The sequence below is a fragment of the Butyricicoccus intestinisimiae genome (assembly GCF_018918345.1).
GTDB classification, from domain to species: Bacteria; Bacillota; Clostridia; order Oscillospirales; family Butyricicoccaceae; genus Butyricicoccus_A; species Butyricicoccus_A intestinisimiae.
In genome coordinates, this window is record NZ_JAHLQI010000003.1 from 1 (window position 1) to 55801 (window position 55801).

Consider the following 55801-nt stretch of genomic DNA (forward strand, 5'->3'; position numbering starts at 1 on the left):
CCACTAAGCACAAAAACCGAAGTCTCAGTGCTTCGTTCGACTTGCATGTGTTAGGCACGCCGCCAGCGTTCATCCTGAGCCAGGATCAAACTCTCTAAAAAATTGTATTATTACGAGCATAGCTCGTTATAATCAAAAATTTCAGCTATATGCTGGCTTGCTGTTATTTCTATACCGGTTTTACAGCGCCCGGTTCTCTTTCTGAGTATAAACTTCAAAAGAATTTCAGGTTTGTAATTCGTTCAAGTTACGTTGTTTAATTTACAAGGTGCAATGTTTTTCGCTACTCAGTTGAGCAGCTTATTCATTTTACATCATTTTCAGAGGTTTGTCAAGAACTTTTTTCATTTCTTTTTCAAACATATTTTGATGTGTTTCAACCGATTTCTCGGCTGCAACTCAATTAGTTTAGCACGTTTTCGCCATCCTGTCAAGCACTTTTTTCTTCCGATCATTGCTTTTCATTCATTTGACGTTCGCGCTCTCGTCGAGTGCCTGAATAGGATATCATTTTTCTCGACACTTGTCAACACTTTTTGGGAAGTTTTTCAAAAAAGTTCAGATGTTTATTCCGGATAGGTCAACTGTTCCGGCGTCCAGTCTTTCAGAACCGTTCTCATCTTCTCTGCAATACGCTTTGCGCCTTCCAAATCGTGAGAAAGATAATTGCCGCACTCTTCCTTTGCAGAACCCGGAATGATTCCTTCAAACTCGCAGACAAACTGCATGGTTTCTTTTACCAGCTGAATCGCTGTATCCTGACCCATGGTATCGCGAACAAGGAAATAGAATCCCGTGCGGCAGCCCATCGGGCCTACGTATACAACTTCATCGCTATACTTTGTGTTTCTTACATAGGTAGCAAACAAGTGTTCAAATGTATGCGCCGCCGGCGGATCCAAATATACACCGTGATTCGGTTTTACCATGCGAATATCATATGTCACAACGTCGCCGTCTACGCGCGAAGTGTACATACCCTCTGTCAACGTATCGTGATTGATACAAAAGCTTGCAATGCGCTTCATATTGTTCCGCTCCTTTTTATGTGCAATGTTTTCATGCTCCATTATACGAATTTGCATTGACGAATGCAAGTCCGCTTTTTATAATAGAGATACACGAATTTTTCAATCAGAAAGGAAATTATCACTATGAAATGGGGTATTCTCGGCGCATTGGACGCAGAAGTCGATCTAATTCGCAGCAAGATGACCATCACATCCGAAACGCCCTTGTTCGGAACCGTATTTTATGAGGGCACAGTCGGTCGGGAGCAAATTGTTCTTGTCTGCTGCGGCGTCGGCAAGGTGAACGCTGCTGTTTGCGCAGCGGCTGTCATGAACCAGTTTGAAGCAGACTGCATCATAAACATTGGTATTGCCGGCGCAATGGCGCACGGACTCAAAATTCTTGACATTGTCATCAGCGATGAGGTCGGTTTCCACGATCAGGACGAAGTGATGCTCAAGTATTATCCGAAGCGCGCGTTTTTCCCAGCAGATTCTTCGCTGATTTCTCTGTGTGAACGGGCTTGTCAGGCACTTCCGGAAATGGAACACCGCTGGCGCCGCGGCCGCATTGTCTCCGGCGATGTCTTTGTCAACGACGCCGCTGTCAAGCAGTCCATCAACGAACGGTACACACCGGCTTGTGTTGAAATGGAAGGTGCTGCCATCGGCCATGCAGCTTATATGTACCGCAAGCCGTATCTGGTCATCCGCACCATGTCGGACGCTGCCGATGATGCCGCCGATACATCGTATGACAATTTTATTGATGAAGCTGCACACACCTCCGCTTCCATTATCTTGAAGATGCTGGAGCTTTCGGAATAACAGGAGGGTTTCTGTTTTGACTATCGTACCCGCTCTCATCGGCAGTTTCATTGTTTTGGCTGTCATTGCGCTTGGTCTTTGGTATTTTGAACGCATGCTCGCCAAGCGTCCGTCCAAATATGCGGGCATTGGCATGCCTGCCGCTTTTCTCGTTCTCTCTCTCTTTTCCATCGTCAAGTCGATTCCCTCTGTTGTGGAAACGATGCAGGCACAGGGATACGGCGTGATCGCCATGACTGTCACAGTAATTCTTTCTTTTCTTGTGACTAACATTCCAACGCTGTGGGTATACTTTGTGTATCGCCGCACGCGCAAAAAACTCGGATTTGAGATTTGGCCGTTTAAAAAATAAGTGCAAATCCGTCCTGCGCTCCTGCAGGGCGGATTTTTTTCACGGAGGACAGCTGCCATGTTTTTCACGTATGCGTCACATCTGCCGCGCGGTGTCGGCTTTTCGTTGTTTTCTGCACCGCACCTGTGTATACTTGCCGCCATCCTGCTGTTTTGTCTGTTCGGCGCACGATGGTATAAAAAACTGCCGGATCGGAAGCGCCGACGATGCGCACGCACACTTGGTCTGCTCCTCTTTCTGGCAGATATGCTGCGGTATGCTGTGTACTGGCGCATGGGCGGATTATCCATCTATGAATTGCCGTTGCATTTGTGCGGGCTTGCCGTCTATCTTTGTGTTTTGCACAGCCTGTGGAAACCGGACTGGCTCAGCCAGACGCTCTATACACTATGTTTGCCGGGCGCCTGCTGTGCGTTGGTATTTCCGGACTGGACGATGTATCCGTTTTTCAGTTTTGTCTCGCTGCACAGTTTCTTGGCGCACGCGCTCCTTGTCTTATATATTGTGGCACAAACTGCCGCCGGTGAAATTGTGCCGCGGCTGTCTGCCATTTGGAAGCCGCTCTTGTTTCTGTGCTGCGTTATCCCGCCCATATACTGGTTTGATACACAGTTTCACGTCAATTACATGTTTTTGCAATTGCCATCCGCCGGTTCTCCGCTCATGATTCTGTCGCAATGGGCACGCGGCAGACATACTGTTTATCTCCTGCTGTTTGCCGGTATCGCTTTTCTCGTCATGCTCTGCATGGATCTCCCATTTATCAAGCGGTATCGCCGCTGAAAAAAACTCTCGCCGAAGCGAGAGTTTTTTTAAATGCAGATGGTTTAATAATAGTCCCCGACATTGTCCTCCGTAACCTTTTCAAATGGAACCCAAATGGTGTGATCTTCCAGCTGGTACGAAATACCGGTGTTGACCTTTTCTTTCGACGCCAAGTTGATTGCCGCCTGCAGCGATGCCGCCGCCTGTCCCGACGTACTCTGGAATACGGTCGCCGTCATATCGCCGTCCAAAATTGCCTGCAGGCCGATCTGAGTGCCGTCGATACCCACAATTTTCATCTTGGATGTATCCACACCCGCCTGTTTCAGTGCTTCAATCGCACCAAGCGCCATATCATCGTTGTTGGAAATAATGGTATCCACCTTGGAGAAATCCGCGCCGTTTGCAAGCAGCGCATTGACTTTTTCCATTGCTACGCTGCGCGAAAAATCACAGTCAATCGCCGGAATGGTTTCTTCGGCGGTAATGCCGTTTTTCTGCAGCGTCTCAATAACATCCTCCGAACGTGCCATTGTGTGCAGCAGTCCTTCCGTACCCTTCAGCATAAAGTAATGTGCCTCAGTTTGTCCATCTTTTTTCAGCGCATCTGCCAGCAATTCGCCCTGCATCACGCCGGAGGTGGACTCATCCGAACCGACATATACATGGGTGTCATTGAGCAAAGACGTATCCTTCGGGCAGCGATTAACAAATACAATCGGAATATCTCCCGCCGCATCTATGACATCTTGTGCGCGGCTGTCATCCGCCAGATTGACAATCAGCGCATCCACTCCATTTTCTGCCGCCGCACGCACCGCATCATTCTGTTTATCCTGATCTGCGCCGCAATCCACGGAATGCAGTTCTACATTATTGATTTCAGCGGCAGCTTTGACAGCATTATCCAATGTTCCCAAAAATTCATCTTTTGTTGCAATGACCAAGGTGATTTCGCCGTCATAATCGGATACTTTGACCGCACGGTCTGTTTTCGAATCGCTCTGTGTCGCCTGCGATGTGCCACAGCCCACCAGCATGCCGGCACACATTGTTCCCGCTAAGATAGCAGCAAACGCCTTTTTCATTTTCATTTTTCCGCCTCACTTTCTCCGCATTTCATGCCATAATACGACAAAATTTTCCATAATTTGCATTTTAAAATGCACGAATACCTTTTCGTATGCTTCCTTTTCTTGCTGGCATCAGTATAGCATCTTTCGCACTGTAAAGTCTTTCACTTTTCCGTCATAAGTTTGCACTTTATCGTCATTGTTAATAAAACAACGTGCTTTGTTCCGTTTTGTTTTGTTGTATTTGTCATCTTTCGATGTGCTATACTGAGTGCATCTCGCAAAAAGGAGCTGACGCATGTTTTATACCTATCTATTGCGCTGTGAAGATCACTCGCTCTATGCAGGCATCACAACCGATCCCGCCCGCCGCTTTGCCCAGCATTGCGGCAAGCTGTCCGGCGGCGCAAAATATACCGCCGTGCACCGTCCCGTACGCATGGAAGCCGCTTGGCGCAGCGCCGACCGCGCAGCGGCATCCCGACTGGAATACAAGCTCAAGCACCTGAGCAAAGCAAAGAAGGAATCTCTGCTACTTGCAGATTCCGCCGTTCCGCTGCCGGAAGAATACACGCGTGTTTTCATCGAATCGGACGGCACTGTTCCGCCCTTCGCTGATAAACAAGACAAATAGTATCGTTTTTTACAAGACAATTTATCTTGCAGTCTCTATACTAAGAGACAAGCTAAGACAAAGGCGTCGGTCAGGAACAAGCCCTGATCGACGCCTTTTTGATTTCAACAGATATACCGAGGAGGAACAGAGGATGGATCGAATTCAAAATCATCCGATTTTAGGAGAGAGTCCGGAGGGTCGGAAAGTCACGTTTTATTATGACGGAAATCCTCTGGAGGGTATCGAAGGAGAGCCGATTATGGCAGCGTTAAAAGTAAACGGCGTGATGGTTCACCGCTATACCGCAAAAAAACACGAACCGCGCGGCGTATTTTGTGCCATCGGCAGATGTACCGACTGTGTCATGATTGTAGACGGAAAGCCCAATGTTCGTACCTGCATTACCCCGCTTGCCGCAGGCATGCATGTACAGACGCAATACGGTGTTCAGGCGAAAAAAGAGGTGTGAACAATGGAAATCAAACGATATGATATGATTGTCGTGGGCGCTGGCCCTGCAGGTTTATCCGCCGCGATCGAAGCAGCCAAGCATGGCGTCAAGCCCATTGTATTCGATGAAAACGCAAAGCCGGGCGGTCAGCTGTTTAAGCAGATTCATAAGTTTTTTGGCTCAAAAGAGCACAAGGCAAAAATCCGCGGCTTTCAAATCGGCAAAGAGCTGCTCGCGGAAGCAGAGCAGTACGGCGTGGAAGTCGTTCTGAATGCCGCTGTTGTCGGCCTGTATCCGGATCGGGAAATCACGGTTCGCGTCGGCGAGCAGCTGCAGCACTACAAGGGCGACAGCATTTTGATTGCAACCGGCGCTTCAGAAAACATGGTCAACTTCAAGGGCTGGACACTGCCGGGCGTCATCGGCGCCGGTGCCGCACAGACCATGATGAATTTACATCATATTTTGCCGGGTAAGCGCGTGCTCATGCTGGGCTCCGGCAATGTAGGCTTGGTCGTCAGCTTCCAGCTCATGCAGGCAGGCTGTGACGTCGTTGCTCTGTGTGATGCCGCGCCGCGTATCGGCGGCTACGGCGTGCACGCCGCGAAGGTCGCCCGCTGCGGCGTTCCGTTCTATCTGTCCCACACGATTGTAGAGGCGGAAGGCAAAGACTGTGTGACCGGCGTGACAATCGGTCAGGTCGGACCGGATTGGAAGATTGTTCCCGGCACGGAAAAGCATTTCGATGTCGATATTATTTGTTTGGCCGTCGGTCTGTCTCCGATGTCTCAGCTGCTCAGTCAGGCAGGCTGCAGCATGTTGGACACCAAGGGCGGCTATGTACCGGCCTGCGATGCAGACGGACAGACCAGCCAGCCGGGCGTGTTTGCCGCAGGCGATGTCTCCGGCATCGAGGAAGCAAGCTCCGCAATGATTGAAGGTCGCATCAGCGGCATCGCTATGGCAGCCTATCTCGGCTTTGCCACACAGAAAGAAAAAGAGAGCCGAAAGGCAGAATTGGAAGCACAGCTGGACACCCTGCGACAGGGCATGTTCGCTCCGAAAAACCGCGGCAAGAACATCCAAAAGACCGAGGAAGGCATTGATATTTCTTCCAATCTGTTGGCACACGGTTTTGTCGCAGACGATGAAATCGAACGATTTCCCGGCGTCACCAAGCAGCGCCGCATCCATCCGGTCATTGAGTGCACGCAGAACATCCCGTGCAACCCGTGTCAGGACGCCTGCCGCAAAGGCTGTATCAAAATCGGCAGCAACATCACGTCTCTGCCAGTTGTCGATGAGGAACATCCATGTATCGGCTGCGGCATGTGCGTCGCATCGTGTTCCGGACAGGCAATTTTCTTAATCGAAGAGGAAGTAGAACCGGGCTATGGCGAGGTCACCATGCCGTATGAATTTTTCCCGCTGCCAAAAGTCGGCGATCACGGCATCGCATACGGCAGAAACGGCAAGGCGGTCTGTGCCTGCGAAGTCACAAACGTTCGCACCAGTCCCGCCTTTGACCACACCAATCTGCTCACCATCAAGGTTCCAAGCAATATGCTGATGAGCGCCCGTTTTTATCGCGCGGAGGAGGCATAACTCATGATTGATATTCAGGCAAAATTACAAGAGATTGGCCCATTTATCCCCGGCGCAGACGATAATTTTCTGGTGTGTCGGTGCGAAGAAGTGACCCGCGGCGAAATCCGCCGCGCCGTACACGAAGGCATTTTTACGATAGAAGAAATGCGGCGGTATCTGCGAAACGGCATGGGCTTATGTCAGGGACAAACCTGCGGAAAGCTCGTCAAAGCAATTATGGCAGCGGAGCTGCACGAAGCACCGGATTATGTAGAGCCCGCTTCCGCTCGTGCCCCGATGCGTCCGATGGAAATGCAGATTTTAGGAAAGGACGGTGGCAAACCGTGAGTCAAACAGCAGATATAATCATTATCGGCGGCGGCATCGTCGGATGCGCCGCAGCCTATTATCTGGCAAAGTCCGGAACCAAACGAGTCATCGTTTTGGAGGCTACCAAGAGCATCGGACACGGCGGCAGCTGCAGAAACGGCGGCGGTGTCCGCCAGTCCGGCCGCGATGTGCGCGAATTGCCCTACGCCATGTACGGCATTCAGCATTTCTGGCCGACACTGTCCGAAGAATTGGGCGTTGATGTTGAATACACGCAGAAGGGCAATCTGCGCCTCGGCAAAACCGAAACCCACCTCAAAAAGCTGCAAACCCTGACAGACAATGCGCAATCCGTCGGTCTGGGCGTAGAAATGGTCGATGCAGCAGAGGTGCAGGAGCTTTGTCCCTATCTGTCCAAGGATATTATCGGCGCGAGCTGGTGTCCGACAGACGGTCATGCAAACCCGCTGACCACAACGCTCGGATACTACAAGCGCGCGCTGGAGCTTGGCGTACAGTTCTTTACCGATGCGCCAGTTGCGATGCTGCGCAAGATACGCGGCAAGGTTCGGCAGGTCGTTTTGCAGGACGGCACCGTGCTGGAGGCCGAACAGATTTTGCTCGCAGCCGGATACGAAAGCCGCGCCATCGCCCGTTCTGTCGGTGTGGATTTACCAATGACCCGCCTGATTGACGAAATGTTCGTCACAGAGATGGAGCCGCACATGTTTGACATCATGCTCGGCACGGCGGATGCCGATTTTTACGGGCATCAGGCGCACCACGGCTCGTTTGTCTTTGGCTCCGAATGCGGCTATGAAGAAGTCACTGACATGGATGACCCATCCAAGCTGTACACCAATTCAATGACACTATCCGCGAGCTGCCGCGCCGTGATGGGCTATATCCCGCAGCTGGCAGAGGCAAAAGTCGTGCGCAGCTGGTGCGGCTGGCTGGACAACGCATTTGACGGCGTGCCGTTCATCGGCAACTGTCCGGATGCCGAAGGTCTTACTGTCGCCTGCGGCTTCACCGGTCACGGCTTCGGCACAGCACCGGTTGTCGGCTACATGCTGTCGCAGATTCTGCATGGAGAACCGACAGTGGTAGACATCAGCGCGCTGGCTCCAAATCGGTTTATGCCAAACAAATAATCGCTGTATCGTTTTTTACAAGACAAGCTGCGCGAAACCTTGTACAATGTAGACAATAAAAGAAAGCATAAAGCACTTGCATCCGCGTGAGAATTGTGCTAGATTAATAGAAGACAAAGGCGTCAAATGATTCTTCATTTGGCGCCTTTTCTTCTTTGCAAGTATGTGAAGGAGGATCACTATGGATACCAAGGATACCAAAATAGATTTTCTGTACCTGTCCGAACCGGACATGATCAAAGCCGGCGTCAAGGACATGGCGAAATGTGTTGATTGCATGGAAGATCTGCTGGTCACCTTAAACAAGGGCGATTTTATGATGGGCGGCGAGAATCATAACTCGCACGGCTGCATGATTATGTTTCCGGATCATCCGCAGTTTCCGGGCATGCCGAAGAACGGTCCGGACCGCCGCTTTATGGCAATGCCGGCATATCTCGGCGGCAGCCATCAGCTCGCCGGCATGAAGTGGTACGGTTCCAACATTGAGAACAAACAGAAGGGACTTCCGCGTTCCATTCTGATGATGATGCTCAACGACAAGGACACCGGCGCACCGCTCGCCCTGATGTCCGCAAACCTGCTCAGCTCTTACCGTACCGGCGGCATTCCGGGTGTCGGCGCCAAATACTTGGCGCGCAAGGATTCCCGCATTGTTTCCATCATCGGCCCGGGCGTCATGGGCAAGACCTCTCTTGCCGCATTCATGGCAGTCTGCCCGCATCTGGACACGCTGAAGGTCAAGGGACGCGGTCAGAAATCCCTCGACAACTTTATTTCTTGGGCAAAAGCCGAGTATCCGCAGCTGACCAACATCATCATTTGCAAAGACGAAGAACAAGCCGTTCGAGACAGCGATATTATCAGCTTTACCACGACCGTCCTCAATGACGCCTCGACGTTCCCACTCATCAAGGAGGAGTGGATTAAAAAGGGTGCATTGATTTCCATGCCGTCCGCCGCACAATTTGACAGCAACGAGTTTGTTGCCAAGCGCGCCAAGATGGTGGTTGACCACTACGGACTGTACGAGGCATGGGAAGAAGAATATCCATATCCAACGTATGACACCGTTTGTATTGTCGGTTCTCTGTTTACGGATCTGGTGCACGAAGGTCTTGCCAAGAAAGAAGATATTATCGACCTCTCCGACGTCATTACAGGAAAACGTTCAGGCCGCGAAAGCGATGATGACATCATCATTTATTCCGTCGGAGGCATGCCGGTCGAAGACATCGCTTGGGGCGATGAAGTGTACAGAAATGCACGAAAAAATGGAATCGGCGTAAAGCTGCCTCTGTGGGATAAGCCTGACATGGCTTAAGAGGTGTATATGTATGAATCTGCGGCAGCCGTATGTGCAGAAAAACGCGACAGGCTATCACAGTATCCCGTCCCATGACAAAAATATTTTTTCGTATTATATCTTTCAAGAAGAACCCACCACCCTGCCGATTCACGCAGTGCCGGATGGCTGTGTCGATCTCACATATGCGATTGGGGCAAACGGCGTCCGCTGCTTTCTCGGCGGGACGGTGCTCCGCATGAAGTACTGGCCATTTGAAGCGAGCTGCCGCTATTTCGGCGTCCGGTTCCGTCCCGGTCAGTGTATTCTGCCGGATGGTATCTGTATTGATGACATCGTCAACACGGATATCGAGCTGCCCACAGACTGCTATGGCACAGATATTGCCGAACAGCTGTGCGAAGCGAAAACCTTGAAAGAGCAGGCGGCACAGATTCATACGATGCTGTCAAAGGTCAGCCGCTCCGCGACGTGCCAAGACAGCAAAGCATCCATCGAACACTATATCCGCAAGCGCATTTATGAAACAAACGGTCAGGTTTCCATCCGCGAAATTTCGCAGGAAACCGGTTATTCCGAATGCTATGTGCGCCGTGCCTTCCGAACAATCCACGGTATCAGCCCCAAAGCGTTCGAACAAATCGTCCGCTTTCAAAACGCGCTGGACGAAATGGCGCATCACAAGGAGTTGGGCATCTTTGAACTGGCACAAAAGAGCGGCTATTTTGACCAATCTCACATGGTGAAAGAATTCCACAAATTTGCAGGTCTGACCCCCGAACAATATTTACAGGAAATGGCAGATTTATAACCGTCAGGAGGAACCGATATGGCTACAGGATTATCGAAAATTGAAATCATCACGAGCTTTGCCAAATATTCAGAATTACAGTCTGAGCTCAACCATCTGGGCGTGCGCGGCATGACCGTTATGCAGGTCATGGGCTGCGGCATTCAGAAAGGTACCAAGGAATTTGCAATCAAGGAAAATGCCGAGATTGCGCTGCTCCCCAAGCAGCAGATCAATCTGGTTGTAGAGACCAAAGACGTCGACAACATTGTAGAAAAAGTCAAGCAGGTGCTGTATACCGGCCACATCGGTGACGGAAAGATTTTCGTCTACTCCATCGACAACGTCATCAAGGTGCGCACCGGCGACGAAGGCATTGATGCACTGTAACAATCGGGTGATGTACAAATGGAAGAAAAAAAATTAGGACTCCGCAGTGTCGTTTCCACTTCTGTCGGCTTAGTCATTGCGACCAGCTGTCTGGTATCACTGGGACAGGGTGCCGGCGAAATCGGCATTGTCTTTATCGGCGCGATGATTGCCGCGTGTCTGCTCAATCTGACAACCATCGCTTCTCTCTCTGAGCTAAACGCCCTGATGCCGAATATCACCGGCGGTCTGGCGCAATATACGCTTGCCTGCATGGGACCTCTCCCCACCATTATCTCGATGGTGGGCGGATACCTGCTTTGCAACATTTTGTCATCCGGTGTTGAGGCTTCTATTTTTGCCTATGCGATGTCATCGGTCATTCCGCTTCCGATTCCAAGCATTGTGTACACGGCAGTTATGATGGTATTCATCATGGTTGCGAATTTATACGGCGTGGATATGTTCGCCAAGGTACAGGATTTGGTAGCCGTTTTGCTCGTCGGCTCCATGGTCGTCATGGGTCTGATCGGCGCGTTCAAGCTGGGTACCGGCACGGTTGTCGAACAGCCTGCCGTCATGGCATCCAGCCCCGGAGAGGTCATCTCGATGACCGCCACGGCATTCTGGCTGTTCATCGGCGCAGAATTTGCGATTCCGATTTCCAAGGACGTAAAGAACGCCAAGCAAAATGTTCCGCTCGGCATGTCGCTCGGTCTGCTTATCATTTTGGTCATGCAGATTATCATGGTTCTCGGATTTTATCACTACACCCCGTGGGCTGACCTCATGAATTCCGCTGCACCGCATATGCTGTACGGCGAAGCACTGCTCGGCAACACCGGAAAAATCTGGATGACCTTTGTTGCAGCGCTTGCCGTTGTCAGCACACAGAACTCCGGCGTCAACGGTCTGGCGCACATCGGCGAAGGCATGGCAAAGATGAACATGCTGCCGCAGATTTTCGCTAAGACCAACAAGCGCGGCTGTCCGTATATCGGTGTCATTCTGATTTCGGTCTCCATGTTCCTGTTCGCGTATATCTCGGACGGTTCTTCCGAAATGATTGAATTTTTGATTTTGGTCGGCTCGGTTTTCTGGATGATTACGTACATTTTCGCGCACATCGACGTGTTGATTCTGCGCAGGAAGATGCCAAAGGCGCCGCGCAGCTTCAAAATTCCGCTCGGCCCAATCATTCCGCTGATTGGCATTCTCGGTACCTCGTACATGATTTTCTACATCTCCAACGACATGCACGAGCGTCTGATAATTTGGGCAGTCGCCGGTGTTTCCATTCTCGCACTCGGCATTTACGCATACTTCTGGACAAAGTTCAAGATGAAGATGCCGGTATGGAAATCGGTTCCGATTGAAAAGGTCATGGCAATGGATGACAGCCGCTATTATGCCCTTCGCAGAAAAACCGGCATCTGGTAAACAAAAATCCCATCTGCAAAATGCAGATGGGATTTTATTTTATCCGACTCTATTTACTTCTCCTCTGCCGGAGCCTTTTCTCTCGGCAGAACAATGTTCAGGATAATTGCAACCAGTGCTGCCGGAACAATGCCGGAGCCGCCGAAAATCAGCGAGATGTAGCTCGGCAGACCTGCCAGCACATCGCTGTTTGCGCCCAAGCCATAGCCCAGACCCAGAGCAACCGACACAATGCTCATGTTGCGTGCGCTCATCGGATCCTTGGTAATCAGCTGAATGCCGCTGAGCACGATGGACGAGAACATGATGATAGCTGCGCCGCCGAGTACGCTCTGCGGCATGATGGATACCAATGCAGCCAACTTCGGGCACAGACCGCAGACAATCAGGAAAATGGCACCAAAGCCCAGTGCTGTTCTGTTGACAATCTTCGTCATCGTCACAAGACCTACGTTCTGGCTGAACGATGTATTCGGCAGAACACCGAACAGAGCCGCAAAGCTGGAGCCAACGCCGTCACACATAACGCCGCCGGACAGTTCCTTGTCAGTTGCCTCTCTGCCCATACCGCCTTCGATACAGCCGGAAATATCACCGACCGTCTCAACTGCCGTTACAATAAACATGATGCCAACCGGAATGATTGCGCGGGCATCAAAAACTGGCTTGACCGGCATAAACTTCGGAACGGCGAACCAAGATGCTTCCGCAACCTTGCTCCAATTGAGCACCCAAGCCTTGGTGTATTCCACGCCGTCTGCGCCGACTGCTGTGGTGTCGAGACACGCACCCATGATTGCACAGATAATGTATCCGCAGATAATGCCAATCAAAATACAAGACGAGCTTGCCAGTCCCTTTGCGCAGTGCTTGAATGCCAGAATGATAATCATAACGACCAAGCCCAGCAGCAGGTTTTCCAGAGAGCCGTAATCCTTTGCGCTGGAACCGCCGCCAAACGAGCTGACGCCGACACTGATCAGCGACAGGCCGATGGACAATACGACCGTGCCGGTCACGATTGCCGGAAAGAATCGGCGCAGCGGCTTGAGAAATGCGCCCAAAACCGTCTCAAACAAACCGCCGACAATCGATGCACCCATCATCGCGCCGTACGCGATAATGCCGCCGCCCATGACATTGGCAACGCTGCTGAATACACCGATAAATCCGGAGCTGGTACCCATGATAATCGGCACCTGTCCGCCGATCGGTCCAATCGAGAACAGCTGAACCAGCGTTACAATACCGGCAACCAGCATCGCGTTCTGCAGCAGAGAAACCTGAATCGCCATGAACGACTGCGCATCTCCGATTGCAGCGCACGCACTCATGATGACGAGCAGCGGCGTCAGATTGCCGACAAACATCGCCAGCACGTGCTGGAGACCGAGCGGAATCGCCTGCTTCAGCGGGAGCTTGCCCTTAAAGTCATAAGGGGTCACATACTGTTTTTGATTTTCCATATTTCCTCCTGTAATTATTAAAAATTTGTAAACGTTGACTGTATTATAGCACAGATTTTTCTGCTATCCCATATTTTTCTGCATTTCAGACAGAATTCGACGAAATATAAAAAACTGCGCAGATGAAAGCGCAGTTTTTTCATATTTTATCTATGGTACAGCAGCAAAATGTCCTGCGGACTCACTCCTAATTGCGTAGGATATTTTTCCATCGCAATGCGTTTGGAAAACCGCCGCCAAACCGGCGCCGCCGTCTGTTGCTGGTTGGCAAACCGAAATTGTGTAATCCATTCAAACGGTTCTTCCATCTCTCCGACCCACGAAACCGAAAATCGGTTGCTTGAAACGGCAGGATCAAACGCATGTGCGCGGATACCGATTGCCCGCAGGCCATCACGCACCGGTGCCGCCGTCTCAAACTGAACACCCCATTCCGGCACCCATACGGCATACTCCCCGCTTTTCTGTGCAGAGACAATGTTTTTGCAGCCGGTTAAAACAGCAGCCTGCACCGACTGCGGGTCCGCAAATACATCCCGCGTCTCCTGCTGTGTCAGCACTGTTCCCTGATGCAAAACCGCCACTTGTCCGCACATATGATAGGCCTCATCTCGGCTGTGCGTCACAAGCAGGACGTCCCGCCCGTAGCGCTTGAGCAGCTCGCGCAGCTCCATCTGTAGTTTCTCGCGCAAATGACTGTCCAGCGCGGAAAACGGTTCATCCAGCAGCAGCAAATGCGGTTCGTTGACCAGCATGCGGGCAAGTGCCGTTCGCTGTGCCTGTCCGCCGGACAGTTGATGCGGCCGATGCTTTTGCAGCTCTTCCAGCTGCAAAAGCTTGAGTATGTCCCGATATTTTTGCTCGCGGATTTCGCGCCGCTTTTCCCATTTTAATCCGCACAGGATGTTCTGCCGCACGGTCATATGCGGAAACAGCGCATAGCTCTGAAACAAATATCCGACTTTTCTCTGCTGCGGTGCAAGATTGATACCGCGCTTGCTGTCAAATAGCACGGTTCCGTCCAGCGCAATATATCCGCTGTCCGGCTTTTCAATGCCGGCTATGCATTTGAGTGTCATGCTTTTGCCGCTGCCGGATGCGCCGAGCAGGCCGAGCACGCCGCCCTGTGTCTCTAATGAGATGTCCAGTGAAAATGCTCCCAATTTTTTATGAATCTCCGCACGCAGGCTCATGCTTTCACCGCCTTTTTCTGTTTGCTTTCCAACAGATTCACAGCCAGCAGCACAACGGTACTGATGGCAAGATTGACCAGTACCCATCTCCACGCGCCGGCGGAATCATTGGTGCGCCACAGCTGATACACCGTGGTGGAAATCGTCGCAGTTTTTCGCGGCGTGTATCCAATCAGCATACTGGTCGCGCCGTATTCACCCAGTGCGCGTGCAAAGGTCAGCACGGTTCCCGCCAGAATCCCCTGTCTGCACGCAGGCATCCGAATGCGCCAGAAAATATAGGTATTAGACAGTCCCAGCGTTTTGCCCGCATAGGCAAGATTCGGATCAAAGGCTTCAAACGCACCGCGCGCCGTTCGATACATGAGCGGAAATGAGACAAATGCCGCTGCCAAAATGCCGCCGTACCAAGTCATGACAAACTGGATACCATATTGCGTCAAAAACTGTCCCAATGGGCGTTTGACGCCAAAAATCAGCAGCAAAAAATACCCGCACACCGTCGGCGGCAGCACCATCGGCAAGGTCAAAACAACATCCAAGATTCCTTTGAGCACACGCGGCAGCCGCGCCGCATAGTACGCGCAAAAGATGCCGCCAAAGAACACCAGCACACAACTGATTCCCGCAATGCGCAGGGAATTATATAACGGGTACCAATCCATACTCACTGTACGGCTACAAAGCCGACCTTCTCAAAAACCTGCGTTGCGGCATCGCCGTGCAGATAATCCAAGAATTCCTGTGCTTCCTTCGGATGCTGGCTGTTCTTCATGACAGCTGCCGGATAGATGGTCTTGCCGCACATCTCCTCGGTTGCCTCGCCGACAACCTTCAGACCTGCGCTGTATGCATCGGTATAGTAGACAATGCCGCAATCTGCGCTGCCCTCGGAAACCTGTGTGGTCACTTCCTTGACATTGGAACCATAGGTGATTTCACCGGCATCTGCCAGTGCCTTCTCATCCAGTCCGAAGTACTGCAAAATCTTCTGGGTGTACTGACCAACCGGTACATCGCTGTTGCCCATCGCCAGCAGCACATCGCCGCTCTCCAGCTTGCTCTTGAGGTCATCAAAGCTGTTGATGTTTTTCGAGTTGTTTTCCGGCACGACCAGCACAACCTTATTTTCCAGCAAATCCATGCGGCTGTCGCTGTTGATGAAATCCAATTGCTCCGGATTGGCTGTGTTGTCCTTGGAAGCGTCCAGCTGATCCATCTGCTTCTGCGCAGCAGAAATGAACACATCACAGGTCGCGCCCTCCTGAATCTGGGTCTTGAGCGTACCGGAGGAATCAAAGTTATACGTCAGCGTGATGTCTTTATGCTGTGCTTCGTAATCGGTCTTAATTTGATTGAGCGTTTCGGTCATAGACGCCGCCGCAAAAACAACCAGTTCGGCCTTTTCACTGGCATCCGCGTTGGTGTTTGTATTTGTTCTGCCACAGCCGGTCAGGCACGCTGTCATGCTCACTGCCAGCGCCAGCAACGCTGCTATCGCTTTGCTTTTCTTTTTCATTTGATGGTACTCCTTCTGAAAAAAAATATTTTACGCTCGTGCGCAGTCGTGTACCATCCCGCGCAAAAGTCCCAATCCATGTGGAATGGTATCCATAAACACATCCATCGTCTCCATGCACGCCTTCGGGCTGCCCGGCAGATTGATAATCAGCGTTCGTCCTCGAATGACGGAAACCGCCCGCGACAGCATCGCCCGTTTGGTAATCTGCATGGACGCCGCCCGCATGGCTTCGGCAATGCCGGGCACCTGTCTATCTGCCACGGCAAGCGTTGCCTCCGGCGTGACATCTCGCTGTGAAAAACCGGTGCCGCCTGTCGTCAAAATCAAATCCGGCTGTCTCTGGTCACACAAGCGAATGAGTTCGTGTTCCAATCTCTCGCGTCCGTCCGGCAGCAGCAGCTGTTCGATTACCGCATATCCGCTTTCGCGCAGGCGCTGTACAATCATCGGTCCGCTTTTGTCCTCTCGTGCACCTGCGGCTCCCGCATCGCTCAATGTAATCACGGCCGCCTGAAACGCAAACGGCTGTGTCCGCGCAATGCATTGCATGTCATCGCCGACATGGATGGTGCCGCCGCACAGGACGCGGGCAAACACGCCTTCCCGCGGCATGATGCAGTCTCCAACACGCTGATAGATGGCGCAATGCGTGTGACATTCTTTGCCAATCTGCGTGATTTCCAGCAAAACTTCGCCGCACTGTAATTGCGTGCCCACCGGCAGGGCGCGAAAATCAATTCCCGTCACCGCAAGATTTTCTCCAAACGCACCCGCAGCAACTGCCACGCCGCGTTCCCGAAAGGCGTCAATCTTTTCCTGCTGCAGCAGGCTGACCTGCCGATGCCAATTTCCCGCATGTGCATCACCCTGTATGCCGTAATCCGGCACAAATTGTGCACTGGAAACCGGCTGTTTGGGTGTACCGCGCTGTTTGCTGATACAAATAGCCGTCACTGTTCCCATCTTATCCTCCAATCCGATTCATCGTCTGCCGTTCAGCATCATCTGTCTGCATGCCGAAACAATGGTTTGCCGGCTTTTGATAGATGCTCTGGCGCAGCAGCTCTTGTATTTCCTCATCCGATGCGCCGCCGCGCAACCGCGCGCGCACGTCAACATGCGTGGCATAGCTCAGGCACGGCTTGAGCTGTCCGGTGCTCGTCAGCCGTACACGGTCGCACGACCTGCAAAACCGATGGGTCATCGGCGCAATGACGCCAACGGCTCCCATGAGTTTGCCGCTGGTATAGTATCGCGCCGGTGCGCTGCAATCTTGTGTTTTGGCAGGCCGCAGGTCGCTCCATCGGCCGCGAAGCTGTTCCAAAACCGCCTGCGCCGTGTGTTGCTCGTCCATGATTCCCTGTCCCAGCGGCATCTGTTCAATAAATCGGACACAAATGGGGAATTCCTGTGCCAACGCGGCAATTTCTGCCCATTCCTCCCGATTTTCCGCCAGCAAAACCGTGTTTGTTTTTGTGGTTATCCCCGCCTGCACGCAGCAGCGCAGCAGTGCTTTCCAATCCGGCATCCCATCACAGCCGGTAATCGCTCGGAATCGCTGCCGCTGCAGTGTATCCAAGCTGATGTTCACTGCGTTCAGACCAGCCTGCACCAGCTCTGACAAATATTCCGGCAGCAGGATACCATTTGTCGTCATGGCTATCGTGTCAATTTCCGGAATCTCTCGTATCATTTTGATCAGCTGCACACAATCCTTGCGCACCAGCGGCTCTCCGCCGGTGATGCGCACCTTTGTGATGCCGAGAGAGGCGGCAATGCGCACGATTCGCGCAATTTCTTCATAGCGCAGAATGTCCCGATGCTGTACCGCCGGTGCACCATGCGGCATACAGTAAAAGCATTTGAGATTGCATCGGTCTGTAATCGAAACGCGCAGATACTTGATATTTCTTCCAAATTGGTCGGTCACGGCGTCACCTGCTGATACGAGAAATCGCCGCTGCGGCCGCCATGCTTTTCCACAAGATGAATATCCGTCATGGTCATGTGTTTGTCCGCCGCCTTGAGCATATCATAGATTGTCAGCAGTGCGATATGGCAGCCTGTCAGCGCTTCCATCTCCACACCAGTCTTGCCGTCGCAGGCAGCCAAACAACAAACTTCGATTGCTTTCCGGTCTGGGTGCATCATGAACGTCACTTTGCAATTGGTCAAATTTAAGCGGTGACACAGCGGAATCAAGTCCGCGGTTTTCTTTGCAGCCATAATGCCGGCAATTTGTGCAACGCCGAGTACATCGCCTTTTTTCGCCGTGCCGTCACGCACCGCTGCAAACGCCGCTTCGTTCATATGAATCTCGCCGCGGGCAAGCGCCGTTCGATGGGTGATTTGCTTTTCTCCAACATCCACCATCACAGCATTTCCCGCTTCGTCTATGTGCGTGAGCTTGTGTTCCATGTTTATACACCCTTTCCAAATCCGCAGTTCGGAAAATGGCAGTCGTCACAATTCAAACACAGACCGCCGTTTCCAAGTCCTGCAAGCCATTCCGCCGTGACCGGCACATCTGCCAGCAAGCGCGGCAAAACCAGATCGAAAATCGTCCGTTTCGCGTACATCACACAGCCGGGCAATCCGCACACCGGACGGCCATCCGGCATATACGCCGCAAGAAACATCGCCCCCGGCAGCACTGGCGCACCATACGAAACAATCTGCGCACCGGTATTGCGAATCGCAAGCGGCGTCCTGTCATCCGGATCCACGCTCATGCCGCCCGTGCAAAATACCATGTCGCAGCCGTTTGCCAGCATGTTTTGAATGGTCTGCGTAATCACCGCCGCATCGTCGCCCGGACAAACGTGCGCCGTCATGGTACAGCCATATTCTCCGAGCTTTTCCACAATGACATCGGTAAATGTGTCCTGAATAAGACCCTTTGCGACCTCACTGCCCGTCGTCACAACGCCAAAGGTCTTTTTCTTGAGCGGATACAGCTGAATGAGCGGCTTCTCGCCCGCCGCTTCTTTTGCCCGCTGCATTTTTTCTTTTTCAATGACCAGCGGGATGATGCGCGTGCCGCACAGCTTCTCGCCTTTTTTGACGACAAAGCCGGAAGGACGCGTGGCAATCATCATTTCACCGAGACTGTTGACGCGGCGCAAGCCGTCCAAGTCAACCATAAGCAGGCCATCTATGTCCGCAATCAGCTCAATTTTGCCTTCTTTGGCTTCTGAGGCGTGCATATGCTCGCCCTGACAAATGGCGCGCAGAACATCTGCCGCATCGTTCTCATGCAGCATATTTTCGTTATTTTCCCAGATGTAAATATGCTCTTTTCCCACACGGAGCAAAACAGGAATATCCTGTTCTCGAATGATATGTCCCTTGCGGAACACGGCATCCTTCGTCACGCCCTTGATAATCTGTGTGATGTCATGACACAGCACCTGTCCGACTGCGTCTTCGGTTCGTATCAGCTTCATGTCTGCTCTCCCTCCTGTTCCTCTATCGGAAAAAACTGCTGTAACTGCTGCTGCGCATAGCGTTTGATCGCCTGCTCATATGCGGCAAACTGATCGAGCAGATACTCTCCCGCCGGCGTCAGCGCCGCACTGCCGCCGCCTGCACCACCGCGCGTGCGCTCGACAAGTGTTGTCTCCAGCGCCGCCTCCATATGCCGAATCATATGCCGGCCTTTGGAGTACGACAAGTCCATCTGCGCACACGCCTGCTGTACAGAGCCAGTTTTTCGAATGCCCGCCAGCAAATCTTTGGTTCCCGGTCCAAAAAAGCGGTCATCCTCCGCATACAGCCGCACCCGCGGATTGGAACGCAGCTTCTTATTAAATGGATAAATCATAATACGTGCCTCTTATTCCGAATGTTTTTTTCAAGACATTCGCTTTTCCAAAAAGAACCCGCATTCTTCCAAAGAATACGAGTTCTTACGTGGTCACTTCTTTATAGCCTTAGTTTACTGAATCAGTCGTTGTTTGTCAATATGGGAACATCCCAATCGCGGCGTTCAGATTCCGGAATCTCAAACCAAAAGATTTCATCCGGATGTCGCTTCATGATTTTTCTCCCGCCGGTATCTCCGGACAGCTTTAACAGCTCCTCACGCCAAGCGCCGGAAAACAGCGTTGGATTGCCCGGCTGGCCGTTTGACGCAGCCGAGGCCAGTGTTTTGCCGCTGTGTATTGCCCGCGTCAGAAACTCCCGCACGGTTTCCGCCCGCAGCTCCGGCTGATCGGCGGTAAAAAACGCCAGCCAGTCCGCCTGCCGCGCCGCCTGTACGCCGTGCCGCACGGATGCCGCGATTCCCTCCGCGGCATCCGCATTGTGCACAGCGCGCATGCCCAGCTCTTGTGCGTGCTGTTCTATGCATGCATACTGACTGACAACGATGATTTGTATGCGCTGCCCGTCTATCGTCTGCTGAGACAGCGCCTGCAGCATATGAAGCGCATGCTGATACATGGGAATTCCATGCACTTCATACAGCAGCTTGTTCGACCCAAAGCGGCGTCCAAAGCCGGACGCGAGCAAAATACAGACAATCATCCCTGCTGTTTCTTTTCCTGTATGCCGCGCCACACATGCTCCGGCATAATTGGCAGTTCATGATGCATCACGCCGGTCGCATTGAAAATGGCATGGGCAATCGCCGGAGACGGCGTATTGATGACAATTTCACCAATGCTCTTTGCGCCAAACGGGCCTGTCGGCTCATAGCTCTGGCGGAAATCCACTTCAATTTCCGGAATATCCATACGCGTCGGGATTTTATACTGCATCAGGTTGCGCATGCGGTTGAATCCCGTTCCGTTGTAGTTTTGACCCTCATACAGTGCCATGCCAAGACCCTGCATCAAGCCGCCCTCGGTCTGTACGCGCGCCAAATTCGGGTTGACCACCGTGCCGCAGTCCACGCAGGCAGTATATTTAATCGGAACAACCTTGCCGGTCTCCGGATCCACATCAATTTCTGCCATACCGACCATGTACGGCGGAGGAGATACCGGACTGTTGCCGCCCGCGGTGACGCTCTGCCAGCCCTCCGTACCGCCCTGCAGCTGATTGGCCAGCTCTTTCAGCGTGATGCTGCTGCCCGTGCTCACACAAGTCAGAATTTTGCCGTCAAACGCCACTTCATCCTTCGGGCATTCCAGACGCTTTGCCGCCTGCTCCGTGATGTTCTGGCGCAGCTGCTCCGCCGCTTTGACGACGGCATTGCCGGTCAGATACGTGGTAGACGATGCATAGGAGCCGGAATCATACGGAGAGGTATCGGTATCTACACCGTATGTCACAACGTCATCCAAATCGCACTCGAGAACGTCCGCCGCCATCTGCGCCAGAATGGTATCACTGCCGGTACCCATGTCTGTACTGCCCACAAGCAGACTGTAAAAACCGTCATCGTTCATCTTGATGGTGACGTTTGCCTCATCGACAAAGCTGATGCAGCTGCCCTGCATCGCCATCGCCACGCCGACACTGCGAATATGGCCGTTCGGCAAGGTCTTTGCCGGAAATTTGCTGTCCCAGTCCATCATTTCTTTGCACCGCGCCATACACTGATCCAGCGCGCAGGCATTGGCGGTCTCATTGTTGTACGCCGTCATAATGTCTCCCTCGTGCAGCATATTGTGCTCACGAATTTTTACCGGATCAATGCCCAGCTTATGCGCCATCAAATTGACCGTGTTCTCCATCGCAAAGACGCCCTGCGTTGCGCCGTAGCCGCGATATGCGCCCGCACTCGGATGATTGCTGTACACGGTATTCGCAACAAAGCGAAATGCTTCATATTTGCCGCTGTACAGCGGAATGGACTTGTGTCCTACCAGACCGATGGTCGTCGGTCCGTGCTCGCCGTATGCGCCGGTGTTTGACAGCGCATGGACTTCAATCGCACGAATTGTACCGTCCTTCATCGCGCCCAGCTTGACGGTTACTTCCATCTCATGCCGCGCGCTGCCCGCGATCATGGTTTCTTCACGCGTATAGTAAATCTTACTCGGCTTGCCGGTCAGCCAAGTGACAACTGCCGGAAAGCGCTCGACAACCGCAGTCTGTTTGGCGCCAAAACCGCCGCCAATGCGCGGCTTGATGACGCGAATTTTGCTCTTCGGAATACCCAGTGCATTGGCCATATTGCGGCGAACATGGAACGGAATCTGCGTCGCACTCTGAATAACCAGTCTGCCATAGGTATCCATCCAGCAGTTCGCCGTAAACGGCTCCATCATCGTCTGCTGATCCTCAATGGTGTGATAAGTCTCCTCTATGACCTCATCGCAGGACGCGAACACCGCATCGACATCGCCATGGCTCACATCCTCGTGATAGACGGAATTGCGCTTGTTGTCGCCGTGGCTCCAATCGCTCTCCGTCCAGTCATCCTCCGGATGAATCAAGGTCTCATTGTCCAGTGACTCACGGAAGTCAAGAATTGCCGGCAAAACATCATAGGTAACTTTAATCAGTTTGAGTGCTTTGTTGGCAGCTTTTTCGGTTTCTGCCGCGACAATTGCCACTTCATCTCCGACAAAGCGTACATGCTGGTCGAGAATATAGCGGTCATACGGCGATGCTTCGAGGAAGGTCTGTCCCGCCTGCGTAAAACGATGCTGCGGCACATTCTTGTATGTCAGCACACATTCCACGCCCGGTACCAGCTCTGCCTTCGAGGTATCAATCTCCCGAATCATGGCATGGGCGTGCGGGGAACGCAGGATTTTGATAATCAGGCAGTTTTCCGGTGCCAGATCGTCTGCATACACCGGCTTGCCGGTGACAAGTGCCTCTGCATCCTTCTTGACAATCGGCGTGCCGACATACTTTCCCGGTTCTCTGGAATCTGGTAATCTCATGCTTTCGCCTCCTTTCGCAGTTTCAGCCACTTGTGAATCGCGCGCATATGGCTGGCATAGCCGGTACAGCGGCACAGATTGCCGGACAGATATTCCTTTATTTCTTCATCCGTCGGGTCTGTCAGCTCCCGCTCCATCGCCAGCACATTCATAATAAAGCCCGGATTACAGAAGCCGCACTGCTCGCCGCCTTCGCGTGCAAGGAACATGCCAAATTCGCGCGCTTCTTCCTGTAAGCCTTCCAGTGTGGTCACTTCGTGTCCAGCAGCACGCGCTGCCAGCACATTGCAGCTGAGCACCGGCGTGCCGTCCAGCCACACCGTACATAGACCGCAGTTGGACGTTTCACAGCCGCGCTTGACACTCTTGCAGTGATGCTTCCGGCAAAAATCCAGCAGCAGCATATCCGGCTCAATCAGATCGACGATCTGCTTGCCGTTTAATTTCAGTTTAATTTCCATTTGTTCTAATCCTTTCCAACTCATCTGCTGCGCGCTGAATCAGCACGCCAGACAGCATCCGGCGATACTCTGCCGATGCGCGGATATTGTTCTGGTACGGCAGTTCCTTGGCCTGTTCTATCAGTTCCGGAATGTTGTCCGCGTACACTTCGCGCGCACGCATCGGACGCGCGCCGACAGCCGCGCAATATTTGCCGTCCTTGACGCTGACCGCTGCGGTCAGCACCGGAAAATCGGTTTCCGTGTTGCGGAACGACTGATAAACAATCTTGCGGCCGGTCTTTTGAATATGTACCGCCGTCAAAATGCTGTTGTCCGGCTTTTGCCGGCAGAATTCTGCGATTGGTATTTGCACCAATTTGCCGTCGCCCTGATACAGTTCCACCGTGCAGTCCAGTGCCAGCAGCAGTGTCAACGGATCGGAAAATCCGGCGCGAAGCCAAACCGAGCCGCCCATAGTCGCGCAATTTCGAAACTGCACGCCGACAATATGCCGCACACTTTCCTGCGCCGCATGGTCAAAATACGCATTGAGTCCTTCGTGGGTCTCAAACTGCCGCAGCGTTGCCATCGCACCAATGACAAATTCATCCTGCGTCTCCTGAATTTGATCCAGACTCAAGCCGCTCAAATCAATGGCAGCGGAAACGTTGCCGCTGCTCATTTTCATCCAGCCCATACCGCCCAATACGCGGTTCGGGCGCTTCTGATTTGCCTTCCACGCTTCTTCCAAAGAGCTTGCCTTCAAAAATTCTCGAATAGTAATCATATTCCCGTCACCTCATCTCTTGTGTTCTCTCGTTGCTTTGCCAAAAAATTCAGGTGCAGCAGTGCTTCGAGCACGCCGCCGCCTACCGCTCTTGCTTTATCGCTGACCGAATAGCAATGCGTCCGCTCACAGCGCGGATCGACATCACCGGACTTCATGCCCTTGGTGACGACAACACCGCTTTGCAGCAATCCGCGCACCACGCCGGTAATTTCACTGCGCATCGGCATCCCGTTGACGGTTGCGCAAATATCTCCGCGCGCAACCGTATCTCCAATTGCGGCCACCGGTTCAAACACGCCGTCACACGGCGCACGCAAAATGCGTTCGGTGGTATAGCCACCAATATTGCCCGGCACACCGGTGTTCGCAATCGCGCTGCCGGTATAGATGCATTTGCCCAAATAGTGTCCGCGCTTGGTTTCTACCACACAATGGCAGTCTTTTCCCGCTGTAAATCCCGGACCCACGCCAATCACGATCGGCGCATCGTCTATGCATGTTCCCAAATTGTGCTTTGCCAAAATGGCATCTACCACGGCATCCGGTTTCCACTGCGCGCGAATCTTCGCCTCCGGATCTATCATCACCGCGATTTCTCCGCGCCGCAATACGTTCTGCATCTCGTCGATGTTGCTGCACAGCTGCGCGGTTGTCCCTTCAATTTCTGCGCTGCGCTCATACACAGCTCTGGAAAATGCCACTGTGCGGCGCACCGCAGTCGGGACGGCGAGATCCGTCATCACAACGGAACAGCCGCACTGATGCAGTCGGCAAGCAATGCCGCTCGCCAGATCTCCTGCTCCCTTTATCAATACTCGCATATATTATATCCCTCGATATGTCGTCAAAACACAGGCAATGTCCTGCGGCAACTGCGCCGCAATGCGACCCCCTGCATCTTGCTCCCGTCTGCCGTCCGCCTGATTGAGAATCACAGCGAACCGCCGATTTCCTACACCCTTGCGCAGTCCATGTTCGTGCAAGAGCAGCGCCGCCGCCATCTCCGGCGTGATGCACTGCTCCGGAGATACCGCCAGTACCGCACACACGCGCTCCGGCCGATGGCACACCTGTGCAATCGGTCTGCCGATGCCGGTTAAGCCCATGACCGCAATCACCAAGCCAGTCTGCGCCGTCAGCACTGGCTCATGTGCCGCCGGTGCTTTGAGCGGCAGGCCGCGGCTTCCGTCCGCTTCGATGAGCACAAAATCGTACTGCTGTCTGAGCGCGTCCGGATGCTCCACCGCTTGAAGCTTTCCATGTTCTGCCGGCCGTCCAACGCAAGTTAGATTTTTCGGCAAATCCTCGCAAAACGGCATGATTCGCGTTGTGGTCGTCATCACAGTCCGCTTGCCGCGCTGCGCCAATTCTATTCCCATTGTCAGCATGCTGCTCGTCTTTCCGCCGCCGCCCACAAATGCCGTAATCGGCGCAGGCACAATGGCATCCGTCAAACAGGAAATTTCTCGCAAATCCGGTAAATAGATATGTGTTCGTTTCATACTTCGTTCAAATCCGTCAGAAAAATTTTCATCTGACCGCCGCACACCATACCTTGCTCTGCCGCGACATCGTTGTTCATATCGACGGTCACGCATTTGCTCTCTCCCGTGCCAATCAAGTGGAACGCATCGCGCAGCACCGCACTTTCACTGCATCCGCCGCCGATGGTTCCTTTTGCCTGAAACATTTCGTTTACCGTCATAAACGAGCCGGACTTCACCGGCGTTGAGCCGCTGGTCTCATACACCAGCAGCAGCGCTTTTTTGAGCGGATTGCTGACAATGTCCTCCACGACATCCGCACGAAATGTCTCCTCCGTCAGGATATGTGATTTGGAGCGGCGATTCAGTCCGCGCCTGCGCGTCTGCACCAATTGCGCCGCAATGGACACCGCGATTTCCTGCACGGACAGCGCGCCAATATCCAAGCCAATCGGCGTATAGATGCTGTCCAGCTTGTCCTGTGCAAAGCCTTCCTGCGCCAGCATGTGCAGCAGTGCAATCGTGCGCCGCTTGGACCCGAGCATGCCCAGATACAGCGGCATGGTTCCCGCGAGCAAAGACCGCAGACAGTCGGCGTCATACCGGTGCCCGCGCGTAATCACAGCGACATAATCTCCCGTATGGATATGCAGGTGTTCAATCGCATGGGGAAATGCATCGCAGACAATATGCTCTGCCTGCGGAAACCGGGGATGATTGGCAAATGACGGTCTGTCATCGACAACGGTAACCGAAAAGCCGAGCATCGCTGCGATCTCGCACAGCGGCTGCGCGATGTGTCCGGCGCCCAATAAAATCAGCCGTTCCTTTGGTCGAAACATGCGCGTATACCTCTCGTTGTCAATCACAAGATCCATCTGCGCAATCTGGTTGTTTTGTGTCTGTTTTAAGATTTCTGCAAATTGCTCCCGCATCGCATATCTCCTATATTCTCAGCGATACAATCTGTTCAAACGGAATGTGCAGCGCCGCGATTGCATCTCTGTTTTGTTCATATTGTTCCGGCGCAATGCGCCACGCCAACCCGCACCCCGCAGTAATCTCCCGCGGAATCGGAATCAGCCTGCCGGGAATGTTTTGTTCCGCACATTGCGCTTCCATCGCCATGGCATCAGTCGTCGTGCGAAAGGTCAAAATCACATAGTCTCGTTTGTTACGCATTTGCTTCCTCGTATTCCGCGGCGATGTTCCGCACGGCTTGTATCGCGCGGTCAATATCAGCTTCGGTGTTCCAATAGGAAAAGCTAAACCGCACAGCCCCTTGTTCCACTGTTCCCAAGTGCTGATGCATGAGCGGCGCACAATGCGCGCCCGCGCGCACGCAGATCTCATCATCCTCCCATAGCACATCACTGACCATCGCCGCATCGGCAGTGCCAAGATTCAATGTGACAATCGGCGCGCGCAGTGGTGCATCCATATCGCCATACAGCTTGACGAGCGGAATCTCTCGTACACCGGCAATAAATCGCCGCATGAGCGCATCTTCCCGCGCATGAATGGTTTCCACGCCGGTCTCCAGCAAAAAATCAACAGCCGCTTCCAAACCGGCGATGCCGTGTCCGTTTGCCGTTCCCGCTTCCAATGCCGTTGGCATATCCGTCGGCTGATGCTTGTCAAAGCTGTGCACACCGCTGCCGCCAACCAACAGAGACGGAATCGACAGACCTTCGCGGACATAGATACCGCCCGTCCCCTGCGGACCGAGCAAACTCTTGTGTCCGGTAAAGCACAAGACATCAATACCCATTGCCTGCACATCAATCGGAATGCCGCCAGCAGTCTGTGCCGCATCGACAAGAAGCAGCGCGCCAGCCCGATGTGCGATGGCTGCGATTTTTTCTATCGGCACGACATTTCCCGTCACATTGGACGCATGATGGATGACAATGGCGCGGGTATTTTCGCGCATGGCGTCTTGGATGTCTTGCGGGTCAATCGTCCCATTTTCATCTGCAGATACAATCGTCAAAAAAACACCGTTTTCTTGCTTTTTGTACAAGGGACGCAGCACGGAGTTATGTTCGCACACCGTCGTCACCACGTGATCTCCCGCTTGAATCAGACCATCTATCGCAAGGTTTAATGCCTGCGTGACATTGGCTGTAAAGGCAATGCGTGATGCGTGTTCTGCATGAAACAGCTGTGCCAGCTTTGCCCGTGTGCGATACAGCACGCGGGACGCTTCCAGCGTCGGCGCGTGAGCACCGCGTCCGGCGTTTCCAATCGTGTGAAACGCGCGGCACACTGCCTGTTCTACCTGTTCCGGCTTATAAAAAGATGTCGCCGCACTGTCTAAATAAATCACGGCTTAATAATCAGAGAGGCCTGTGTCATCTTCTCTGCAATCACATACATATTGGTCACGGTGCCAACCTGTAATTTATCCGTCAGACCGTAATGGTTCAAGCAGGTGCCGCAGGTCATAATTTCTACGCCCTGTGCTTCCAGCTCCTTGAGGTCTTCCAATGTCACCGCGCCTTCGCAGGTCAGCTTTGCGCCGCCGTTATAGAACAGCATGGTTTTCGGCAGCTCGTCCTGCTGAGACAGCGCATAGATAAAGCCCTTCATGAGCACAGCACCCAAGGCATCATCGCCATTTCCCATACAGGAGGAAGAAATCACAACCACGGTGTTCTGTTCCTTCTGCACCGGTGCGCAGACAACCGGCTCCTCTGCGATTTCCTGCACCTGCTGTTCGGTCTGCTCGCCTACAGTCATGACAACGCGGTATTTGTTGGTTTCCAGCTGTTCCGACTGTACGCTGTAGCCTTTCTGATCTGCCATTTTGGTTAAATTCTGTACGGCAATTTCATTGTCTACCAAGGTCTCTACGGTACCGCCTGCGGTACCCATCTCCTTGATAGCATTCTTTGTTTTCACGACTGGGATCGGGCAAGCATCGCCCATAGCATTTACTGTCTGATTCATTTGATATTTCTCCTTGTTTCTTCTCAAAGAACCAAAATCTCCGTTTCTGTCTTATTGGTAATTTCTCCGACAATGCGCGCCGGAAGTCCCGCCTGCTGCAATTCCTGTTCCAGCTGTGCCGCCTGCACCGGTTCTACGGCGAGCAGCAGTCCGCCGGAAGTCTGCGGATCCAGCAGCACTTCTTCCATCGCAAACGGAATATTCTTGAACTGTACAAAGTCCTTGACGTAGTTTCGATTGCGCTGTCCCGCCGCAGTCAGCAAAAATTCATCGGCATGGTGCAGTGCTTCGGTTATCACCGGCACATGGCGCGAATCAATGCGTGCGGACAGTTTTCCATCCAGCATTTCATGTAAATGACCGAGAAAACTAAAACCTGTGACATCTGTGCACGCATGTACGGCGTATTTTTTGCAAATTTCCGCCGCATATTTATTGAGCGTTGTCATCGATGCAATGGCTTCCTGCATCGCCTGCTCTGACGCCTCGCCCACACGATTGGCTGTGCACAAAATACCGACACCGAGTTTTTTTGTCAGAATCAGCGCATCGCCTGCCTGTCCATGATTGTTGGCATAGACTTTCTTGGGATCAATGGTTCCCATGACCGACAAGCCATACTTCACGCTGTCATCGGCAATCGAATGGCCGCCGACCAGAGAAGCACCTGCTTCCAGCACTTTTTCCGAACCGCCGCGCATGATTTCTCCCAAGATATTTAAATCCATTTTTTCCGGGAAACACACGATGTTGAGTGCCGTTTTGACCTCTCCGCCCATCGCATAAATATCACTCAGCGCATTGGCTGCGGCAATCTGTCCAAAGGTATATGGATCATCCACCATTGGCGGAAAGAAATCCAGCGTCTGAACAATCGCCAAATCATCCGACACCTGATAGACAGCGGCATCATCCCGGCTGTCATATCCAACGAGCAGATTAGGATCCGGCTCGCCCTTCGGCAGTGCTGAGAGCACCCGGCTCAAGATGCCTGCGCCCAGCTTTGCTGTACAGCCGCCGCCTTTACAAAATACGATTTCTTCTGCCATCGCGTTCTCTCCTTTGTCCTTCTTTTACCACCTTAATCATATCATTTTCGCCATGTTTCATCAATAGCATAACCAAAAAAGACGCAGAGCCTATCCTCTCTGCGTCTTTTGTCATGATATGTATTTATTGTGCTTTAGACACTTCATCTATGTTGAGAGAATACCCCAATACCTCTCCAACATCTGTAATCTTTCCTTTGACTACCAGTGTATCCCCAACGGCTGCATCTTTGACAGCGGCTCTCTGCTCATCTGACTGGAAGTAGCAGTTCACACCAATGATGGCAAATTGGTCGTTCTCCGGCAGGAGTGAAATGTAATTTCCATCACTGTCGATCACGCTCAGTCTTCCGGTCAGTTCTACATACTGCCCCTTGTACTTATCGCTTGCATTCATCGCGTTGGTATTGAGATCATCCATCAATTCCGAAACGCTGTATGCCGTGTATGAAACCTGCTGCTGAGTTGTGCTTGTATCGTTCGCTGCTGTGCTGGCACTCGTATCATTTGTTGCTGTGCCGGTGCTTGTCGTATCCCCGCCCGACATAGCAGAACCGGCAATTGCAATCACAACGAGCACAACGACAACAAGAATCGCAACCAAGCATCCGCTTGGCTTTTGCTTTTTGCGGCAATGCGGGCAGATCTTCGCGCTTGCGTCAATCTCCTGCTTACAGTATTTGCACTGTTTTGTTTTTCCGTTTTCCTTTTCTTGGCTCATTTTCTGCCTCCTGTTCGCCCATCTTTCTATCGCGTTTTTCTATGTCAGAAGAATAGCAAATTTCCATTTTTTCGTCAATGCAATCGCGCAGGATTCCCCCTCAATTGGGTGTAAAAAAAGCCCCGCACACACAGCGTGCAGGACTTTTTCTCTATTAAGGATTATGCACCGAAGTGCTCTTCGTTGTATTTGTGTACAGCACTAAATGCCGCCCAGATATTCTCCGGCTTGGTATCGCCGACAATATTGTGAATCGTATTGAATACATAACCGCCGCCCTTGGACAGGATGTCCAGACGCTCGATAACCTGCGCTGCCACTTCTTCCGGATTGCCGCGTGGAAGAGTTGTCTGGGTGTCGACGCCGCCGCCCCAGAATACCAGCTTATCGCCATACTTTTCCTTGAGCATCTTGGCATCCATGCCAGCCGCTGACAGCTGAACCGGATTGATAATATCCAGACCCATATCGACAATGTCATCCAGCAGACGAACCAAGCAGCCGCAAGTATGTGCATAGGTCTTCCAGCTGGTATTTTTATGAATCCAGTCGCAGACGCGCTTGTAATACGGCTTGTACAGCTCACGGAACATATCCGCGGACATAATTTCCGAGTTCTGCGTGCCGAAGTCGGTGCCGCTGATCCAGCAGATCTGAATGCGGTCTCCGCACGCCTGCTTGTAAATTTCCAAGTTCTTGAGCATGAACTCGGTCTGCATTTCAAACACTTCCTGCACGTATTCCGGATACATGATCTGCGCCATAATCCACTCGTCAAACTTCCGAATGCCCTTCGGATGCTTTTCAAACGGTGCTGGCAGTGCACCCGGATCACCATAACCCGCACCTGCCAAATTGCCGATAATCGCATAATCGGTCTCTTCATACAGACGCTTGGATTCGCGTTCGTAATACTTTGCTGTCTCTTCAGACATCACAGAGAAAAAGTCCTTAAAATCTTCTCGCGGCGTCAAATCGTCTTCATCATACTCTTCTGCGCGGTCAATGATGTCGAAGAAATAGCCGCCTTCCGGCATATATGCAGACGGCGGTGCCGTTCTGTCTCCCTGCGGATACAGCTGTCGTGCGCCGCTCGGCAGAATATCAAATTCATTACCTTCGTTAATGAGCGTCGGTGTTCCGTCCGGCATGATAAACTTCTTTTTCTTCCCGTTCGGATACACGCCCATGCTGTCTTCTGGATGGTTCATACCGATGACATCCGACTTCATCATGCGGCGCAAATCCTCATCCACTACGCCAATCATCTGAATGATTTCAAAGACATCCAAATCATGCTGCGGCAGTCCCAAATACTCTCTCAAGCGATATTCCGCACATACACTGATGCCGGTCTGACCTGTCGCACCGAAGTCAATCGGCACACGATCCGGCTGCTGATGATTAATTGCAGCAATGACTCTTTCTCTGGAATTCATATCTGTTCCTCCTATTCTCCTATGTTTCAAAATATGCCTTGTTGTTACTTTGATTGTAACTTGCAAAATGCAAATTGAGAATGAGAATTCGTGCGCAATAGTTGAGAAAACATGCTTTTGAACAAAATTTGACAGCGGCCATACCGCGTGTTATACTTGAGCAAAATCGGTACAAACCCATACCGTTGTATCATGAGGTGATTCTATGCTGGCACACGAACGCGGCACTTGTTCCGGCTCTGATTTATATTTCCATACGCCATCTATTCAAACCCGCGAGATGCTGTTTTATATGACATCGTGCGGGTATTATTATACCGACTACAACTATCATATTACACGCGATTATGTGGAAGAATTTCTGCTTTTTTATATTTGTGATGGCAGGCTTTCCATTCGCATGGGGGATAAAACCATTGTTGCCACAGAAGGTCAGGTTTGTTTTTTAAACTGTCATCTGACGCATGAATATTATACAATCGGGCACACAGAATTTGTCTGGATACACATCAATGGTTCAAATATCCAGCAGCTATATGATCATGTTCTGGATTTGTACGGCGCACATGTGTTTCATTCCACCGTCGCTCCGCAGATCAAGAAAGACATTTTTGACTTTGTATATGTGTGTAGAAATGACCAGATGATGCCGGATTTAGAGGCTTCTCACCGCATTTACCGCATGATTTTGACGCTCTTGAGCGGCATTCCGCAGCGAAAGAGTATTTTGGCTTCTTCTTCCAAAAAGTCACATCGCATTACAGACTCGGTTGTTTCCTCTGCCATGCAGTTCATTGGAAATAATTACCGTCACAGCATCAGTGTCGCAGACATCGCCCAAAACGTCGGCATGAGCAAAGCACATTTTTCACGCATTTTCAAAAAGCAGTCCGGTTATGCACCGCACGAGTATTTGATTCAAATCCGCTTAAACCGCGCCAAGCATTTATTAAAGACGACAAAGATGCCAATCAAGAATATTTCACAGGAAGTCGGATACCAAGATGTCACCACCTTCACCAGCGCGTTTACCAATCGCGTTGGCTTATCTCCGGCACAGTTCCGCAATTCTTCTTTGGGCTCCACGTAACCAACGCGCAAACAGGCACGCCGCTTTCCGCTCGTTTTTTTCAAAATTCTGAAAAGCACGAAAAAAGCCTTGATTCGATTGAATCAAGGCTTTTATAATGGTTGCGGGGGCAGGATTTGAACCTACGACCTTCGGGTTATGAGCCCGACGAGCTACCGAACTGCTCCACCCCGCGATATTTTCTTTTTTGTTTTGCCCTCTCGCTGAGTGCTTATATAGAATACCATACAGCGTCCTATCTGTCAAGCGTTTTTTCAAAAAAAATTTATGTACAGGCGATTTTTTTATCAACCGCCTGTATTTTCATCAATTGACCATCTGCTGTCCCAAAAAATTTGCCGCGGTTTGCAGTAATTTGCTCTCGATTTCTCCGGCATCCGGATGAGCTTCATCGCGCAGCAGTGCAACACAGCCAGAAACATCGCCGCCTGCAATCACCGGCGCGGCAATGGACACCGCATATCGCGGGTCTCCGGTCAGAGACACTACACGACCTTCCGGTCGAAAGATGCGGCGCTGCTCCATGATGTGTTCTAAATCCTCACTGATACTGCGATCACAGACATCTCTCTTTGCACTGCCGGATACGGCAATGACAGAATCCCGATCACAAATCACACAGCTTGCGCCGGTTGTCTTGGTGACGGAATCACACAGTTGAGACACAAACGTATTGAGTTCTCCCATCGGCGAGTATTTCTTGAAGATAACCTCTCCATTTCGATCTGTATAAATCTCAAGCGGGTCGCCTTCCCGAATCCGCATGGTTCTCCGAATTTCTTTTGGTATGACAACACGCCCGAGATCATCAATCCGGCGGACGATTCCTGTTGCTTTCATAACATCTATTCCTCCTGCAAGGCTCTTTTTCTAGTGTGTGGAAAAACAGAAAAACTATGCATGCAAGCCCTCTAAAATCGTCCAGAACTTCGTATCTTTGGGTTTTACTTTGTCATCTCATCAAGCAGTTCAATGGCTTCATAAATCATATTGTCGCAGTGCGTCTTTTTATTTCCGCCCTGCTGCGCATTGGCCTTGAGCAGCTCTGCACAGTCAGTCATGCCGTTGTGCTTCTGCGCCATGCGTCTGCGAAACTCGCCGACTGCTGCCGGTGAAATAACGCCCTTGGTGCCGAGAACCATCAACGCGCCGGTAATGGCACCGCAGGTTCCGCCGCATTTCATACCGCCTCCGAAATTACATCCGATGGCAGCTGCCTGTTCTTCGGTCAGACCCATTTCTTCTGCATAGGCGCGCATAATGGTCTGCGCGCAGTTGTTGCTCTGCGATGCGGTATCCCGCAGCTGTTTTGCTCGTTCTACATGCTTGTTCATTTTGTACTCCTCCTATTTCGAGCTCTCTATATCTTTTGTACCTCCTATTGTACGCATAAATTTGTACATTTGCAATAGGCATAAAATTTGTAACACAATCTTGCCATAGCCAAATAGTATACATTTTTAGCCGTTTGTGTTATGATATAAATATAAAAATTAACATAAATGAAGAAAGGGCGTCAAAAACATGACATACACATGGATCAAACGATGGCTTGCCGGTGCGCTTGCGACAGTGATGCTCTTCGCTATCTGTCCGCAGAAGCCCGCATCCGCATCCAATTTCACAGATATCTCCGGCCATTGGGCGGAGTCGTACATCAACAAAGCAGTCAATTTGGGGCTGTTCTCCGGCACAACACCGACAACATTTTCTCCGGATGCTAATATGACCCGCGCGATGTTTGTCACGGTTCTCGCCAAATACAGCAAAGAAGATATCCAGCAATATACCACATCACAATTTCGCGATGTTCCCGCCGATGCTTGGTACGCACATGCAGTCGCTTGGGCATACAGCGGCGGCATCATCTCCGGCACTTCCAAAAACCAATTTTCGCCGGACAGCGCGATTACCCGAGAGCAAATGGCGACTCTCATTGTTCGATTTGCAAATTATCAGCGTTTTGCTCTCCCGCGTGTTCGCAGCGGCAAAACCTTTTCGGATAAAAGTCGGACGGCAGATTATTCTCTCGATGCCACATATACCCTGTATCGTTCCGGCATTATCAACGGTACTTCTTCCAAGACGTTTTCGCCGACCGGAAAAGCGACGCGCGCGCAGTGTGCCGTGATATTCTGTCAGTATGATTCCGCCCGCAAGGACACATCTTCCGAAGATACACAGGTTCGTCTGGTCAATCACCGCGGATACAATTTAGAAGCCCCTGAAAATACCATGCCGGCGTATGCGCTGTCGGTTCGAAAGGGCTATGATTATGTAGAAACCGATGTGCAGTTTACCAAAGACAATGTACCGGTCTTAATTCACGACACAACCATCGACCGAACCAGCAATGGCTCAGGCAAGGTGGCCGACCTCACATACGGGCAGCTGCAAAACTTTGATTTCAGCTACAAGAGCAATTCCTCCGACCGATGGGCGGGGTACGAAGGCACCAAGATTGCAACATTCGAGGAATTTATCTCTTTCTGCTCGCGCAATCATCTGCACCCGTATATAGAAATGAAAATTTCCATGACAAAAAGTCAGGTTAAAACACTGTACAATCTAGTCAAGCAGTACAACATGCAGTATGATGTCACATGGATCAGCTTTTATCAGAGCGACCTGCTGTATATGAAAGAAAATGACGCAGTCGCTCCGCTGTGCCTGCTGACAAACAACGTAAATTCCTCCGCCATCAACCATGCGCAGGATCTAAAGAACGGAAAAAATTCTGTCACCATCGGCGCAAATACCAATTCGCTGACGGTCTCTCAGCGCGCAACCCTGCTGCGCAAAAACATCGCACTGTGTGTTTGGACGGTAGACACGCTCTCTCCCGTGGTGCAATACGCAAATACCTCTGCCGAGGCAGTCACGACGGACAACATCACCCCGTCCGATGTGTACGATGACAATTGATGGTCTAATCTCACGCTGCGTCTCATATGCTTCTCTCAGAACGGAGGGACGCAATGGACAATCTGGAACAAGAATGGAACCGCTGCATGCTGACCGGTTTGGTTCACGCCTTATACCGCTCCGGCATGCTGACGCAGGAACAACACTTGCATTTGCTTTGCGAGCTCAAACAAACGCCGCCTGTACGCTGAGTACAGGCGGCGTTCTTGTCTGTATATTCATAAAGAAGCAGTGCTTTGTCCTCATTCTCCCTACTTTCCAATTAGCTATTTGTCTGCTATAATAAAGAGCAGTGGATACCAATACACAGGAGGAACACGATTATGAATCTCAAGGGAAAAAACTTTCTTAAGATGCTTGACTTCACGCCGGAAGAAATCGAAGGCATGATTGACCTTGCCGCAGATCTCAAGGCAAAGAAAAAGGCAGGCATCGCTCATGATACGCTGCGCGGCAAAAACATCGCGCTGATTTTCGAAAAGACCAGCACCCGCACCCGCTGCAGCTTCGAGGTTGCCGCGCATGACCTTGGCATGCAGGTCACCTATCTTGACCCGTCCGGCTCTCAGATCGGCAAGAAGGAAAGCATTGCTGACACCGCCCGCGTGCTCGGCCGCATGTTTGACGGCATCGAATACCGCGGCTACGGTCAGGAAATTGTTGAGGAGCTGGCAAAATACGCAGGCGTTCCGGTTTGGAATGGTCTGACCAACGAGTCTCACCCGACACAGATTTTGGCGGATTTTCTCACCATCCGCGAGCACTTTGGCAAGCTCAAGGGCATCAACTTTGTCTATCTCGGCGACGCGCGCTACAACATGGGCAATTCCCTGATGGTCGGCTGTGCAAAGATGGGCATGAACTTCACGGCAGCTGCTCCGAAGGCATATTTTCCGGATCAGGCTCTGATTGAGACCTGCGAAAAAATCGCTGCAGAGACCGGCGCAACCCTGCGCTTCTGCGAGGACCCGATGGAAGCTACCAAGAACGCCGATGTACTGTACACCGATGTTTGGGTGTCCATGGGCGAGCCAGTCGAGGTATGGCAGGAGCGCATTGACGCACTGTCTCCGTATCAGGTCAATCAGAAGCTGATGGACAACGCCGCAGAAAACGCAGTATTTATGCACTGCCTGCCGGCATTCCACGACCACAAAACCACCATCGGCAAGGAGATGGGCGAAAAGTTCAACCGTGACGCGATGGAAGTCACCGATGAAGTGTTTGAAGGCCCGCAGTCCATCGTCTTTGATGAGGCGGAGAACCGCATGCACACCATCAAGGCCGTCATGGCAGCTACGCTGTAACGCACGTTCTCTTTACGCAAGCAAGACCCTGTTCCGAACGAACAGGGTCTTATTGTTTCTTCAGCAAAAAATCGGCTGTATTTGTTTTCCCGCCAGCGCCAACGCCGCCGCTTCCGGTATCTTGTTCATATCCGCGACGAGAGAGCGCGGTTTGATTTGCGGTGCATCCTGCCGCATCGGCGTGAAATAATACTGCTTGCGATTGAGCAGCGCCGCAATATTGGGTGCTGAGCCTGCGAGCGCGTCGTTGCTCGCCACAGCCAGCACGACAGGTTTTTCTACGCGCAGCTGTGATTTTGCCGCGAGAGATACCGGCGTGTCGCTGATGCCATGCGCGAGCCGCGCCAGTGTGCTTCCGGTACACGGCGCGATAATCAGCACATCCAACAAATCTTTGGGTCCAATCGGTTCCACCGCCTGCAGCGTATGCAGCGGCGATTTGCCGCAAATGGCAGTTATTTTTTCCAAGTGTTCTTGTGCTGTGCCAAAGCGCGTATCCTGTGTATACACTTCTCTCGAAACAATCGGAATCACCTGCCAGCCATCCTGCACCATTCGTTCCATGACAGTGAGCACACGATGTATGGTACAGAAGGATCCGCACACGGCGAATCCTGCGGTTTGTTTCATATCAAGCCCTCCCTCTCCAGCATATGCCGCACCGTCTGCGCAATGGCAGCAGCCGCGCTTTTCGGCGCGACTTTTCCCGGCAGGCTCAGCGCGTGAATGACGCGGCAAAGATTTTTCGCGTCCTCACAGACGCCGCCTTCTCCGGACGCCAAATCCAGCAACAGGGTATCCGGCGCACAATCCGCGAGCACGGCTCGGCTGAGAATATCCGCCGGAACCGTGTTGATAATGAGCGGAAACGCATGCAGCTGACCTTCCAGTCTGCGCGTATCCAAGCAGTGATAGCCCGCGCTGTACATGCGGGCGAAATCCGCCTCTCGCCGCGCGGAAACCGTCACCCGCGCGCCCAGTCCGCGCAAGCGCATCGCAACCGCCGAGCCAATACGCCCCGCTCCAATCACCAGCACCGGAAGGTCATGGATGGTCACCGGCAGTTGTTCCATTGCAATTTGAATCGCGCCCTCTGCCGTCGGAATGGCGTTGAGCAGCGCCAGTTCTTCCTGTTTTAGATAATCATACAATCGAATCTCCCTGCGCCGTGCCGGTTCATACAGCGTTTGCGGAATCGCGCCGCCGTACACCGATGTTCCCGCCGGAATCGCATCCAGAACATCTTTGAGCCGATACGGCGCATTGGCGAGCGGCGCATGCAGGTACGTTTCGTCTCGTGTGACCGGCATCGGCAGCAGCACCACATCCGCCTCAGCGAACAGCGCCGCCATATCACAGAAGATGGGCAGTTCACAGACATGCCGTTCCAGCCCAACCGTGCCCACGCGCATGCCGTCCGCCGCAAGCAGTTCTCCGAGGAAGACCTGCCGCACATCACCGCCCACAATCGCCGCTGTCCGTGTGTGATTCATACATTCTTCCCCCTCTCCCTGCTCTCATCATATGCAAAAGGCATCATGCTGACACTGCGGACAACGCAAAAGCCGCCTCGAAAGGCGGCTTTGTTGTGTATATATCGTATTATTCTTCCAGCAGAGTCATCTGACCCTTGTCCTCGTCCTTGAGCAATGCGCCGATGGACGGAATGGAATGGGAGACATATCGTTTGGGCTGTGCAAACGCCAGCTCCATGGAATAGCATGCGTGAGTAATCGTATGACTGCCGCGCAGAACCATTGTCTGCACGCCGACCGTCGTTCTCGTAGACTTCGGCGGAATCACAGACGTATTGACGGTTAACGCCCTGCCGTTTGTCGCAAACAGCGTAATGTTGCAGTCCTGCGAGAAGTGGAAAAATGCCTTTGCCGGCGAGCGGTCGGAATACGCGCCGGTCAGACGGCGGCGATTGGTCTTTGTCGCAAAGCCTGCAAGCTCAAAGCGAGCCGCCTTGCCATTTTCAAAGATGACAATCATGCTGCCGGTATAATCGCCCGGTAGGAGCATAAATACCGGCTGTTCCTCTGCGTCCATCTCCAGTTTGGACGGCAGATAATCACCGAGCACACTCGCCTTGCTGTCATCGAAGTCATACAGATGGGCTTTATATGCCTGCTGCTTGTTGGTGAGGAAGATAATTTCCTGCTTGTTGGTGGCGTCCAACGTCTGGAACAGCGCATCGCCGTCCTTAAACTTTTGGTCGGATGCACCGCGCAGGCTCTGCGAGGTGATTTTCTTAAAGTATCCTTCCTTGGACAAAAACAGATGCACCGGATAGTCCTCGATGTGATCTTCCTGTTCAAAGTGCTCGATTTTGTCCGCTTCCAGAATATCCGCCCGTCTCGGAGACGGATATTTCTTGATGATGGCTTCCAGCTCCCGAATGATGACGCGGCGAACCTTGGCATCGCTCTTGAGCAGGCTTTCCAGACGAGCAATCTCTTTTTCCAGCGCTTCTGTCTCGGTCAGACGCTTGAGAATGTATTCTCGGTTGATATGACGCAGACGAATTTCTGCGATATATTCCGCCTGCTTCTCGTCAATGCCAAAGCCATTCATGAGATTCGGCACAACATCCGCGTCTTTCTCTGTATTGCGGATGATGGCAATTGCCTTGTCGATATCCAGCAAAATGGTCTTGAGGCCGTGCAGCAGGTGCAGCTTTTCCTGTTTTTTTGCCAGATCGTAGCGAATGGTGCGCTTTTTGCACTCCGTGCGCCAGGTTGTCCATTCGTGTAAAATGCTGCGCACGCCGAGCACCTTCGGCATGCCCTGAATGAGCACGTTAAAATTGCAGGAACAGCTGTCCATCAGCGGCGTCATCTGCATCAGGCGATCCATGAGCTTATCCGGATCCGTGCCGCGCTTGAGGTCAATCGCCAGCTTGAGACCGGACAAATCGCTTTCATCTCGAATATCCGAGATTTCACGGACCTTTCCGCTCTTGACGAGATCCGCAAGCTTGTCAATGATTGCCTCGATGGTCGTTGTATACGGAATCTGATACACTTCAATGAGATTTTCCGACTTGATATACTTCCACTTCGAGCGAATCTTAAACGAGCCGCGGCCCGTGTCATAGATTTTCTGCATCTGTGCGCGGTCGAGAATGATTTCACCGCCGGTCGGGAAATCCGGCGCCGGCAGAGTTGCCATCAAATCGCAGTTGTTGTCCTCGATATAGGCAATCGTCGTGCGACATACTTCTTCCAAGTTAAAGCCGCAAAAGCTGCTCGCCATACCGACGGCAATGCCGGTATTGGCAGAGACCAAGATATTCGGGAACGTCGTCGGGAGCAAGGTCGGCTCCTTCATCTCGCCGTCATAGTTGTCTACAAAATCTACGGCATCGTCATCTATCTCGCGAAACAGCTCCGCGCAGATTTTATCCAGCTTTGCCTCGGTATAACGCGAAGCAGCGTATGCCATATCGCGCGAATACACCTTGCCAAAGTTGCCCTTTGAATCGACAAACGGCGTCAAAAGCGCTTCATTGCCGCGCGTCAGACGAACCATAGTCTCATAAATTGCCGCATCGCCGTGCGGATTGAGCTTCATGGTCTGTCCGACAATATTGGCTGATTTGGTGCGGTTCGCGCCCATCAGACCCATTTTATACATTGTGTAAAGCAGTTTGCGGTGAGACGGCTTGAATCCGTCCAGCTCCGGAATCGCACGCGATACAATGACGCTCATTGCATACGGCATGTAATTTTCGCGCAGCGTCTCTGTGATGCGCTGGGCGGTCGGTTCCAGCGGATGGTATTCCTTCACCGGCTGCTGTTTGCTTTTTTTCTTTGCCATGTCAGAAAAAAACTACCTTTCCGAGTATTTTTACGAAATATCCGCGAAGTCCAGATACTGCCAGCCGTTTTCTGCGATGTATTCCTTTCGGCCGGACAGATTTTCACCGAGCAGCAAATCAAACATTTCGCTCGTTGCTGCGGCGTCCTCCGGCATCACGCGAATCAAACGGCGGCTTTCCGGATTCATCGTGGTCTCCCACATCATATCCGCTTCGTTCTCACCAAGACCCTTGGAGCGCTGGATGTTGTATTTTTTGCCGTCCAGCTGCTTGAGCACCTCGCTCTTTTCGCTCTCATCAAATGCAAAATACGACTTGCCGCGGCATTCAATCTCGTACAGCGGCGATTCGGCAATGTACACATAGCCTTCTTCGATTAAGGTCGGCGTCAGGCGGTACAGCATCGTCAGCACCAGCGTGCGAATCTGGAATCCGTCGACATCGGCATCGGTACAAATAATGACCTTGTTCCAGCGCAGATTGTCCAGAGAGAAATTGGACAACTCTTTGTTGGATTTTGACTTGACTTCTACGCCGCAGCCCAGCACCTTGAGCAAATCCGTAATAATATCACTCTTAAAAATTTTATCATAATCTGCCTTCAGACAATTCAAAATCTTTCCGCGAATCGGCATGATTGCCTGAAATTCCGAATCACGTCCCTGCTTACACGAACCGAGTGCAGAATCGCCCTCCACAATATACAATTCGCGGCGGGAGACGTCTTTGGTGCGGCAGTCGACAAATTTCTGCACACGGTTGGCAAGATCCAAATTACCGCTCAGTTTTTTCTTGATGTTTAGGCGCGCCTTTTCCGCCTGTTCGCGCGAACGCTTATTGATGAGAATCTGCTCGGCGATTTTATCCGCCTCCGCTTTGTTCTCGATAAAGTAAATTTCCAGACCCGAGCGCAGGAATTCGGTCATTGCTTCCTGAATAAACTTATTGGTAATGGCTTTTTTGGTCTGGTTTTCATAGGAGGTGTAGGTGGAAAAACAGCTGGTCACCAAAATCAAGCTGTCCGACACATCCTGAAACGAGATGCGGCCCTCGTTTTTGTTGTATTTGTTGTTTTGCTTGAGATGGGCGTCAATGGCCGAGACAAATGCAGAGCGCACCGCTTTGTCCGGCGAGCCGCCGTATTCCAGCCACGAAGAGTTGTGATAATACTCCAGCCGCGAAATGCTGGACGAAAAGCAAAAGGCGCAGTTGAGCAGCACTTTATATTCCGGCTTGTCCGAACGGTCTTTGCCGCGCCGCTCACCGCTCAAAAACTGCACGGAGGTCAGCGCCTTGTCCCCTGCAATCTCGGTCACATAATCGCTGATGCCGTTTTCATAATAAAATTCGGTCTCTTTGATGCCCTCCGGCGTCTCATTGCGGAAGATAAACCGCAGTTTCGGATTGACAACCGCCTGCCGCTTGAGCACATCCAAATAATAGGTTTCCGGAATCTGAATGTCCGTGAACACTTCCAAATCCGGACGCCAGCGAATTTTTGTGCCGGTGTCCGTACCGGTGTATTTTTTCTTTTTAAATCCGGTTTTGGTGCCGGTGCAGTTTTCGCCCTTTTCAAAATGCAGGCTGTATTCCGCGCCGTCGCGGCGCACGGTGACATCCATATATTCCGAGGAATACTGTGTCGCACAGGTTCCCAGACCATTCAATCCCAGTGAAAATTCATAGTTATCGCCGCCGGTATTTTCATACTTGCCGCCGGCATACATTTCACAGAACACCAGCTCCCAGTTATACCGTTTTTCGTTGGCATTGTAATCGACCGGAACGCCGCGGCCGTGATCTTCCACCTCAATGGAATGGTCTGCATAGCGAGTGACAATAATTTCATTGCCGTAGCCTTCCCGCGCTTCATCTATGGAATTGGACAATATCTCAAATACCGCATGCTGGCAGCCATCCAGACTGTCCGAACCAAAAATAACGCCCGGACGCTTGCGAACACGGTCAGCACCCTTGAGGGCAGAGATGCTCTCATTGCCGTATTGACTGTTCTTCTTCATGGTAACAACTCCAAAATCATAACTTTTTTCCCAAGTGGGCTGTTCGTACATCCGTTCCGATTTCAGCCCGAATACTCGGTATTATAGCGCAAATCTGTTCACTCGTCAAATCATGCGTAAAAAAATCTGACCTCCGCGTGTGAGGTCAGATCCGTTTTTCTCGTCATTTCTTATTTGTTCTGGCTTTTTCTGCGGCGGCGCGCTGCTGTCTTGCCTTCTGCCGCTCATACTTCTCGCGGAATTTTTTCATCTTTTCCTGCCAGAAATAATTGGCAATGATATACAGCACCAGCATGACAAACGCCAGCACCAGCGTCACGGTTTCAAAGGTATCTCCCCAGCTGCCGTAGCCCGCTGCGAGCTTTTTCAGCAGCGTCGGCCCCAGCAAGGTAATCAGCCAGACAACCACGGTCACGCCAAGCACTGCCTTTTGCAGCTTATACAGTGCCGGATACACCTGTCTGCATTCCTCTGTGATGCGGCGTTCGTCACTGACCCATATGCCGTCTGCTTCGCGTTTTTTCTTATCTTTTTTGCTCATCCGTCCTCTGCTCTCTTCCTGTAGACTTTGGAACCTGTTCCAAACACGTTTAGTATATCACATCCGAGCAAAAAAGAACATCACATCTGCGTGTTTTTTGCAATTCCTTCACAAATACTCAGCGGAGAACAATTTCCTCCTGCTCATCCTCGTCATCCGTGTCGTCGTCATCGTATGCATCATACGTGTCTGCACCGTCATCGCCAAACGTGCTGTTTTTGTTGTTGCTGCAAATGGAGATGTGTACGCCATGCTTTACCGGAGCCAAAAAAATGCCGATAATCACGCCAAAGCATAACCAAGCCATCGCGCGGAAGAATTTTTCAGATTTGCTCATGTCATCGCCCTCCTATTTCTCGACATACTGCCCAATTGGATAGGTTTAGTATAGCACAGTTTTCATCAAAACGCAAAAGAATACGGCTTCTCCCCAAAGAGAAAAGCCGTATTCTGCATCCGGCGGCACAGAGACCGGACGGGTTTCTGTGGTTGGAGCATCCTCCGGCACCTGCCGGATGCGGTTGGATTCTGTTCCGAACTCAGTTTGCCCCAAACCGGCGAAAGTATGCGCCGTTTGGACAGCAAAAAACACCGGAACAGTTTCCCATTCCGGTGCTGTTTGAGCAAGTAATTAATACTTTCTTCTCTTTGCGCGAGCCGCCTCGGACTTCTTACGGCGCTTTACGCTTGGGCTCTCATAATGCTCACGCTTGCGAAGCTCGGAAAGCACACCCGCCTTTGCGCACGATCTCTTAAATCTTCTCAATGCGCTGTCGAGAGACTCGTTTTCCTTTACGCGGATTTCCGACATTGTTTTCCCTCCCTCCGCGCGTTGCCAATAAACGCTTATGCTTATGCATCGGCATAATGCCGTGTATATATTATATCGTTTTCATGGTGCGGTGTCAAGCACAAGTTTCAGAAATCTGCAAAAACCTGTACAAGCCCTTACTTGACAACGAAATTGATGATTTTATTCGGTACAACGATGGATTTTACCACGTTTTTGCCGTTGATTGCGTTCTGAATCTTGCTGTCAGTCATCGCAATCTCCAGTGCCTGCTCCTTCGGGCAGTCCATCGGAAGCGTCACGGTACCCTTTACCTTGCCGTTTACCTGAACAGCAATCGTGACAGAAGACTCTACCGTCTTGTTCTCGTCGAAGGACGGCCAAGTGTGCAGGCTGAGCAGATCGGTCTCGCCCATCATCTGCCACAGTTCCTCCGTGACATGCGGTGCGAACGGATTGAGCAGTGCGAGCAGGGTCTTATACTCTGCACGGTTGACGCCCTTTTCGGTCAGCTGGTTGAGCAGCGTCATCATCTGTGCAATGGCCGTGTTCATCTTCAGGTTCTCAATGTCCTCAGAAACCTTCTGGATGGTGCGGTGCATCGCAACCATGTTTGCCTCGCTGTATTCATCGCCCGGCTGTACCTTGTCAAACAGGTTCCAGATACGCTCTACAAAGCGGCGGCAGCCCTTGATGGCCTTCGGAGACCAAGCCGCGGACTTTTCAAAGTCACCAATGAACATCTCATACAGACGCATGGTATCTGCGCCGTACTCGTCGATGGTTTCGTCCGGATTGACGACGTTGCCCAGAGACTTGGACATCTTAACAACCGGATGGTTTGCCATCTCGCCGTACTTTTCTGCCAGATGCTTCTGTGCAGCTTCTTCCGAGCCGTACTCTTCCAGCAGCTTTTTCTTTTCTTCTTCCGGCAGATATGCAAAGTTATGCGGATTCTGACCCAAAATCATGCCGTGGCTGGTACGCTTCTCGTACGGCTCCTTGTACGGCACAACGCCGATGTCATACAGGAACTTGTGCCAGAAACGGGAGTACAGCAGATGCAGCGTGGTGTGCTCCATACCGCCGTTGTACCAGTCAACCGGTCCCCAGTATTCCAGTGCTTCCTTGGAAGCCAGTGCATTGTCGTTGTGCGGATCCATATAGCGCAGGAAGTACCAAGAAGAACCAGCCCACTGCGGCATGGTATCGGTCTCACGCTTTGCCGGACCGCCGCAGCATGGACAGGTCGTGTTTACCCAATCCGTCATCGGTGCCAGCGGGGATTCGCCGTCATCGGTCGGCTCATAAGAGTCTACGTTCGGCAGCTCCAACGGCAGTTCGGACTCCGGTACCGGAACCCATCCGCACTTCTCACACTTGACGAGCGGAATCGGCTCGCCCCAGTAACGCTGACGAGAGAACACCCAGTCACGCAGCTTGTAGTTGACCTTGGCATGGCCAACGTGCTTTTCGGTCAGGAATTCGGTGATTGCCTTCTTTGCTTCTTCTACGGTCATGCCGTTGAGGAAGCCGGAGTTGACCATGATGCCGGTTGCACAGTCGGTAAATGCAGCTTCCTGCACGTTGCCGCCCTTGACAACCTCGATGATCGGCAGGTCAAATGCCTTGGCAAAATCCCAGTCGCGGTCATCATGTGCCGGTACAGCCATGATGGCGCCGGTGCCGTAGCTCATCAAAACATAATCGGAAACGAAAATCGGAATCTCGGTGTTGTTTACCGGATTGATGGCGCGAACGCCTTCCAGCTTCACACCAGTCTTTTCCTTGACCAGCTCGGTGCGCTCGAAATCAGACTTGCGTGCTGCTTCCTCGCGGTACGCGCGAACCGCATCAATGTTGCCCAGCTTGTCCGCCCACTTCTCAATCACCGGATGCTCCGGAGAGATAACCATATAGGTTGCGCCGAACAGCGTGTCCGGACGAGTAGTATATACCGTCAGCGTATCGCCTTCCGTTGTCTGGAAATCTACTTCCGCGCCTGTAGAACGGCCGATCCAGTTTTTCTGCTGGGTCTTGACGCGCTCGATATAGTCAACATCGTCCAGATCATCAATCAGACGCTGTGCGTATTCGGTAATCTTGAGCATCCACTGGCTCTTATCCTTGCGGATAACCTCGCTGCCGCAGCGCTCGCAAACGCCGTTGACAACTTCTTCATTCGCCAGTACGCACTTACAGCTGGTGCACCAGTTGACTGCCATTTCCTTCTTGTATGCCAGTCCCTTCTTGAACAGCTGCAGGAAAATCCACTGTGTCCACTTGTAGTAGCTCGGATCCGTGGTGTTGATTTCACGGTTCCAGTCAAAGGACAGACCCAGTGCCTTGAGCTGGCTCTTAAAGCGTGCAACATTGCGCTTGGTGACCTCAGCCGGATGTACGTGGTTCTTGATGGCAAAGTTTTCGGTCGGCAGACCGAATGCATCCCAGCCCATCGGGTACAGAACGTTGTAGCCCTGCATGCGGCGCTTTCTTGCGACGATATCCAGTGCGGTGTAGGAACGCGGATGGCCTACGTGCAGACCTGCGCCGGACGGATACGGAAATTCAACCAGCGCATAAAACTTCGGCTTGGTATAATCCGTTGTTGCGGCAAAAGCCTGCTTATCGTCCCAGGCTTTCTGCCACTTTGCTTCAATGGATTTAAAATCGTATTTTTCCAATGTTATGGCTCCCATCTTACAATTTGATCTATGCGAAAAAATATGCAGTATTTACAGCTCTTCCAGCGGAATGGCAACCGCATCCTTCCACAGCTTTTCCAAGCCGTAGAACTCGCGTGCCGACTCCAAAAAGACATGAACGAGTGCAAAGCCGTAATCCAGCAGAATCCAGCTTGCAGAGTCGTGTCCCTCTACGTGATGCGGCATCACCTCATAATCGGTCTTGAGCTTAAACTCTACTTCGTCTGCGAGCGTCTTTACCTGTGTGGTGCTGGTTGCGCTGCAAATAACAAAGTACTCTGCGATCGAAGTCAGATCCGCTACCTTGAGCACCTGAATATCTTCGCCGCGCTTGCTGTCCATGGCGTTGACCATGGCCTTGACATAATCTCTTGTCGTATTCGGCATACGTTGTAACTCCTTTATCTGCCACACGGCAGAACCGTTCTATTTATTCATCGTCTGCCACGGAAGCGCTGCCGCTGCCCTGTTTTGCAGACTTCTTTTTCTCATTTTTATACGTCTGGTAGCGCAGCGCCTTTTCCTGTCTCCAGTCCTCGCTGTAAATACCATACGTTTTCGGGGTGACGATGTCAAAATCGTCCTCCGTCAGCTCATACGTGTACGGATTGAAGCTCTTGTTGATTTGGTCAATGATCATATCCTCATCGAGAATATAGAACCAAATATCCAAACCAAAGTTGACGCGGGCAGAGTCGCCGTACAGCGTCTCCATCTTGACATCCTGCTTCATGTCCATCTTCATGCCCTGCATGCCGATCCAAAGAATCTGTGAAGTGGACAAATCCGTCTTGACGTTTTCCGTCACCGCAGACGCGATTTCCGGAATCTTTAGAATATTGCTCGGCTGCAGCACAGCGCCGCCAACCGTCACCAAAAAGTCCTGCAGCTTGGTCACGCGGCCAATATCGCCGTCATCATATCCCGTGCCGTCATCGTTGTGACGCCAGCGCAGATACTCGACAACCTGCTTGCCGTTCAAGTGCTGCTCGCCCTTTTTGAATTCAATGGAAAGATCCTGTGATGCATCATGATAAGACATATCAAACGGAACATCGTAATCCACGCCGCCAACGACATCGACAATCTTTGCGATGGCGTCGAAATTTGCGACCAGATATTTGTCCGGCCGGAAGCCAATGACCGTGCTCACTTCGTCCATCATCTCATCAACGCCGTAGGCATATGCCGCGTTGATTTTTCTTCCGGCACCCGTGCGGTCACAATCCACCAGCGAATCGCGCGGAATATTGAGAATATTGGCCTTTTTGTTTTTGGTGTCAAACACGAGCAGCATCATGGAGTCCGTGCGTTTTTCTTCTTCATCCGTCGCGCAGATGAGAAGCGAGAACACGCCTTCCCGACGATTCGCACCGTTGACGACAATCGCCGATCCCTGATCGACCTTTGCGTCTTCTCCCGTAATCATGCCGGATGCGTTCACCCAGAAACAGAAGGCAAAATATCCGCCTACGCAGACAGCTGCCACGATAATCAGCACAGCTAATATTCGATTCAGCTGTTTGTTACGCTTTTTTTTCATACACCACTCGTCCCATTCATCCGTTCGGCTCCTGCATCTGCTCCATCAGCCAATTCCGTGCGCGCACGGTATCCAGCTGAATCAGCTTTCCCCTCTGTACCAGCTCACGCAGCGATGCGTTCATTCCGTACAGAAGTGCCTGATCCAAGCTGCGTGCTGCCAGCTTGCGAGCAGTTTTTACGCCCTCAAATGTGCGGTTTTCTTCTATGTAATCCGCCATATAGACGATTTTATCCAGCAGGTTCATCTGTGCGCAGCCGGTCGTATGATAGGCAATCGCATGAACGACATCATCCGGTGCGCCGTACACATCTTTCGCAATGGCAGCCGCTGTTTTCCCGTGCAGCGTCTTCCATTCCTCTTTTTCAACATCATTGGGTATTATACCGTATTTTTCGCACAAGTTCAACTGCTCTTCCTGAGAAAAGTTCTTGGTAATGTCGTGCAGCAGCATGGCAAAGGCACATTTGTCTTCGTCTGCGCCGTATTTCTGTGCAAGCATTCTCGCAGCTTTTTCACAGCCGAGTGTGTGCTTGAGCCGGTAGCCTGACAGGCGGGAAAGGATATCTCGTCTTGTCTCATCTGTATAAAGCATGGTTATCCTCCGTTCTGTATCTGAATCCCGTATGTATTCAAAAATAAAGCTGATGCGCCGTAATATACGCAAAGACCTTTTCCGGAACCATCTCGCGGCATCGCGCGCGGTCTGCGCGGATCTCTGTCGAGGAGACCGGCAGAGCCGGACAATCCACAATTTCCACCTGTGCCTGCCACGTCTGCTCGAGCCAAGACGCCTTGCGTGCAATCGCGCGGCGGTCGCACTCGTCGCGCGCAATGACAACGAGATGTGCCAGACGGCAAATATTTTCCGGCTCCCGCCAGCGGTCAAAGCTGAGCAGCATATCGGTTCCCATAATAAAATACAGGATGCTGTCCGGATAGGTTTCTTTGAGGCGGCGCAGGGTGTCAACGGTATAGCTCCGGCCGCCGCGCGTCAATTCCATATCCGTGACCTGCGCATGCGGAATTTCTTCCGCCATGCAGCGCGTCATTTCCAAGCGCTGCATGCTGGTAGCCGAATGCTCCGGCATGGTCTTGTGCGGCGGAATGTTATCGGGAATGAGCAGCAGGCGGTCAAACTGTAACGCTTTTACCGCCTGCTGCGCGGCGTGCAGATGTCCATTGTGCGGCGGGTTAAACGTCCCGCCCATAATGCCGATCCGCATCATGCGTTCGGGTCAATGTGACGATTTTCCGGCTCGCGTGCCACGCGGAAGATCACAGTCTTGGTGCCGATGCACTGTACCGGCTCTGCGTCCAGCGCATCGCACAGCTCTGCCTGTACTTCCTTTGCGGTCATCATCGCGGTCTCCAGAACCTTAATCTTGATCAGCTCGTGCTTCTCCAGCACTTCTTCGGTCTGTGCAATGACAGCATCCGTGATGCCCTCCTTGCCGATGAGTACCGTGTCGTTCAGTGTGTTTGCCATTGCGCGCAGGCGCGCACGCTGTTTGCTTGTCAGCATATGTTTATTCTCCTTCTTCTGCATATTGTTTGAGCGCACTGCCCAGTGCCGTAAATGCGCGGGCGCGGTGCGAAATGGAATTCTTTACATCGGATGCCAGCTCCCCGAAGGTGCAGCCGTATTCCGGCACGCAGAAAATCGGATCATATCCGAATCCGCCGGTGCCGTGTTCTTCGCTGAGAATCGTGCCGCGGCACTGACCGCGCACAGACAGCTCTCGTCCGTCCGGAAAAACACACGCTGCCACACACACGAACTGTGCGCCGCGCTCGTCCTCCGGAATCGGCAGCATCTTTTCAATGAGCAGCTGATTTTTCTCATGCGCGCTGACATTTGGTCCTGCCCATCGCGCAGAATGAATGCCCGGAAAGCCGTCCAGTGCATCAATGACCAAACCGGAGTCATCGCCGACAGCCGGCAGGCCGGTTGCCTTGCACACGGCACGTGCCTTAATTTTTGCATTTTCCTCGAAGGAATCGCCGTCCTCCTCGATTTCCGGAAAATCCTCCGGAATCGGCTCCACCTCGATGCCAAACGGCGCGAGGATGTCGGTCACTTCTTGAATCTTTCCCTTATTATGTGATGCGAGTACGATCTTCATCCGAGATCACCTGTGATCTTTCTCTGTTCGCGGCACAGCTTGCCGGTTCCGCGGCGTGCCAGACTCATCAGCTTGTTCAGCTCTTCCTTGGTAAACGGGCGGCCCTCACCGGTGCCCTGAATTTCAACGAACTCCGCCTTTTCGGTCATGACAAAATTGGCATCCACAATGGCATGCGAGTCCTCCGCATAAGCCAGATCCAGAATCGGTTCGTCCTCCCAGATGCCAACCGAAACCGCTGCCACCTGTCCGGTCAGCGGCATCTTCGCAATGACGCCTTCATCAACCAGCTTTTTGCACGCCAGCCACAGCGCGACAAAACCGCCCGTGATAGAAGCGCAGCGCGTGCCGCCGTCCGCCTGAATGACATCACAGTCCACGGTAATCTGTCTCTCGCCCAGTGCCTCCATATCGGTCACGGCGCGCAGCGAACGTCCGATCAGGCGCTGAATCTCCGCACTTCTGCCGTTGAGCTTGAGCTTGGAAATATCGCGGCGGTTTCTCGTGTTGGTTGCGCGCGGCAGCATGTTATATTCCGCCGTGACCCAGCCCTTGCCGGTTCCCTTGACATGCGGCGGAACATTTTCCTCTACCGAAGCATTGCAGATAACCTTGGTGTTGCCCACGCAAATGAGCACGGAGCCTTCTGCATACATCGTATAATCCTTTATAATCTTGACTTTGCGCATCTCATCGTTGCGCCGTAAATCCGGTCTTGCCATTAGTTTTCTTCTCCTTCCGGTTCTTCCTCTATCTCATCTGTTTCATCCAATTCCTCTGTCGGCAGCAGTGCCTCGACAAATGCCGCTCTCTCAAACGGCATCAAATCGTCAATGCCCTCACCGACGCCGACATACTTCACTGGTACGCCGAGTCCTGCGGAAATCGCAACGACAATGCCGCCCTTGGCGGTGCCGTCCAATTTGGTCAGCACAATACCGGTCAGTTTTGCCACTTTATTGAACTGTTCTGCCTGAGAGACGGCATTTTGTCCCGTCGTCGCGTCCAGCACCAGCAGCGTCTCGCGGCTGCTGTCCGGCAGCTCACGCGTAATCACACGGTCAATTTTGTTCAGCTCGTTCATCAGGTTCGCCTTGTTGTGCAGGCGTCCTGCGGTATCCACAATGATGACATCGCAATTGCGCGCTTTTGCTGCCGCGATAGAATCAAACACAACAGCGGCTGGATCTGCACCTTCGCCGTGGCGCACAATGTCCGCACCGGCGCGCTGCGCCCAGATTTCCAGCTGATCCGCCGCAGCCGCGCGGAACGTGTCCGCCGCGGACAGCATGACGCGCATGCCCTGCGCCGTGTACGATGCTGCCAGCTTGCCAATCGTCGTGGTCTTGCCGACACCGTTGACGCCAATGACCAGAATGACTGCCGGTTTTTTGGAAATATCCAGCGCACTGTCCTCCTGCATCATCTCGCTGAGAATGTCGCACAGCACATCGCGCAGCTCTTCTTTCGTGTTAATATGCTGATGCTTGGCGCGGTCGCGCAGCTCATCTACGGCGCGCGATGCGGTCGATGCGCCGAGATCCGCAAGGATCATGGCTTCTTCCAGCTCCTCCAGCAAGTCCTCGTCCACCTTGACGAATGCCGCCATGACATCACCGATGGATTCACTGACCGCATCGCTGGTTTTTTTCAGTCCTCGTTTGATTTTATCAAAAAATCCCATGGTTATTTTTCCTCCTGTTGATTTTTGTTTCCCGCAAGCACCGGAACAACCGGAATCAGCGGAAAGCCTGCCAAAAGCAGATATGCATATCGCACGCCAAATGCAACCGGTGCGGCCAGCATCAACGTCAGCCACAACAGAGCACCCGGCGCAAGTACCAAAGCAAACGGGTATGCCTTGCGCCGAAGCAGCAGCGCCAGTTCCAGCACCCACAGCGCAAACAGCGTGCCGATGCTGAAATGAATTTGCAGCTTGTCCTGCACCGCGCTGAGCCATGCACCGCCCGGCAGGCGCTGCAGCACATCCGTCGTGTGCAGGTCGTAGACATCCCATCCTTCTCCCTCGGAAATGCCCGCCACCATATCTCCATAGCCGTTGCGCGCACCGATTTTCCAGTAGCCAAACGTCTCCAGACAATATGCCTTGACATACGAAGGGAAATTTTTCAAACACATGGTTCCCCAGCACTTGAGCAGGTGAACGGTGTTGTGTTCCAAATAATAATCGTCAAAATGTCCATAGTCCCATTTGATAGAATCAACCAAGCACGGTGTATAGACGCGCTTGTATTCTTCTTCCGGCAGCAGCGATGTCACCGCCTCGCGCTCGGTATCGTTCATCTCTCCGTCATGTGTGACTACATACGCCATCTGCTGAATCGGCACGCCGAGCGACTCCACGACAGAGTCTTTTTCCACACCGCAGGCGGTATAGATCGGCCCTGTGACAATGCACGAAGCAACGATGACGCTCAATGTCGCCAGACATACGCGTTTTGCCTGCCTGCGATAGACAATCGGCAGCAGCACGAGCAGCCCCGCCGCAATATACAAGCCATTGTTGCGAAAGAAGATAATTCCGAGCAGCAGCAGCACCCATTTGACCAAAAACGTTTGATTGCACAGCAATTTTCCCTGCGATTGCGCGGCGTCCGCCAGCTGCATGGTCAGCAGCAGCAGAAATGCCGTAAACAGCGGATCCTTCCACATAACCACCGCCTGCATGGCGAATGTCTGCGGGATTGCAAAAAAGAGCAGCGATGCGATGATATACCATCGTCTGACTCCTTTGCTGTCCAGCCATGTCAAGAAATATGCATACGCTGCGGCCAGCAGCACATACTGCGTCAGCGAGTACAGGAAAACGCCTCCGGTCAAACTGCCTATTGCAGCGCCAATCTTGAGAAAAATCCCCACAAACAGCGTGTATACAACGGGAAAATGATTGGAAAACGCTGCATCTCCGAGTGCCTGCTGTATGGAGCCAAATGAATCTCCCAGAACAGAGCCCGGAAAATCCTTGAGAAAAAACGGCAGCCAGCACAGGCACAGCACGGCAAAACAAATCACAAACAGTTTTTTATCAAACGCCTTGCGTTTGAGCGGCTGGGCAAACGCGTCATACAGCCGATCCACGGCGAGCAGCAGCACGAAAGCGCCGACAGCCGCTGCTGCAAATACTGCCAGATCTGTCCACGCAAAGTCATCAAACGTATTGTGCGTATAACTCGCGTGTACATCTCCGCTGAACTGTATCTTGCGCCCCAGCGCAAGCATTGTACCGAACATCAAAGCGGCAAGAACAAACGGCCACCAAGCTTTTTTCTGCTTTTCCTGTTGCGTGTGCATAGATTGTTAAGCCTTCTTTTTTCTAAATCCTTTGGGAGTTTTCTGTCACGACTGCTCGTCTTTTGTCCACATCGGCAGCAGCGGAATCAGTGGGAACGCCACCAAGAGCAAATATACATACCGCATGCTGAATGCGACCGGTGCCGCCAGCATCAAAGTAATCCACAAAAATGCGCCCGGCGCAAGCACCAAAGCGAGCTTATACGCCCTGCGCCGCAGCAGCAGCGCCAGACACAGCACCCACAGCGCAAACAGCGTGCCTGCACTGAAGTGGAACTGCAGCGCCGCCTGCATGCGTTCAAGAACCGCACCGCCCGGCAGCTTTTGCAGCAAATTGATGGTATACAAATCGTACCCATAGACATTTTCTATGATGCCTTCCATCATGTCGCCATTGCTGTTGCGCGCGCCGATTTTCCAGTATCCGAACGTCTCCAAGCAGTATGCCTTGACATAAGCCGGAAAGTTTTTCACGCCGATGGTTGCCCAATTCTTGAGCACCTCGCCGGTTTGGGTATCCAAATAGCTGCGGTCAAAATAATCATAATCCCATTTGATGGTGTCTACAATGCACGGCGTATAGACGCGCTTATATTCTTCTATCGGCATGAGCTTGGTCACCGATGCATACTCGGTCTCGTTCATTTCTCCGCCGTATACTGCGACATATGCCATCTGCTGCAGCGGAATGCCTACGGATTCCACCACAGAGTCCTTTTCGATGCGCAACGCATCATAGACCGGACCGACGATGATACGCGCGGCGATAATCACGCAAAGGGTTGCGATGAGCACGCGCTTTGCCTGCTTTCGATAGGCAAACAGCAGCAGGACAAAAATACCGATGACGATATACAAGCCGTTGTTGCGGAAGAAAATCGTGCCGAGCAGCAGCAGCACCCATTTGACCACAAATTTCTTATCCTGAAACAGCGCCCCGCGCGATTGCACCGCGTCAAACAGCATCATCGTGAGAAACAGCAAAAACGCCGTAAACAGCGGATCTTTCCACATAATGACCGCATACATCGCAAACGACTGTGGAATGGCAAAGAATGCCAGCGCCAAAACAAGATACCAGCGCTTGACGCCCTTGCTGTCCAGCCATGCCAAAAACCGTGCGTACACGGCCGCCATAACAAGATACTGCGTCAGCGAATACAAGAATACGCCGAGCATGATGCTGCCAAACGCCGCGCCGATTCGCAAAAAAATCGCCACAAACAGCGTGTAGAACACCAAAAAATGGTTGCCGATTCGCTTGACGCCGAGTCCCTGATTGACGGAATGAAACGAATCTCCCACAACGGTTCCCGGGAAATCTTTTAGGAAAAACGGCAGCCAGCACAAGCACAGCACGACAAAGCAGATAATAAACAATTTTTTGTTAAATGCTTTGTTGTCTGCCGGTCTGGCAATCCGATCGTACAGTGCGTCCAGCACGAGCAGCAGCACAAACGTACCGACCGCCGCCAGCGCGAACACAACGAGATCCGTCCATACAAAGTCGTCAAACGTGTTCATCGTATAGCTCAGATGGACATTGCCCGCAAAGTGAATTTTTCGTCCGAGCGCAATCATTGCACCGAACATGAGTGCCGCAATGACTAGCGGCCACAGCAATTTTTTCTGTGTCTTTTTTTCCA

At 52.1% G+C, this 55801-nt stretch carries 60 protein-coding genes, 1 tRNA gene and 1 rRNA gene (1 of these 62 cut by a window edge); 16 read left to right on the plus strand and 46 right to left on the minus strand.

Annotated elements, in window-relative coordinates; all coding sequences use genetic code 11:
• Both KQI75_RS06525 and KQI75_RS06530 read right to left on the minus strand, forming a co-directional pair.
• Positions 1-101 (minus strand): 16S ribosomal RNA (locus tag KQI75_RS06525); the annotation flags it as partial.
• 465 nt (positions 102-566) lie between these two features.
• Positions 567-1028 carry an S-ribosylhomocysteine lyase gene (locus tag KQI75_RS06530; RefSeq protein ID WP_216469940.1) on the minus strand — a complete coding sequence of 154 codons (462 nt, stop codon included), beginning with the start codon at positions 1026-1028 and terminating at the stop codon, positions 567-569.
• Positions 1029-1154: 126 nt separating this feature from the next.
• On the opposite strand from KQI75_RS06530, the gene KQI75_RS06535 reads away from it, so the two are divergent.
• Genes KQI75_RS06535 through KQI75_RS06545 form a run of 3 tightly spaced genes read left to right on the plus strand, consistent with a single transcriptional unit; the run spans position 1155 to position 2973 of the window.
• A complete protein-coding gene (locus KQI75_RS06535) occupies positions 1155-1838 on the plus strand; it encodes a 5'-methylthioadenosine/adenosylhomocysteine nucleosidase (RefSeq protein ID WP_216469941.1) in 684 nt (227 codons plus the stop codon).
• 16 nt (positions 1839-1854) lie between these two features.
• Entirely contained in the window at positions 1855-2190 is a 336-nt protein-coding gene (locus KQI75_RS06540) for a hypothetical protein (RefSeq protein ID WP_216469942.1), read from the plus strand.
• A gap of 57 nt (positions 2191-2247) precedes the next feature.
• A complete protein-coding gene (locus tag KQI75_RS06545; protein WP_216469943.1) occupies positions 2248-2973 on the plus strand; it encodes a YwaF family protein in 726 nt (241 codons plus the stop codon).
• A 44-nt stretch (positions 2974-3017) separates the two neighbouring features.
• On the opposite strand, the gene KQI75_RS06550 is transcribed toward KQI75_RS06545, so the two are convergent.
• Complete coding sequence (locus KQI75_RS06550) at positions 3018-4049, minus strand: substrate-binding domain-containing protein (RefSeq protein WP_216469944.1); 1032 nt, start codon at positions 4047-4049, stop codon at positions 3018-3020.
• 277 nt (positions 4050-4326) lie between these two features.
• Here KQI75_RS06550 and KQI75_RS06555 point away from each other — a divergent pair, with 277 nt between their 5' ends.
• The 9 genes from KQI75_RS06555 to KQI75_RS06595 all read left to right on the plus strand — a co-directional run bounded on the left by KQI75_RS06555 (position 4327) and on the right by KQI75_RS06595 (position 12071).
• Positions 4327-4662, plus strand: a complete 336-nt coding sequence (locus KQI75_RS06555) for a GIY-YIG nuclease family protein (RefSeq protein WP_216469945.1) — start codon at positions 4327-4329, stop codon at positions 4660-4662.
• Positions 4663-4795: 133 nt separating this feature from the next.
• Positions 4796-5113 (plus strand): (2Fe-2S)-binding protein, encoded by a 318-nt coding sequence (locus KQI75_RS06560; protein WP_216469946.1) that lies wholly within the window; start codon positions 4796-4798, stop codon positions 5111-5113.
• 9 nt (positions 5114-5122) lie between these two features.
• Positions 5123-6700, plus strand: coding sequence for an FAD-dependent oxidoreductase (locus KQI75_RS06565; protein WP_216470248.1), 1578 nt, complete (start codon positions 5123-5125; stop codon positions 6698-6700).
• Positions 6701-6703: 3 nt separating this feature from the next.
• On the plus strand, positions 6704-7030 hold the full coding sequence (locus KQI75_RS06570) for a (2Fe-2S)-binding protein (RefSeq protein WP_216469947.1): 327 nt from the start codon (positions 6704-6706) through the stop codon (positions 7028-7030).
• A complete protein-coding gene (locus KQI75_RS06575; RefSeq protein WP_216469948.1) occupies positions 7027-8166 on the plus strand; it encodes an NAD(P)/FAD-dependent oxidoreductase in 1140 nt (379 codons plus the stop codon). The genes KQI75_RS06570 and KQI75_RS06575 overlap by 4 nt, the downstream gene beginning before the upstream one ends.
• A 181-nt stretch (positions 8167-8347) precedes the next feature.
• Positions 8348-9490 carry a tyramine oxidase subunit B gene (locus tag KQI75_RS06580; protein ID WP_216469949.1) on the plus strand — a complete coding sequence of 381 codons (1143 nt, stop codon included), beginning with the start codon at positions 8348-8350 and terminating at the stop codon, positions 9488-9490.
• Between the two features lie 13 nt (positions 9491-9503).
• A complete protein-coding gene (locus KQI75_RS06585; protein WP_216469950.1) occupies positions 9504-10283 on the plus strand; it encodes a helix-turn-helix domain-containing protein in 780 nt (259 codons plus the stop codon).
• 18 nt (positions 10284-10301) lie between these two features.
• Positions 10302-10652 (plus strand): P-II family nitrogen regulator, encoded by a 351-nt coding sequence (locus KQI75_RS06590; RefSeq protein WP_216469951.1) that lies wholly within the window; start codon positions 10302-10304, stop codon positions 10650-10652.
• A gap of 18 nt (positions 10653-10670) precedes the next feature.
• Complete coding sequence (locus KQI75_RS06595) at positions 10671-12071, plus strand: APC family permease (protein ID WP_216469952.1); 1401 nt, start codon at positions 10671-10673, stop codon at positions 12069-12071.
• 53 nt (positions 12072-12124) lie between these two features.
• Here the strand turns inward: KQI75_RS06595 and KQI75_RS06600 are convergent, their stop codons facing one another.
• From KQI75_RS06600 to KQI75_RS06705, 22 genes are all read right to left on the minus strand, one after another.
• Positions 12125-13537 carry a uracil-xanthine permease family protein gene (locus tag KQI75_RS06600; protein WP_216469953.1) on the minus strand — a complete coding sequence of 471 codons (1413 nt, stop codon included), beginning with the start codon at positions 13535-13537 and terminating at the stop codon, positions 12125-12127.
• A gap of 146 nt (positions 13538-13683) precedes the next feature.
• Positions 13684-14730, minus strand: coding sequence for a sulfate/molybdate ABC transporter ATP-binding protein (locus KQI75_RS06605; protein WP_216469954.1), 1047 nt, complete (start codon positions 14728-14730; stop codon positions 13684-13686).
• Positions 14727-15395: a molybdate ABC transporter permease subunit gene (modB, locus tag KQI75_RS06610; RefSeq protein ID WP_216469955.1), complete on the minus strand. Its 669-nt coding sequence runs from the start codon at positions 15393-15395 to the stop codon at positions 14727-14729. Before modB ends, KQI75_RS06605 begins: the two co-directional genes overlap by 4 nt.
• 2 nt (positions 15396-15397) lie before the next feature.
• Entirely contained in the window at positions 15398-16249 is an 852-nt protein-coding gene (modA, locus tag KQI75_RS06615) for a molybdate ABC transporter substrate-binding protein (RefSeq protein WP_216469956.1), read from the minus strand.
• 30 nt (positions 16250-16279) lie between these two features.
• Positions 16280-17215, minus strand: coding sequence for an MOSC domain-containing protein (locus KQI75_RS06620; RefSeq protein ID WP_216469957.1), 936 nt, complete (start codon positions 17213-17215; stop codon positions 16280-16282).
• Between the two features lies 1 nt (position 17216).
• Complete coding sequence (gene moaA, locus KQI75_RS06625) at positions 17217-18182, minus strand: GTP 3',8-cyclase MoaA (RefSeq protein ID WP_216469958.1); 966 nt, start codon at positions 18180-18182, stop codon at positions 17217-17219.
• Positions 18179-18670, minus strand: coding sequence for a cyclic pyranopterin monophosphate synthase MoaC (moaC, locus tag KQI75_RS06630; protein ID WP_216469959.1), 492 nt, complete (start codon positions 18668-18670; stop codon positions 18179-18181). The genes moaA and moaC overlap by 4 nt, the downstream gene beginning before the upstream one ends.
• Positions 18671-18672: 2 nt before the next feature.
• Positions 18673-19698 (minus strand): molybdopterin-binding protein, encoded by a 1026-nt coding sequence (locus KQI75_RS06635; protein ID WP_216469960.1) that lies wholly within the window; start codon positions 19696-19698, stop codon positions 18673-18675.
• A complete protein-coding gene (locus KQI75_RS06640) occupies positions 19695-20075 on the minus strand; it encodes a winged helix-turn-helix domain-containing protein (RefSeq protein ID WP_216469961.1) in 381 nt (126 codons plus the stop codon). Before KQI75_RS06640 ends, KQI75_RS06635 begins: the two co-directional genes overlap by 4 nt.
• Positions 20076-20197: 122 nt before the next feature.
• Complete coding sequence (locus tag KQI75_RS06645; protein WP_216469962.1) at positions 20198-20779, minus strand: nucleotidyltransferase family protein; 582 nt, start codon at positions 20777-20779, stop codon at positions 20198-20200.
• Positions 20776-23094, minus strand: coding sequence for a xanthine dehydrogenase family protein molybdopterin-binding subunit (locus tag KQI75_RS06650; RefSeq protein ID WP_216469963.1), 2319 nt, complete (start codon positions 23092-23094; stop codon positions 20776-20778). The genes KQI75_RS06645 and KQI75_RS06650 overlap by 4 nt, the downstream gene beginning before the upstream one ends.
• Positions 23091-23555 (minus strand): (2Fe-2S)-binding protein, encoded by a 465-nt coding sequence (locus KQI75_RS06655; RefSeq protein WP_216469964.1) that lies wholly within the window; start codon positions 23553-23555, stop codon positions 23091-23093. Before KQI75_RS06655 ends, KQI75_RS06650 begins: the two co-directional genes overlap by 4 nt.
• The gene (locus KQI75_RS06660; protein ID WP_216469965.1) at positions 23545-24324 is read right to left on the minus strand and encodes an FAD binding domain-containing protein; all 780 of its coding nucleotides are present in this window, start codon (positions 24322-24324) and stop codon (positions 23545-23547) included. Before KQI75_RS06660 ends, KQI75_RS06655 begins: the two co-directional genes overlap by 11 nt.
• The gene (gene yqeB, locus KQI75_RS06665; RefSeq protein ID WP_216469966.1) at positions 24321-25148 is read right to left on the minus strand and encodes a selenium-dependent molybdenum cofactor biosynthesis protein YqeB; all 828 of its coding nucleotides are present in this window, start codon (positions 25146-25148) and stop codon (positions 24321-24323) included. Before yqeB ends, KQI75_RS06660 begins: the two co-directional genes overlap by 4 nt.
• Before the next feature lie 3 nt (positions 25149-25151).
• Positions 25152-25829, minus strand: a complete 678-nt coding sequence (gene yqeC, locus KQI75_RS06670; RefSeq protein ID WP_216469967.1) for a selenium cofactor biosynthesis protein YqeC — start codon at positions 25827-25829, stop codon at positions 25152-25154.
• Positions 25826-26746 carry an XdhC family protein gene (locus KQI75_RS06675; protein ID WP_216469968.1) on the minus strand — a complete coding sequence of 307 codons (921 nt, stop codon included), beginning with the start codon at positions 26744-26746 and terminating at the stop codon, positions 25826-25828. The genes yqeC and KQI75_RS06675 overlap by 4 nt, the downstream gene beginning before the upstream one ends.
• A 10-nt stretch (positions 26747-26756) precedes the next feature.
• Entirely contained in the window at positions 26757-26993 is a 237-nt protein-coding gene (locus tag KQI75_RS06680) for a DUF3343 domain-containing protein (RefSeq protein ID WP_216469969.1), read from the minus strand.
• A complete protein-coding gene (locus KQI75_RS06685; RefSeq protein ID WP_216469970.1) occupies positions 26986-28140 on the minus strand; it encodes an aminotransferase class V-fold PLP-dependent enzyme in 1155 nt (384 codons plus the stop codon). Before KQI75_RS06685 ends, KQI75_RS06680 begins: the two co-directional genes overlap by 8 nt.
• On the minus strand, positions 28137-28763 hold the full coding sequence (yedF, locus tag KQI75_RS06690) for a sulfurtransferase-like selenium metabolism protein YedF (RefSeq protein ID WP_216469971.1): 627 nt from the start codon (positions 28761-28763) through the stop codon (positions 28137-28139). Before yedF ends, KQI75_RS06685 begins: the two co-directional genes overlap by 4 nt.
• Positions 28764-28786: 23 nt before the next feature.
• On the minus strand, positions 28787-29812 hold the full coding sequence (gene selD / locus KQI75_RS06695; protein WP_216469972.1) for a selenide, water dikinase SelD: 1026 nt from the start codon (positions 29810-29812) through the stop codon (positions 28787-28789).
• Positions 29813-29936: 124 nt separating this feature from the next.
• Positions 29937-30533 carry an OB-fold protein gene (locus KQI75_RS06700; RefSeq protein WP_216469973.1) on the minus strand — a complete coding sequence of 199 codons (597 nt, stop codon included), beginning with the start codon at positions 30531-30533 and terminating at the stop codon, positions 29937-29939.
• Between the two features lie 161 nt (positions 30534-30694).
• Positions 30695-31972 (minus strand): uroporphyrinogen decarboxylase family protein, encoded by a 1278-nt coding sequence (locus KQI75_RS06705; RefSeq protein WP_216469974.1) that lies wholly within the window; start codon positions 31970-31972, stop codon positions 30695-30697.
• A gap of 205 nt (positions 31973-32177) precedes the next feature.
• Here KQI75_RS06705 and KQI75_RS06710 point away from each other — a divergent pair, with 205 nt between their 5' ends.
• Positions 32178-33062, plus strand: coding sequence for an AraC family transcriptional regulator (locus tag KQI75_RS06710; RefSeq protein WP_216469975.1), 885 nt, complete (start codon positions 32178-32180; stop codon positions 33060-33062).
• A gap of 98 nt (positions 33063-33160) precedes the next feature.
• On the opposite strand, the gene KQI75_RS06715 is transcribed toward KQI75_RS06710, so the two are convergent.
• The 3 genes from KQI75_RS06715 to KQI75_RS06725 all read right to left on the minus strand — a co-directional run bounded on the left by KQI75_RS06715 (position 33161) and on the right by KQI75_RS06725 (position 34396).
• Positions 33161-33237: transfer RNA gene (locus KQI75_RS06715), tRNA-Met, on the minus strand.
• A gap of 131 nt (positions 33238-33368) precedes the next feature.
• On the minus strand, positions 33369-33902 hold the full coding sequence (locus KQI75_RS06720) for a stage V sporulation T C-terminal domain-containing protein (RefSeq protein ID WP_216469976.1): 534 nt from the start codon (positions 33900-33902) through the stop codon (positions 33369-33371).
• A 104-nt stretch (positions 33903-34006) separates the two neighbouring features.
• Positions 34007-34396 carry a C-GCAxxG-C-C family protein gene (locus tag KQI75_RS06725; protein ID WP_216469977.1) on the minus strand — a complete coding sequence of 130 codons (390 nt, stop codon included), beginning with the start codon at positions 34394-34396 and terminating at the stop codon, positions 34007-34009.
• Between the two features lie 190 nt (positions 34397-34586).
• On the opposite strand from KQI75_RS06725, the gene KQI75_RS06730 reads away from it, so the two are divergent.
• The 3 genes from KQI75_RS06730 to argF all read left to right on the plus strand — a co-directional run bounded on the left by KQI75_RS06730 (position 34587) and on the right by argF (position 37294).
• Positions 34587-35987 carry an S-layer homology domain-containing protein gene (locus KQI75_RS06730; RefSeq protein WP_216469978.1) on the plus strand — a complete coding sequence of 467 codons (1401 nt, stop codon included), beginning with the start codon at positions 34587-34589 and terminating at the stop codon, positions 35985-35987.
• 53 nt (positions 35988-36040) lie between these two features.
• Positions 36041-36178, plus strand: coding sequence for a hypothetical protein (locus tag KQI75_RS06735; protein ID WP_216469979.1), 138 nt, complete (start codon positions 36041-36043; stop codon positions 36176-36178).
• 132 nt (positions 36179-36310) lie between these two features.
• Positions 36311-37294, plus strand: coding sequence for an ornithine carbamoyltransferase (gene argF / locus KQI75_RS06740; RefSeq protein ID WP_216469980.1), 984 nt, complete (start codon positions 36311-36313; stop codon positions 37292-37294).
• Between the two features lie 60 nt (positions 37295-37354).
• Here the strand turns inward: argF and KQI75_RS06745 are convergent, their stop codons facing one another.
• From KQI75_RS06745 to KQI75_RS06830, 18 genes are all read right to left on the minus strand, one after another.
• Positions 37355-37924: a dipicolinate synthase subunit B gene (locus tag KQI75_RS06745; protein ID WP_216469981.1), complete on the minus strand. Its 570-nt coding sequence runs from the start codon at positions 37922-37924 to the stop codon at positions 37355-37357.
• Positions 37921-38787: a dipicolinate synthase subunit DpsA gene (locus tag KQI75_RS06750; protein ID WP_216469982.1), complete on the minus strand. Its 867-nt coding sequence runs from the start codon at positions 38785-38787 to the stop codon at positions 37921-37923. The genes KQI75_RS06745 and KQI75_RS06750 overlap by 4 nt, the downstream gene beginning before the upstream one ends.
• A 109-nt stretch (positions 38788-38896) precedes the next feature.
• Positions 38897-41116, minus strand: a complete 2220-nt coding sequence (locus KQI75_RS06755; RefSeq protein ID WP_216469983.1) for a DNA gyrase subunit A — start codon at positions 41114-41116, stop codon at positions 38897-38899.
• A gap of 30 nt (positions 41117-41146) precedes the next feature.
• Entirely contained in the window at positions 41147-43138 is a 1992-nt protein-coding gene (locus KQI75_RS06760; RefSeq protein ID WP_216469984.1) for a DNA gyrase/topoisomerase IV subunit B, read from the minus strand.
• A gap of 163 nt (positions 43139-43301) precedes the next feature.
• On the minus strand, positions 43302-43679 hold the full coding sequence (locus KQI75_RS06765) for a hypothetical protein (RefSeq protein ID WP_216469985.1): 378 nt from the start codon (positions 43677-43679) through the stop codon (positions 43302-43304).
• Positions 43680-43797: 118 nt separating this feature from the next.
• A complete protein-coding gene (locus KQI75_RS06770; protein ID WP_216469986.1) occupies positions 43798-44016 on the minus strand; it encodes a hypothetical protein in 219 nt (72 codons plus the stop codon).
• A gap of 294 nt (positions 44017-44310) precedes the next feature.
• Positions 44311-44490, minus strand: coding sequence for a 30S ribosomal protein S21 (gene rpsU / locus KQI75_RS06775; protein ID WP_087016608.1), 180 nt, complete (start codon positions 44488-44490; stop codon positions 44311-44313).
• Positions 44491-44627: 137 nt separating this feature from the next.
• A complete protein-coding gene (leuS, locus tag KQI75_RS06780) occupies positions 44628-47168 on the minus strand; it encodes a leucine--tRNA ligase (RefSeq protein WP_216469987.1) in 2541 nt (846 codons plus the stop codon).
• A 36-nt stretch (positions 47169-47204) separates the two neighbouring features.
• Entirely contained in the window at positions 47205-47561 is a 357-nt protein-coding gene (gene rsfS, locus KQI75_RS06785) for a ribosome silencing factor (RefSeq protein ID WP_216469988.1), read from the minus strand.
• A 43-nt stretch (positions 47562-47604) separates the two neighbouring features.
• The gene (locus KQI75_RS06790; RefSeq protein ID WP_216469989.1) at positions 47605-48717 is read right to left on the minus strand and encodes an LCP family protein; all 1113 of its coding nucleotides are present in this window, start codon (positions 48715-48717) and stop codon (positions 47605-47607) included.
• Between the two features lie 16 nt (positions 48718-48733).
• Entirely contained in the window at positions 48734-49312 is a 579-nt protein-coding gene (gene yqeK / locus KQI75_RS06795; protein WP_216469990.1) for a bis(5'-nucleosyl)-tetraphosphatase (symmetrical) YqeK, read from the minus strand.
• A 37-nt stretch (positions 49313-49349) separates the two neighbouring features.
• The gene (nadD, locus tag KQI75_RS06800; protein WP_216469991.1) at positions 49350-49946 is read right to left on the minus strand and encodes a nicotinate-nucleotide adenylyltransferase; all 597 of its coding nucleotides are present in this window, start codon (positions 49944-49946) and stop codon (positions 49350-49352) included.
• Complete coding sequence (locus tag KQI75_RS06805; protein WP_216469992.1) at positions 49943-50242, minus strand: YhbY family RNA-binding protein; 300 nt, start codon at positions 50240-50242, stop codon at positions 49943-49945. Before KQI75_RS06805 ends, nadD begins: the two co-directional genes overlap by 4 nt.
• 4 nt (positions 50243-50246) lie before the next feature.
• Entirely contained in the window at positions 50247-50843 is a 597-nt protein-coding gene (rdgB, locus tag KQI75_RS06810) for an RdgB/HAM1 family non-canonical purine NTP pyrophosphatase (protein ID WP_216469993.1), read from the minus strand.
• Positions 50840-51565: a ribonuclease PH gene (gene rph, locus KQI75_RS06815; protein WP_216469994.1), complete on the minus strand. Its 726-nt coding sequence runs from the start codon at positions 51563-51565 to the stop codon at positions 50840-50842. The genes rdgB and rph overlap by 4 nt, the downstream gene beginning before the upstream one ends.
• Positions 51565-52527 (minus strand): signal recognition particle-docking protein FtsY, encoded by a 963-nt coding sequence (gene ftsY, locus KQI75_RS06820; RefSeq protein ID WP_216469995.1) that lies wholly within the window; start codon positions 52525-52527, stop codon positions 51565-51567. Before ftsY ends, rph begins: the two co-directional genes overlap by 1 nt.
• A gap of 2 nt (positions 52528-52529) precedes the next feature.
• Positions 52530-54155, minus strand: coding sequence for a DUF6020 family protein (locus KQI75_RS06825; RefSeq protein WP_216469996.1), 1626 nt, complete (start codon positions 54153-54155; stop codon positions 52530-52532).
• A 45-nt stretch (positions 54156-54200) separates the two neighbouring features.
• Positions 54201-55801, minus strand: the 3' portion of a protein-coding gene (locus KQI75_RS06830; protein ID WP_216469997.1) for a DUF6020 family protein. 1 nt of this gene lie beyond the right edge of the window; only the last 1601 of its 1602 coding nucleotides appear in the window; only part of the start codon is in view: it crosses the right edge, with 2 bases visible at positions 55800-55801; its stop codon occupies positions 54201-54203.

What these genes read in the sequence shown, in the direction of transcription:
- argF (WP_216469980.1), top strand. Translation starts at nt 36,311, where the DNA reads ATGAATCTCAAGGGAAAAAACTTTCTTAAGATGCTTGACTTCACGCCG.
- KQI75_RS06600 (WP_216469953.1), bottom strand. Translation starts at nt 13,537, where the DNA reads ATGGAAAATCAAAAACAGTATGTGACCCCTTATGACTTTAAGGGCAAG.
- rdgB (WP_216469993.1), bottom strand. Translation starts at nt 50,843, where the DNA reads ATGAAGATCGTACTCGCATCACATAATAAGGGAAAGATTCAAGAAGTG.
- KQI75_RS06585 (WP_216469950.1), top strand. Translation starts at nt 9,504, where the DNA reads ATGAATCTGCGGCAGCCGTATGTGCAGAAAAACGCGACAGGCTATCAC.
- KQI75_RS06560 (WP_216469946.1), top strand. Translation starts at nt 4,796, where the DNA reads ATGGATCGAATTCAAAATCATCCGATTTTAGGAGAGAGTCCGGAGGGT.
- KQI75_RS06720 (WP_216469976.1), bottom strand. Translation starts at nt 33,902, where the DNA reads ATGAAAGCAACAGGAATCGTCCGCCGGATTGATGATCTCGGGCGTGTT.
- KQI75_RS06730 (WP_216469978.1), top strand. Translation starts at nt 34,587, where the DNA reads ATGACATACACATGGATCAAACGATGGCTTGCCGGTGCGCTTGCGACA.
- KQI75_RS06595 (WP_216469952.1), top strand. Translation starts at nt 10,671, where the DNA reads ATGGAAGAAAAAAAATTAGGACTCCGCAGTGTCGTTTCCACTTCTGTC.
- KQI75_RS06700 (WP_216469973.1), bottom strand. Translation starts at nt 30,533, where the DNA reads ATGAGCCAAGAAAAGGAAAACGGAAAAACAAAACAGTGCAAATACTGT.
- KQI75_RS06765 (WP_216469985.1), bottom strand. Translation starts at nt 43,679, where the DNA reads ATGAGCAAAAAAGATAAGAAAAAACGCGAAGCAGACGGCATATGGGTC.
- KQI75_RS06675 (WP_216469968.1), bottom strand. Translation starts at nt 26,746, where the DNA reads ATGCGGGAGCAATTTGCAGAAATCTTAAAACAGACACAAAACAACCAG.
- KQI75_RS06645 (WP_216469962.1), bottom strand. Translation starts at nt 20,779, where the DNA reads ATGATTGTCTGTATTTTGCTCGCGTCCGGCTTTGGACGCCGCTTTGGG.
- KQI75_RS06725 (WP_216469977.1), bottom strand. Translation starts at nt 34,396, where the DNA reads ATGAACAAGCATGTAGAACGAGCAAAACAGCTGCGGGATACCGCATCG.
- moaC (WP_216469959.1), bottom strand. Translation starts at nt 18,670, where the DNA reads ATGGAACACAAGCTCACGCACATAGACGAAGCGGGAAATGCTGTGATG.
- ftsY (WP_216469995.1), bottom strand. Translation starts at nt 52,527, where the DNA reads ATGGGATTTTTTGATAAAATCAAACGAGGACTGAAAAAAACCAGCGAT.
- KQI75_RS06580 (WP_216469949.1), top strand. Translation starts at nt 8,348, where the DNA reads ATGGATACCAAGGATACCAAAATAGATTTTCTGTACCTGTCCGAACCG.
- selD (WP_216469972.1), bottom strand. Translation starts at nt 29,812, where the DNA reads ATGGCAGAAGAAATCGTATTTTGTAAAGGCGGCGGCTGTACAGCAAAG.
- KQI75_RS06755 (WP_216469983.1), bottom strand. Translation starts at nt 41,116, where the DNA reads ATGGCAAAGAAAAAAAGCAAACAGCAGCCGGTGAAGGAATACCATCCG.
- KQI75_RS06750 (WP_216469982.1), bottom strand. Translation starts at nt 38,787, where the DNA reads ATGAATCACACACGGACAGCGGCGATTGTGGGCGGTGATGTGCGGCAG.
- KQI75_RS06680 (WP_216469969.1), bottom strand. Translation starts at nt 26,993, where the DNA reads ATGCGTAACAAACGAGACTATGTGATTTTGACCTTTCGCACGACGACT.
- KQI75_RS06790 (WP_216469989.1), bottom strand. Translation starts at nt 48,717, where the DNA reads ATGAAAAAAAAGCGTAACAAACAGCTGAATCGAATATTAGCTGTGCTG.
- yqeK (WP_216469990.1), bottom strand. Translation starts at nt 49,312, where the DNA reads ATGCTTTATACAGATGAGACAAGACGAGATATCCTTTCCCGCCTGTCA.
- KQI75_RS06650 (WP_216469963.1), bottom strand. Translation starts at nt 23,094, where the DNA reads ATGAGATTACCAGATTCCAGAGAACCGGGAAAGTATGTCGGCACGCCG.
- KQI75_RS06745 (WP_216469981.1), bottom strand. Translation starts at nt 37,924, where the DNA reads ATGAAACAAACCGCAGGATTCGCCGTGTGCGGATCCTTCTGTACCATA.
- KQI75_RS06825 (WP_216469996.1), bottom strand. Translation starts at nt 54,155, where the DNA reads ATGCACACGCAACAGGAAAAGCAGAAAAAAGCTTGGTGGCCGTTTGTT.
- KQI75_RS06550 (WP_216469944.1), bottom strand. Translation starts at nt 4,049, where the DNA reads ATGAAAATGAAAAAGGCGTTTGCTGCTATCTTAGCGGGAACAATGTGT.
- yqeB (WP_216469966.1), bottom strand. Translation starts at nt 25,148, where the DNA reads ATGCGAGTATTGATAAAGGGAGCAGGAGATCTGGCGAGCGGCATTGCT.
- KQI75_RS06760 (WP_216469984.1), bottom strand. Translation starts at nt 43,138, where the DNA reads ATGAAGAAGAACAGTCAATACGGCAATGAGAGCATCTCTGCCCTCAAG.
- KQI75_RS06620 (WP_216469957.1), bottom strand. Translation starts at nt 17,215, where the DNA reads ATGGGAACAGTGACGGCTATTTGTATCAGCAAACAGCGCGGTACACCC.
- rph (WP_216469994.1), bottom strand. Translation starts at nt 51,565, where the DNA reads ATGGCAAGACCGGATTTACGGCGCAACGATGAGATGCGCAAAGTCAAG.
- yedF (WP_216469971.1), bottom strand. Translation starts at nt 28,763, where the DNA reads ATGAATCAGACAGTAAATGCTATGGGCGATGCTTGCCCGATCCCAGTC.
- KQI75_RS06635 (WP_216469960.1), bottom strand. Translation starts at nt 19,698, where the DNA reads ATGAAGCTGATACGAACCGAAGACGCAGTCGGACAGGTGCTGTGTCAT.
- KQI75_RS06710 (WP_216469975.1), top strand. Translation starts at nt 32,178, where the DNA reads ATGCTGGCACACGAACGCGGCACTTGTTCCGGCTCTGATTTATATTTC.
- modA (WP_216469956.1), bottom strand. Translation starts at nt 16,249, where the DNA reads ATGAAAAAGAAAAGCAAAGCGATAGCAGCGTTGCTGGCGCTGGCAGTG.
- nadD (WP_216469991.1), bottom strand. Translation starts at nt 49,946, where the DNA reads ATGATGCGGATCGGCATTATGGGCGGGACGTTTAACCCGCCGCACAAT.
- KQI75_RS06570 (WP_216469947.1), top strand. Translation starts at nt 6,704, where the DNA reads ATGATTGATATTCAGGCAAAATTACAAGAGATTGGCCCATTTATCCCC.
- KQI75_RS06655 (WP_216469964.1), bottom strand. Translation starts at nt 23,555, where the DNA reads ATGGAAATTAAACTGAAATTAAACGGCAAGCAGATCGTCGATCTGATT.
- KQI75_RS06770 (WP_216469986.1), bottom strand. Translation starts at nt 44,016, where the DNA reads ATGAGCAAATCTGAAAAATTCTTCCGCGCGATGGCTTGGTTATGCTTT.
- modB (WP_216469955.1), bottom strand. Translation starts at nt 15,395, where the DNA reads ATGGATTGGTACCCGTTATATAATTCCCTGCGCATTGCGGGAATCAGT.
- KQI75_RS06640 (WP_216469961.1), bottom strand. Translation starts at nt 20,075, where the DNA reads ATGATTTATCCATTTAATAAGAAGCTGCGTTCCAATCCGCGGGTGCGG.
- KQI75_RS06660 (WP_216469965.1), bottom strand. Translation starts at nt 24,324, where the DNA reads ATGATTACTATTCGAGAATTTTTGAAGGCAAGCTCTTTGGAAGAAGCG.
- rpsU (WP_087016608.1), bottom strand. Translation starts at nt 44,490, where the DNA reads ATGTCGGAAATCCGCGTAAAGGAAAACGAGTCTCTCGACAGCGCATTG.
- leuS (WP_216469987.1), bottom strand. Translation starts at nt 47,168, where the DNA reads ATGGGAGCCATAACATTGGAAAAATACGATTTTAAATCCATTGAAGCA.
- KQI75_RS06805 (WP_216469992.1), bottom strand. Translation starts at nt 50,242, where the DNA reads ATGCTGACAAGCAAACAGCGTGCGCGCCTGCGCGCAATGGCAAACACA.
- KQI75_RS06545 (WP_216469943.1), top strand. Translation starts at nt 2,248, where the DNA reads ATGTTTTTCACGTATGCGTCACATCTGCCGCGCGGTGTCGGCTTTTCG.
- KQI75_RS06705 (WP_216469974.1), bottom strand. Translation starts at nt 31,972, where the DNA reads ATGAATTCCAGAGAAAGAGTCATTGCTGCAATTAATCATCAGCAGCCG.
- rsfS (WP_216469988.1), bottom strand. Translation starts at nt 47,561, where the DNA reads ATGCCGAATACGACAAGAGATTATGTCAAGGCCATGGTCAACGCCATG.
- yqeC (WP_216469967.1), bottom strand. Translation starts at nt 25,829, where the DNA reads ATGAAACGAACACATATCTATTTACCGGATTTGCGAGAAATTTCCTGT.
- KQI75_RS06555 (WP_216469945.1), top strand. Translation starts at nt 4,327, where the DNA reads ATGTTTTATACCTATCTATTGCGCTGTGAAGATCACTCGCTCTATGCA.
- KQI75_RS06590 (WP_216469951.1), top strand. Translation starts at nt 10,302, where the DNA reads ATGGCTACAGGATTATCGAAAATTGAAATCATCACGAGCTTTGCCAAA.
- KQI75_RS06530 (WP_216469940.1), bottom strand. Translation starts at nt 1,028, where the DNA reads ATGAAGCGCATTGCAAGCTTTTGTATCAATCACGATACGTTGACAGAG.
- KQI75_RS06535 (WP_216469941.1), top strand. Translation starts at nt 1,155, where the DNA reads ATGAAATGGGGTATTCTCGGCGCATTGGACGCAGAAGTCGATCTAATT.
- KQI75_RS06735 (WP_216469979.1), top strand. Translation starts at nt 36,041, where the DNA reads ATGGACAATCTGGAACAAGAATGGAACCGCTGCATGCTGACCGGTTTG.
- KQI75_RS06605 (WP_216469954.1), bottom strand. Translation starts at nt 14,730, where the DNA reads ATGAGCCTGCGTGCGGAGATTCATAAAAAATTGGGAGCATTTTCACTG.